Source organism: Dokdonella ginsengisoli (assembly GCF_042652785.1).
GTDB lineage: Bacteria > Pseudomonadota > Gammaproteobacteria > Xanthomonadales > Rhodanobacteraceae > Dokdonella_A > Dokdonella_A ginsengisoli.
This window is the reverse complement of the sequence record NZ_JBHSHD010000002.1, coordinates 339163-392392: the sequence shown is the minus strand read 5'-3', so window position 1 is coordinate 392392 and position 53230 is coordinate 339163. Positions and strand designations below refer to the sequence as shown.

The following is a 53230-nucleotide window of genomic DNA, read 5'->3' as shown; positions in this document are numbered from 1 at the left end:
CCTGCGCGCGGTGGCCGACGCGAACGGCGGCTATGCCGTGGAAGCCGCCGCCGCCGGCGCGGATTCCTCGCCGGCGACGGCCGATGCCGAGGCCATCCTGCCGACGGTGCAGGTCGTGTCCAACCTGCTCGGCGAGATCACCGAGGGCAGCGGCTCGTACACGCCCGGCGCCATCGCCACCGCCACGCGCATGGTGCTGACGCCGCGGCAGACGCCGCAGTCGATCAGCGTCATCACGCGGCAGGTGATGGACGACTTCAACCTGACCACGATCGACCAGGTCATGCAGCACACGCCGGGCATCAGCATCGTGACCTACGACAGCGAGCGCACCGAGTACTACGCGCGCGGCTTCGCCATCCAGAACTTCCAGTACGACGGCATCCCGATGATGCGCGACTCGGCGTACTCGGCCGGCAACACGCTCAGCGACATGGCGATCTACGACCGCATCGAGGTGCTCAAGGGCGCCACCGGCCTGCTCACCGGCAGCGGCACGCCCGGCGCGACCATCAACCTGATCCGCAAGAAGCCCACGCGCGACCTCTCCGGCCACCTGCAGCTGGGCGCCGGCCGCTGGGATACCTATCGCGGCGAAGTCGACGTCGGCGGCCCGCTCAACGAGAGCGGCAGCATCCGCGCGCGCGGCGTCGCCGCGTACGAGGACCGCAGCTCCAACCTCGACCGCTATTCGCGCCAGGCGTCGGTGTTCTACGGCATCCTCGAAGCGGACCTGACGCCGAACACCCTGCTCACGATCGGCGGCGACAAGCAGGACAACAAGCCCGAGGCTTCGACCTGGGGCGGCATCCCGCTGCTGAACTCCGAGGGCGGCTTCAACGCGATGCCGCGCTCGTTCAACAACGGCGCCGACTGGAGCCACTGGGACCAGTACACGCGCACCGGCTTCGCCACGCTGGATCACGTGTTCGCCAACGGCTGGGTCGCCAAGCTGCAGTACAACCACCAGGTCAACGGCTACGACGCCAACCTCGGCGCGGCCGCCGCGGGCTTCCCCGATCCCGTCGATGGCTCGGGCGTTTCGATGTGGGTCGGCCAGTACATCGGCCGCACCACCAGCGACGCGTTCGACGGCTTCGTCAACGGTCCGTTCCAGCTCGCCGGCCGCGAGCACGAGCTGGTCGTCGGCGTGTCCTCGGCGCGGCGCCGCTGGCGCAACAACGGCTGGTACAACCTGCCCGACTACCGCTTCGACGTCGAGGACTACTACCACTGGATCGGCAACGTGCCGCGGCCGCAGTGGGGCGCGGTGCCCGACTTCACCAACGACGAGGTCACGCGCGAGCGCGGCGCGTACGCGGCGGCGCGCTGGAACCTGCGTGACGATCTCAAGCTCATCACCGGCGGGCGCTGGTCGTGGTACCGCAACCAGGTCGCCGACCTCGACGAATCGGGCGTGTTCGTGCCCTACGTCGGCGCCGTCTACGACCTCGACGAGCACTGGTCGCTGTACGCCAGCTACACCAGCATCTTCTCGCCGCAATCGCTGCAGGACGAGCGCGGCCGCGTGCTCAATCCGCTGGAAGGCAACAACTACGAGATCGGCGCCAAGGCGGAGTTCTTCGACGGCCGCCTGAACGCGTCCGCGGCGATATTCCGCCTGGAGCAGGACAACTTCGGCATCGAGAGCGGCGGCCTGACGCCGACCGGCGGCGTGGCCTACAAGGCCATCCAGGGCGTGAAGACCGAAGGCTACGAGGTGGAGATGTCCGGCCGCATCGCCGAAGGCTGGCAGCTGCAGGGCGGCTACTCGCACCACGTCTCGCGCCAGCAGGGCGCGCGCGTGCAGACACTGACGCCGGCCAACGAATTCACGCTGTACGCCAGCTACCAGCCCGGCGGCCGCCTGAAGGGCCTGACCGTGGGCGGCGGCGCGCGCTGGCAGGACGAGACCTGGGGCGACATCGCCACGCCTTCGGGCGGAATGCAGCGGCACACGGCCAAGGACTACTGGGTGCTCGACGCGATGGCACGCTACGAATTCAACGAGCGCCTGTCGGCCGCGCTGTCGGTCAACAACCTGCTCGACAAGAAGTACTACACGATCTTCAGCTGGTACAGCACCTACACCTGGGGCACCCCGCGCAACGTCAGCCTCAACGTGACGTACCGGTTCTGACGATCCAAGCGCTGCCGCGGCCTGCGGGCCCGGCGGCAAAGGCAGCCGACAGCGCATCTCGCGCGCCACCTACCCGGGATCCACCGACATGGCCACCCTCACCCCCTCCACTTCGCGTTCCGCGGTCCTGCTGCGCATCGCCACCGCCGTGCTCGGCGGCTACGTCTTCTGCTGGGGCTTCATCGCGCTCGCCGTGGCAGGGCTGTACGCGCTCGGCATGGCCTTCCACGACGCCGAGCACCTGGGCGCGATCCTCGCCTTCCTGCTCTACCTCACGGTGTTCTGCTGGGCCTTCGTCACGCCGAACCTGCCGCGCGCGTGGATCGCGCTCGCCGGCGGCGGCGCCGCGATGGCCGCCGCGGCGTCGTGGCTGCAGCATTTCCTCGTCGCGTAGCGGAGAAGCCCATGTTCCAGACCTTCCGCCAGGCGATGACCTGGCTGCACACCTGGTTCGGCCTGCTGCTCGGCTTCGTGCTGGTGGTGGTGTTCTTCTTCGGCTCGCTGTCGGTGTTCGACCGCGAGATCGACCGCTGGGCGATTCCCGAGTCGCGCTTCGCGCCGCAGCCGATGCCTTCGTTCGATCGCGTGCTGCGGCCGGTGTTCGAGAGCATGCAGCCTTCGCGCGAGAGCGTGGACCTGATGCGCGACCGCGTGAACGGCCCGATGCCCGAGCATTTCGACGTCGTGCGCCAGTGGAGCGCCTACACCACGCACCGCGATCCGGTGCTCGGGCTGTTCGCCGGCTACGAGGTGCCCAACGCGAAGGATCCGGAGGAAGCGGTCTGGGGCGAGCGCACCATCGATCCGCGCGACGGCAGGTCGCTGTCGGACGACCATCTCAAGATCGGCAGCCAGTTCTTCTATCCGTTGCACTACAGCCTCACGCTGGAGTGGCACGAGGTCGGCTACTGGATCGTCGGCTTCTCCGCGCTGATGATGCTGGTCGCGCTGGTCAGCGGCGTGGTCATCCACCGCAAGCTCTTCCGCGAGCTGTTCACGTTCCGGCCGAACAAGAACCAGCGCAGCGTGCTCGACCTGCACAACATGGCCGGCGTCGTCGCGCTGCCGTTCCACTTCTTCTTCGCCTTCACCGGACTGGTGATCTTCGCCGGCATCTACTTCCCGCTTACACAAACGCAGCTCAAGCCGCTGCACGACCTGCACGAGAGGATCGAGGCGGCCGAAACCGGGCTGCCGCACGATCGCGCCGGCATCGCCGCGCCGCTGGCCTCGGTCGACGCGATGGTGGCGCAGGCGCAGCGCCGCTGGCACGAGCGCGGCATGGCCGGCGAGGTCGGTTTCCTCTCGGTGCAGCACGTGGGCGACGCCAACGCCTACGTCAGCGTCTACCGCGCCGGCACCGACCGCATCGCGCTGACCGGCGAAGGCATCCACTTCAAGGCCTCGACCGGCGAGCTGCTGCGCGAGGACCCGCCGGCGAGCACGGTCGACAGCGTCAACGAATTCCTCACCGGCCTGCACCTGCAGCACTTCCGCCACTGGCTGCTGCGCTGGCTGTACGTGCTCGGCGGCCTGTCCGGCTGCGTGTGCATCGCGACCGGATTCCTGTTCTTCGTCGAGAAGCGCAAGCGCCAGCACGCCAGGCAGGACAGCCACGGCGCGCGGCTCGTCGACGCGATGGCGGTGACCACCGTGACCGGCATGCTGCTCGCCACGCTCGGCATCCTGATCGCCAACCGCCTGCTGCCGGAAACCTCGCCAGCCGGCTGGCCGGGCCGCGGCGATCTCGAGCGCTACGCCTTCTGGGGCGCCTGGGCGCTGGCGATGGCGCACGCGTTCTGGCGCAGCGCGCCAGTCGCGCGCGGCGAGCGCAATCCGGCCTGGCACGAGCAGGCTTTCGCGGTCGGCGTGCTCGCGGTGCTCGCCGTGCTGCTGAACTGGGCGACCACCGGCGACCACCTGATCCGTACCCTCGGCAACGGCTACTGGCCGGTGGCCGGCGTCGACCTGTTCCTGCTCGCCGGCGCCGCGGTCGCGTTGCTCGCCGCGCGGCGGCTGGTCCGGCGTGCGCCGCCTGCGCGCACGCGCGCGGAGGTCTCGCATGCCTGACTCGGTGCTTCTGCTCGCCGCCCTGCTCGCCAGCCTGGCCGGCACGGGCTGGTTCGCGCTGGCGATGGAGCCGCACTGGCGGCAGGTGTTCGGCGACGCCGCGCGCTCGCCGGCGACGGCGAGCGGCCTGCGCGTGCTCGGCTCGCTCGCGCTCGTCTCGTCGCTGGCGCTGTGCCTGCGCGTGGACCATCCGTCGATGGCGGCGCTGGTGTGGGTGATGTCGCTCGCCGCCGCCGCACTCGCCGTCGCGTTCACGCTGTCGTGGCGCGCGCGCTGGCTGCGCGTGCTGCTGCTGCGCCGATAGCGCCGCGCGCGATTCGTCACGTTTTGCAACCGTATCGTCTCATTCGATACATCGTGTGACGCATTGCGCGCGGCATGCTCGATCTGCCGCATAGTAGGCGGCCATCCGTCGACCGCGCCGCGGCGACGCCAGGGTTCGACCACGACCATCAAGGGAGCACGCCATGGGTATTTTCGACAAAGTCCTTTCGACGCTGGGTTTCGGCAAGGCCAAGGCCGCCGAGCCGGCACCCGCCGCACCGCCGCCGGCCGCCGCCGAACCGGCCGCTTCCGCACCGGCTCCGGCACCGACTCCGGCTGCACCGCCGGCGCCGACGCCGATCGAGGTGGTCGACGTCGTGGCCCAGCTGGAAGAGCGCGCGGCGAACCATCCGGAAAAGCTCAACTGGCGCACCTCGATCGTCGACCTGCTCAAGCTGCTCGGCATCGACAGCAGCCTCGCCGCGCGCAAGGAGCTGGCGCAGGAGCTGGGCATTCCGTCCGAGCTGACGGCCGACTCCGCCAAGATGAACATCTGGCTGCACAAGACCGTGCTGGCGCGCATCGCCGCCAACGGCGGCAACGTGCCGGCCGACCTGCTCGACTGAGCGCGTAGACGACGACACGCTTTCCCGCGGAGGCCCTCGCGGCCTCCGCGGCTTCTCCCTCCCCGCGGCCATCCGGCCGCCGCAAGTCCCTCTCGCACGCCCGGCCGCAACGGCGGTGATCCGCGGCTGCGCCTTCCTGCGCGTTCACCATCGAACGCCGGAGCGAACGCGGAGGACGGACATGCCCTTTTTGAACATCGACCGGCCGCGCGTGCGCCGCACACGCGGATGGCGATTCGCCGCCGCGCTCGCCTCTGCGGCAATGCTGCTGCCGGCCGCCGCCGCTGCGGCGCCGCCGCACTCGGGCACCGCCTTCATCGCGCCGGCGCTGATCACCGACGACGATCCGACGGCATTCACGACGCTGACCGACGCGGGCACCGGTTCGCGCCTGCTGTACGACCGTCGCGTCGGCGGCTACGTCACGATGGACGTCTTCCTCTACGAGGCCGCGTTCTCCGACGGCCACGTCGTCGAGTTCCAGGTGAACCCGGAGTTCGTCGACGCCGCGCGCCAGCGCGCCGCGGACTACGCGCCGGTCATCGGACGCCTGCCGAACGTGCTGCGCCGGCATCTGGCCTACGTGTGGATCCACGCCGGCGACGAGCCGTTCGGCGGAACGAGTTTCGATGGCGTGCACCCGGCCGTGCTGATCCACACCGGCGCGCTGGCGCAAAGCTACGTCGCGCAGGGCGTGCTGGAGGAAATCTTGCTGCACGAAGCCACGCACGCGGTGCTCGACGCCGACGTGGCGAACGCGCCCGGCTGGCTGTCGGCGCAGGCCGACGACGCCGAGTTCATCTCCACCTACGCCCGCGACAACCCCACCTCCGAGGACGTCGCGGAGAGCTTCCTGACCTACCTCGCCGCCTGCTGCGGCGGGGACCGCGTATCGGCCGGCCTGGTCGCCACCGTGAGATCGACGATCCCCGCGCGCCTGCGCCACTTCGACTCGCTGTCCCTGGACGTGCGCCCGCTGCAGGATCCGCAGGTGATCTTCCGCGACGCGTTCGACCGCTGAGCGGAAGCTTCAGTCGGCCGCGGCCGGACAGCGCGCCTCGTCCGGCGTCGCCCATTCCTGTTCGACCACGTCCCTGGCGATGCGCCAGGCGCGGTCGCGGCGCACGCCGATCTCCTCGACGCGCGGCGGCGCGGCGCAGTCCGGCGGCACGCCGCGGTTGCGCGGCAGGCCCGGCCAGGCGAAGCGGAACTGCAGCAGCGGAAGGTGCAGGCGCACGCCGCTGTGGGGCAGCTCGATCTCCCAGGTGTAGCCGCTGGCGTTGCCCTCGTGTGCGCCGCCGGTTTCCTCGCCGACGAACACGCCGCGGCGCACGTGGTACAGCATCGAGGCCAGCTCGGCCCCGCCGGAGAAGGTGGCGCCGCCGGCGAGCACGACGAGGCGGCCGGAGAACACCGGCGTGGCCGGCTCCCAGTGCGTCATCAAGCCCTCGGGCGGCACGTTCAGGCGGCTCAGCCGGCCGTCGGGCAGGAGCTGCTGGAAGTTCAGCTCGTCCGCGTCGAAGACGCGATGGTCGTAGCGGCGGCCGGACCGGCTGCTCACCGCCAGTTCCTCGCCGCGCGCTTCGACCGCGGCGTACTTGCGCAGCGGTTCGGCGACCAGATGCGAGAACAGGATGCTCTCGTTCGGTTCGGAGCCGCCGCCGTTCTGGCGCAGGTCGAGGATCAGGCGGGTGGCCCGGCCGCGGCGCAGTTCCTCGAAGATTCGCCGCATCTCGTCGCGGAAATCCAGCCCGGCCGCGCGGTAGACGCGGTTGGAGAAGCTGGGCACGACGAGGTAGGCCAGCGACGGCGCCAGCCATTCCAGCGTGGCCACGCGGCTTTCCTCCTCGTCCTTCGCCGCCGGCCACCGGCGCAGCGGAAAGGCGGCTGCCGTGCGCTGCACGACCGTTCCGTCCGGCGCGCGCCAGCGCAGCTCGAAGCGCGCTTCGTCGCCGCGGCGCCGATGGCGCAGCACGGCATAGCCCTTGCCGGCGCCGTCGCGCATCGGGCCGGTCAGGATGCGGCCGTCGCGCGGGATCATCGAGGCCAGCTCGGCCAGCAGCGCGTCCTCGCCCTCGCCGTCGATCGACAGCAGGCGGCTGCCGTGCGCAATGTCCGCGGCGTCGCCGTGGCCGGCGACGACGAAGATGCCTTCGCCGCTCCAGTGCAGGTCCAGCGGCAGCACCGCCGCCGTCCGGCGCTGGTGCTCGATCGCCGCCGCCGGCGGCCGCACGGTCAGGTGGCCTTCGCCGAGGTGTGCCATCAGCGTGGCGACGATCGCGTACACGCGCATCGGATCGCGCGCCTTCTCCGCCTCGGCCAGGGCGCTCGCCCGCGCCGCGGTCCATTCCTCGCGCGACTGGTGCCAGAACGGATCGGTCAGGGCCGCCTCCGCGGCGTCGGCGGCGAGCTGGACGTCCTCGCGGGCCTGCGCCGCGCTCAGGGCCACAGGCGCGGCGGCCGGTGCGGCCGCGCCGGCCTGCGCCGCGAGCAGCAAAAGCAGGACCGGACCCAGCCGCATCCCGCGGCGACGGATTGGCAACATGCACGGACTCCGCTATAAGCAAAATATTGCACGCATTCTTAGAGGCAAAATTTTGCCGAGTCAAGTCACGCCGGGTTTCATGACCCACGTCGCCATCAACCTGCGCACGCGGCGCCTGGCCGCCGGGCTCAGCCAGAAGGAGCTGGCCGCGCGCTCCGGCATCAGCCTGCGCATGATCGGCGCGATCGAGGCCGGCGCCAGCAGCGCCAGCACCGCCACGCTGGACCGGATCGGCATCGCGCTGAACGCGACGCTGGCCGATCTGGTACGCGATCCCGCCGCGCCGCGCACGCAGGCCGTCGACCGGCTCGGCTGGTCGGGCCCGCACGGCGGCGAGGGCGTGCTGCGCTGGAGCGTGGAGGCGCGGCGCGAGGTCGAGGTGTGGGAGTGGCGGCTGCAGCCCGGCGAACGCTACGAGGCCGCCGCCGATCCGCAGGGCTGGCGCGTGCTGCTGTTCGTCACCGAGGGGCGGCTGACCCTGGAAATCGGCAGCGAATCGATCGCGATCGAGCGCGATCCCTACCTGCTCGACAGCGCCCGGGCGCACGCCTTCGCCAACCGCGGCGAAGGCGTGCTGCGGTTCTTCCGCTGCACCTGCTGGTGACGCGGCATCAGGCGGCCAGGCCGTAGCTGCGCAGCAGCGCGTCGGGCTTGGGCTCGCGCCCGCGGAACTCGACGAAGCTCTCCAGCGCCGGTCGCGAACCGCCGACGGCGAGGATCGCCTTGCGGTACGCCTCGCCGGTGGCGCGGTCGAACACGCCGGCCTGCTCGAAGCGCTCGAACGCGTCGGCCGACAGCACCTCGGCCCACAGATAGCTGTAGTAGCCGGCCGCGTAGCCGCCGGCGAAGATGTGCGTGAACGCGTGCGGGAAACGCTGCCACGCGGGCGGATGGATCACGGCGACCGCCTCGCGCACCTCGCCCAGGATCGGCATCGCGCGCGCGCCGCGCGCCGGATCGAATTCGCGATGGATGCGGAAATCGAACAGGCCGAACTCGAGCTGGCGCACGAGGAACAGGCCGGCGTGGAAATGCCGCGCCGCCTGCATGCGCTCGAACAGCGCGTCCGGCAGCTTCTCGCCGGTCTTCCAGTGGCGCGCGAACAGGTCGAGCGCCTCGCGCTGCCAGCCGTAGTTCTCCATGAACTGGCTCGGCAGCTCCACCGCGTCCCATTCCACGCCGCTGATGCCGGCGACGCCGGGGTAGTCGACCTCGGTCAGCAGGTGATGCAGGCCGTGGCCGAACTCGTGGAACAGGGTCAGCACGTCGTCGTGGGTCAGCAGCGACGGCGTTTCCCTGGTCGGCGGGGCGAAGTTGCAGGTGAGGAACGCGACCGGCAGCTGCGTGCCGTCGTCGCGGCCGCTGCGCACGAAGCGGTTGACGCACACGTCCATCCACGCGCCGCCGCGCTTGCCGCTGCGCGCGTAGAGATCGACGTAGGCGCCGGCGAAGACCTGTCCGTCGGCGCCGATCAGGTCGTAGTAGCGCACGTCGGGATGCCACACGTCGACGCCTTCGCGCAGTTTCAGCGACACGCCGAACACGCGCCGCACGATCTCGAAGAAGCCGCCCAGCACCGCGTCGAGCGCGAAGTAGGGCTTGAGCTCCTCCTCGTTCAGCGCGTACTTCTTCTCGCGCAGCTTCTCCGCGGCGTAGCCGACGTCCCACGGCTGCAGGTCCGCCAGGCCGAGCTGGTCCACGGCGAACGTGCGCAGCTCGGCCAGTTCGCGCTCGGCGACCGGCCTGGCGCGCGCGGCCAGATCGTGCAGGAACGCCAGCACCGTGTCCGGCGACGGCGCCATCTTGGTCGCCAGCGATTCCTCGGCCGCGTCGCGGAAGCCGAGCAGCTGCGCCGCCTCGTGGCGCAGCGCGAGGATCTTCTCGATGCGCGGCGAGTTGTCGAACGAATTCGCGGTCGGCCCCTGGTCGGACGCGCGCGTCTGGTAGGCGGTGTAGACGCGCTCGCGCAGGGCGCGGTCGTCGGCGTAGGTCAGCACGGCCTGCACGCTCGGCTGCTTGAGCGTGACCAGCCAGCCGTCGAGCGATTTTTCCTCGGCGTAGGCGCGCAGCACGGCGCGGCCGGATTCGGGGATGCCGCGCAGCTGCGTCTCGTCGGTGAGCGTCTCGCTCCACGCGTCGGTCGCGTCGAGCACGGCCTCCTCGAACTCGGTGGCCAGCCGCGCCAGCTCGCTTTCGATCTCGCGGAAACGCGAGCGCGCCGGTTCCTCCAGCGCGACGCCGGAGAGCCGGAAGTCGCGCAGCTCGTGCTCGACCAGGGTGCGCGCCGCGCGCGGCAAGGTGCGCATCGCCGGCGTCTCGTCGACCGCCTTCACCGCGGCGTACAGCGCGCGGTTCTGGCCGAGTTCGCTGGCGTGGTCGACGATCTTCTCCTGCGCGGCCGAGTACGCCTTGCGCAGCGCTTCGCTGTCCGCCACGCCGTGCAGGTGCGAGACCGGCGCCCAGGCGCGGTTGAGGCGGTCTTCCAGTTCCTCGCCGAGCAGCACCACCCCGGCGAAATCGCGCGGCGCGTCGGAGGCGAGCAGCGCGTCGATGCGCGCGCGGTAGTCGGCGAGGATCGCGTCGACCGCGGGTTCGACGTGCTCGGGGCGGATGGCGGAGAAGCGCGGCAGGCCGCGCGGATCGAGCAGGGGGTTGGAGGCGTCCATGAAAAGGCGATTGGCGGAACGAACCGCCAACGTGGCGCACGGCGGCGGCGAAATCAAGCGCGCCGCCGCGGGCCGCGGGCGCTCTCAGCCGGCCACTCCCCACAGCCGGCGCGCCTCCTCGACGATCACCTCCGGGCGTTCTTCCGGCCAGAACAGGCGCGCGCCTTCCAGCCGGCGCACGCCGCGCGATGCGCCGAAGCTGCGCTCGAGATGGTCCGGGCTGTCGGCCGAGAAGATCGTGTCGGCCGTGCCCCAGACGATGCGCGTCGGTACGCGCGAGCGCCGCAGCGCCGGCCGGATGCCGAGCAGCGGATTGCGCTCCAGCGAGATCGCATAGGCGTGCATCAGCGCCTTGCGCGCCGGTGTCGCCAGGATCGGTGCGAAGTACGCCTCGATCGCCTCGTCGGTCGGATGCGCCGGATCGGCGTAGCACAGGCCGCCGATGCCCTGCGGCGAACGCGCCAGCGCCGGATCGGCCCGCCACGGCGCGAGCCATTCGTCGCAGTAGCGTCCGGCCTTCGACAGCTCGATCACCGGCGCCAGCGCGGGCGGCGGGCTGTCGATCTCCGAGTCGCCGTTGGTCAGCAGCAGCGTGCGCACGCGCCCGGGATGGCGCGCGACCAGCAGCTGGGCGACCTGGCTGCCGCTGTCGTTGGCGATCAGGTCGACCGAGCCGATCTTCAGCGCGTCGAGCAATGCGATCAGCATCGCCGCCTGGGCCTGCGGGCCGACGTCCTGGCCCGCGGCGACCTCGGTGTGCCCGAGCGCCATGAAATCCGGTGCGATGCAGCGGCGATGGCGGGCCAGCGCCGGCAGCGCGCCGCGCCACTGGAAACCGTTCAGCGGGAAGCCGTGCAGGAACAGCGCGCCCGCGCCCGCGCCGCGCTCGACGTAGGCGATGTTGCCGAACGCGGTGCGCACGAAGCGGCGCGCGGCGTTGAATGCCGCCGCGTCGAGCGGCGCCTCGGCGGCCGCTGCGGCAAGCGAATCGAATGAAGTGGCAGCGCCGGCCGCGACGCCAGCGGCGGCGAGTGCGAGAAAACGTCGACGATTCATGGGCAAATCCGGAGGCGGGAGACGTGCGGCGATGCTCGGCCTCGCCGCATCGACCGGCAATGACGCGCCGGGTCATCGCGTCATGACCTGCGAGGTCATCGCATTGCGTGCGCCGCCGTGGCAGGCGCGGGTGCGGCGTGGCCGGGACCGGAATGGGCCGCTATGCTCGGCGCGTTTCCGGCCGGCTCCTTCCTCGATGTCCGCACCCCAGATCGGCATCCTGCTGCGCGAATGGCGCGCTGCGCGCCGCCTCAGCCAGCTCGATCTCGCGCTCGAGGCCGGCCTGTCCAGCCGGCACCTGAGCTACGTCGAGACCGGCAAGGCGAAGCCGAGCCGCGAGGCGATCGAGCGGCTCGCCGAAGCGCTCGAGATGCCGCTGCGCGAGCGCAACGAACTGCTGGTCGCGGCCGGTTACGCGCCGCGCTACGGCGAAGCCCCGCTGGACGCGCCCTCGCTGACCCAGGTGCGCCGCGCCGTCGATCTGCTGCTCGTGCAGCAGGAGCCGTATCCGGCCTTCCTCGTCGACCGACGCTGGAACATCCTCGGCGCCAATCGCGCGGCGGCGCGCGTGAACCGCTTCCTGCTCGACGGCCGCGACAGCCCGCACCGGAACATGATCCGCCACTTCTTCGACCCGGCCGACCTGCGCGGCGCCGTCGCCAACTGGAACGAGGTCGCCGCCGAACTGATCCGCCATCTGCACGGCGCGCTGCGCACGGCACCGGGCGATCCGCATGCGCGCGCCCTGCTCGACGAGGCGCTCTCCTATCCCGGCGTTCCGGCGCGCTGGCGGCGCCGCGAGCTCGATGCCGCACCGGCGCCCCTGCTCACCGTGGCGTTCCGCAAGCACGACCGCGAGCTGCGCTTCTTCTCGACCATCACCACTTTCGCCACGCCGCGCGACGTCACCCTCGACGAGCTGCGCATCGAAAGCTGCTTCGCCGAGGACGAGGCCACCGCGGCGCTGTGCCGCGAACTGGCCCGGGCGGACGCGTGAGGCGCGCGCCGCAGTGGCCTGCGCTGCTACGCTTGGGCGCCGTGCTGCGCGAGCGCCGATGAACATCCGTCCCTACGCCCATCTCGTTCCGCGCGTCGCGGCCAGTGCCTACGTCGACCCGGCCGCCGTCGTGATCGGCGACGTCGAGATCGGCGAGGACGCCTCGTTCTGGCCCTGCGCGGTCGCGCGCGGCGACGTGCACTACATCCGTGTCGGCGCGCGCACCAATATCCAGGATGGCGCCGTGCTGCACGTGACGCACGACGGCCCGTACTCGCCCGGCGGCCTGCCGCTGGTGATCGGCGCCGACGTCACCGTCGGCCACGGCGCGATCCTGCACGCCTGCACGATCGGCGACGCCTGCCTGATCGGCATGCACGCGACCGTGCTCGACGGCGCCGTGGTGCAGCGCCACGCGATCATCGGCGCCGGCGCGCTGGTACCGCCGGGCAAGATCGTCGGCGAAGGCGAGCTGTGGCTGGGCAACCCGGCGCGCTGCGTGCGCGAGCTGTCGCCGCAGGAAATCGAGAAACTGTCCTACTCGGCGCGGCAGTACGTGAAGCTGAAGAACCGCTACCTGGCGCAGCCGGCCTAGCCAGGGCGATGCCGCAGGCGATACACCGCGCTGCTCAGCGCGGTCAGGCCTTCGGCGACGAAACGCGGCTCCTCGGCCAGCACGTCGCGGCGCTCCAGCCGCTCGACGTCCCAGCGCGGCGCGTACAGCGCGCGCACCTCGGTTTCCTCGACCGAGAACGGCGGTCCCTTCTTCTGCGGCTGTGGGTACTCCAGCGTGACCAGCAGGCCGCGGCAGCCGGACGGCAGGCGCGCATAGAGTTCGCCGGCATAGCGGGCGCGCGTGGCCGGCGGCAGCGCGATCAGCGCCGCGCGGTCGTACACGCCGCTGCAGTCGGCCAGTGCCGCCTCGTCCAGCGCGAACGCATCGCCATGGATCAGCTCGATCGCGCCGGCGACGTGATGCCGGCCGTAGCGTGATTCGTGCACCGTGGCCGTCAAGCCGTTCTCGGCGAAGAACTGCTCGACCGCCAGCGCGGACAGCTCCACGCCGAGCACGCGATGACCCTGTGCGGCGAGCCAGACCAGGTCCAGCGACTTGCCCGCCAGCGGCACGAACACGCGGCTGCCGCGCGGCAGTTCGAGCGTGCTCCAGTAGCGTTCCAGCGACGGCGTCGTGTGCGCCTGGTGGAAACCGATCTGGTTCTCGCGCCAGCGTTGCAGCCAGAAATCCGCTTCCATCGTCGCTCCGCAGGTCAGGTGGGTCGGGTCGCGCGCTCGAGCGCGTCCAGTGTCGCCAGCGCCTGCGCGCGGTCGGTGCCGCACATCGCCGGCGACGGCCGCAGGGTGCGGCACACCGCCGGCCGCTCGGGCCGGCCGAAGATCGCACAGGCATTGTCGTCGGTCAGCTGCACGCAGCGCACGCCGGCCGGCTTGCCCTGCGGCATGCCCGGGATCGGCGAGGAAATCGACGGCGCGATGCAGCAGGCGCCGCAGTGCGGGCGGCAGTCCACGCCTCAGCCCTCGCGCAGCGCGGCGTGGACGGGTTCGGTATCGGGCCGCTCGCCGTGCCACGCCGCGAAGGATTCGGCTGCCTGCTCCACCAGCATGCCCAGGCCGTCGCTGACGCGGCGCGCGCCGGCTTCGCGCGCGGCGTCGAGGAAGGGCTGCGCGGCCTTGCCGTAGGACAGGTCGTAGCACAGCGTGTGCGCGTCGAGCAGCGTGCGTGGCAGCGCGGTCGACGCGCCGGCGTGGCCGGCGGCGCTCGCATTGACGACGAGGTCGAAGCGGCCGAGCGCTTCCAGCGCGTCCAGGGCCGTGGCGCTGGCGACGGCGCCGATCGCCTGCGCGAGTCCGGCGGCGCGTGCGTGCGTGCGGTTGGCGATCACCAGCTCTCTCGCGCCGGCATCGGCGAACGCGAACGCGGCCGCGCGTGCAGCGCCGCCGGCGCCGAGCAGCAGCACGCGGCGATCGCGTGGTTCGAAGCCGTGGCGGTCGCGCAGGTCGCGCAGCAGTCCGGCGCCGTCGGTGCTGTCACCGTGCCAGCTTTCGCCGGCGCGGATCAGCGTGTTGACGCTGCCGGCGCGGCGCGCGCGGTCGCTGAGGGCTGCGCACAGTGCGAGCGCGTCCTGCTTCAGCGGCAGGGTGACGTTGGCGCCGCGGCCGCCGTCGCGCGCGAAGGCAGCCAGGCGTGCGGGGAATTCCCCGGCGCCGGCTTCGATCGCACGGTAGTCGATCGCGATGCCGAGCCGCGCACCGAACGCGGCGTGGATGCGCGGCGACAGCGAATGCGCGATCGGCTGGCCGAAGACGGCATAGCGGGCGGCGGCCGAAGGGGCGGGCATGCAATCGCTCCGGTGGATTCAGGCCGCCCCTGGTGGAGCGGCTTCCGTTCGACGTGTCGCCTCAGCGCGACTCGCGCAGCCAGCGCGCGACGTCGAGCGCGTAGTAGGTCAGCACCGCGTCGGCGCCGGCGCGGCGGATGCCGGTCAGCGCCTCGATCACGCAGGCGCGCTCGTCGAGCCAGCCGTTCTGCGCGGCGGCCTTGAGCATCGCGTATTCGCCGCTGACCTGGTAGGCGAAGGTCGGCACGCCGAAGCGGCGCTTGGCGCGGCGCACGATGTCCAGGTACGGCAGCGCCGGCTTGATCATGATCATGTCGGCGCCTTCGTCGAGGTCCAGCGCGATCTCGCGCAGCGCCTCGTCGCTGTTGGCCGGATCCATCTGGTAGGTGTACTTGTTGCCCTTGCCGAGGTTGCCGGCCGAGCCGACCGCGTCGCGGAACGGGCCGTAGAACGCGGAGGCGTACTTGGCCGAATAGGCGAGGATGCGCGTGTGGATGTGGCCGCCGGTCTCGAGCGCGGCGCGGATCGCGCCGATGCGGCCGTCCATCATGTCCGACGGCGCGACGATGTCGGCGCCGGCTTCGGCGTGCGACACGGCCTGCTTCACCAGCGCCTGGACGGTGACGTCGTTGACGACGTAGCCGGCCTCGTCGATCAGGCCGTCCTGGCCGTGCGTGGTGAACGGATCAAGCGCGACGTCGGTGATCACGCCGAGTTCCGGAAACTCCTTCTTCAGCGCGCGCACCGCACGCTGGGCGAGGCCGTCCGCATTCCAGGCCTCGCGCGCGTCGAGCGACTTCGCCTCCGGCGGCGTGACCGGGAACAGCGCCAGCGCCGGCACGCCCAGTTCGCTCGCCTGCGCGGCGACGCGCAGCAGGCGGTCGATCGAGACGCGCTCCACGCCGGGCATCGACGGCACCGCTTCGGCGACGTCGCGGCCCTCGCGCACGAACACCGGCAGGATCAGGTCGGCGGCGTTCAGGTCGGTTTCGCGCATCAGCGCGCGCGAGAACGCGTCGCGTCGCATGCGGCGGAGACGGGTGTGCGGATAGGCCATCGGATGCGCGTACCGGCGATCGGGAAGACGCGCATTGTACGCACCGCTTCCGGCCGGTCCGTGCGGCGTGGTGTCGCCCGCGCCGGCGCCGGATTTCCGCGCGCCCTTCGCCGAAAACGGCCGGTGCCGGTGCCGGTCGATCCCCGGCTGTCAGGCGGATACGCCGAACGTCGTACCCCTTCGTGACAAATGTTCAGCTTTAGTTATGAATGCGCCGGGCAAACTGTTAAGCAATCATTAACCCACCTGCCCTGTACACTTCATACGAAGCGCAAAGTACGTTTCGTAACTTGCGGTAGAGATAAGAAAAATGTTGTCCCCGATCATTCTCGCTGCCCTCTGCGCCCTGGCCCTGCTGGTGGTCGCTTCCATCCGCCGCATTCCGGAAGGACATGTCTACACCTTTCGGCGCATGGGCGGTCACGTGCGCATCGTCGGTTCCGGCACGCATCTGGTCGTGCCGCTGGTCGAGCGCGTCGCGCACAAGATCAGCCTGGCCGGCGCGGCCGTGCCGGTGGAGGATCTCGAGCTCGACGGCCAGCGCCACCGCGGCGTGGTCTACTTCCAGGTACTCGATCCGCAGCGCGCCGACGTCGTCATCGAGGACGTCGAGAACCTGCTGCGCAACGCCACGCGCCGGCTGTTCGCCGACGCCGGCCTGCCGGCCACGCCCGACGCGCGCCGCGGCTGGCTCAAGCAGTCGCTGAACGCGCAGCTGCGCGAAACCGGCCTGCTGATCGCCCGCGTCGACCTCGCCGCGCTGGACTGAATCGCGACGGCCCTGCATGGGGCCGTCGCTCGCCTGTCTTCGCGCCGCGGTGGATTTCGGAACGTCCGGCGCGGATACTGCGCGCCCCGCATCGCCCCGATCGTCGAAGTCCAAGCCGCATGTCTGACAGAGATCGGCTGCGGCAGCGCCTCGTCGCCGGCCTCGCAGCCCTGCACCTCGATCTTCCCGCCGCCGCCGTCGAGCGGCTGCTCGCGTACGTCGCGCTGCTGGCGCGCTGGAACGCGACCTACAACCTGAGCGCCGTGCGCGACGTCGACGAAATGGTCACGCGCCATCTGCTCGATTCGCTGGCCGTGCTGCCGTACGTGCGCGGCGCCACGCTGGCCGACCTGGGCAGCGGCGCCGGCCTGCCCGGCGTGCCGTTCGCGATCGCGGCGCCGCAGCGCGCGGTGACCCTGGTCGACTCCAACGGCAAGAAGACGCGCTTCCTGCGTGCCGCCGCGCGCGAGCTGGGGCTTTCCAACGTGCGCGTGGTCGAAAGCCGCGTCGAGGCGGTCGAGGGCACGTACGATTGCGTCACCGCGCGGGCGTTCGCGAGCCTCGCCGAGATGCTGTCCTGGGGCGGGCACCTGCTCGCCGCGGACGGCGTCTGGCTGGCCCTGAAGGGGCGCTTTCCCGAAGAGGAACTCGCCGCGGTGCCGCCCGGTTTCGTGGTGGAGAAAGTCGACGCGCTCGCCGTGCCGGGCTTGGACGCGGAACGGCATGTCGTGGTAATCAAGCGGGTCCGGCCGGACGCGCCGGAACGGCAGGGGCCTTCGGCATGACGCGCATCATCGCGGTGGCAAACCAGAAAGGCGGGGTCGGCAAGACCACGACCGCGGTCAACCTCGCCGCCGCCCTGGCGGAGGCGAAGCGCAAGGTGCTGCTGATCGATCTGGATCCGCAGGGCAACGCGACGATGGCGGCCGGGGTGGATAAGCGCACCGTCACGCTCACCGGCTGCGAGGTGCTGCTCGAGGAAGCGACCATCGAGCAGGCGATCCAGCCGACCGAGGCCGGTTTCGATCTGCTGCCCGGCAGCGGCGACCTGACCGCCGCCGAGCTGAAGCTGATGGACACCCTCGCGCGCGAGATGCGCCTGAAGGACCAGCTGGCCAAGCTCGGCGACCGCTACCACACGATCCTGATCGACTGCCCGCCGACCCTGCATCTTCTGACCATCAACGCGCTGACCGCGGCGCACGGCGTGCTGATTCCGGTGCAGTGCGAATACTTCGCGCTGGAAGGCCTGTCGAGCCTGCTCGACACGATCAAGGCGGTGCGCGCGCGGCTGAATCCGGCGCTCGAGATCGAGGGCCTGCTGCGCACGATGTATGACGTGCGCAACAACCTCGGCAACGAGGTGTCGTTGCAGCTGACCAAGCATTTCGGCGACAAGGTGTTCCGTTCGATCATTCCGCGCAACGTGCGCCTGGCCGAGGCGCCCAGCCACGGCAAGCCGATCAACCTGTACGACCGCGAGTCGCGCGGCGCGGTCGCCTATCTCGGCCTCGCCGGCGAGATGCTGCGGCGCGAGCGCGGACCCGTCGAAGCGGCATCCCCCTGAAGCGGGCGGTCAGGACGGCCGCTTTTTGACTTTCGCGATCAGGACGATCGCCCGGAGAACCCCCATGGCGGCGAAGAAAAAAGGACTCGGACTCGGACGCGGCCTCGACGCCCTGCTCGGCGGCGGCGATCCCGGCGCGCCGGCGGTGGCCGCAGGCGAGACGGAAGGCGAGCTGCGCACGCTCGAAACCGCCGCGATCCGGCCCGGCAAGTACCAGCCGCGCCACCACTTCGACGCCGAGCGCATCGAGGAACTGGCCGCGTCGATCAAGGCGCAGGGCCTGATCCAGCCGGTCGTCGTGCGCGCGATCGGGCCGGGCCGCTACGAGCTGATCGCCGGCGAGCGTCGCTGGCGCGCGGCGCAGCAGGCCGGCCTCGCCGAGATCCCGGCCCTGGTCAAGGAAGTCCCCGACCAGGCCGTGGTGGCGATGGCGCTGATCGAGAACATCCAGCGCGAGGACCTGTCGCCGCTGGAGGAAGCCCAGGCGCTGGCGCGGCTGATCGACGAGTTCGAGCTGACCCACCAGCAGGCCGCCGACGCGGTCGGCCGTTCGCGCGCGGCGGTGTCCAATCTGCTGCGCCTGCTCGACCTGCCGGAGGAGATCAAGCGCCTGCTCGACGACCGCCGGCTGGAGATGGGCCACGCCCGCGCGCTGGCGACGGTGCAGCCGGAGGCGCGCGCGACCGCGCTGGCGCGCGAGGCGGCCGAGAAGGGCTGGTCGGTGCGCGAGCTGGAGGAGGCCGTGCGCCGCTTCGCCGTGCCGGTCGTCGGCCAGACCAAGGGCAAGCCGGCGCGCGACCCGAACATCGCCTCGCTCGAACGCGAGCTGGCCGAGAAGCTCGCCACGCGCGTGAACCTCGAGCACGCGCGCAACGGCCGCGGCAAGCTGGTCATCCACTACCACAGCCTCGACGAGCTGGACGGCCTGCTCGAACGCATCCGCTGAACCGGCGCCTGCGCCGGCAACCTTCGGGCGCCATGGCGGTACTCAGCAGGACCAACGTCCTGGGGAGATCGTCATGCAACGCCATCGTGTTTCCGTGGCCGCCGCGCTCGCGCTCGTCGCCGCCGTACTCGTCTTCGTCGCCGGCCGCGACGTGTTCGCCCGCAACGGGCGCGGCCTGCCCGAGCCCGCCGCGACGCTGGGCGGCAGCACGCACCAGGTCGGCATCTCGGGCTTCACCTACACGCCCAACGACCTGACCATCCAGGTCGGCGACTCGGTCGATTTCGCCGCCAGCGGCACGCATCCGCTGCGTTCGGACGACGACCTGTTCTCGTGCAATGCGGCCTGCACGCAGACGTTCGACACGCCCGGGGAATACCGCTACTACTGCGCCAACCACGGTGGCGCCGGCGGCCAGGGCATGTCCGGCATCGTGCGGGTGGTCGGCGGGACCACGCACCAGATCGGCATTTCCGGCTTCACCTACACGCCCAACACGCTGACGATCGCGCCGGGCGATTCGGTCGCCTTCACGGCCAGCGGCCTGCATCCACTGCGTTCGGACGACAGCCTGTTCTCGTGCGACGCGAACTGCACGGTGGCGTTCCCGAACGTCGGCGAGTTCCGCTTCTACTGCGAAAACCACGGCGGTGCCGGCGGCCAGGGCATGTCCGGCATCATCATCGTGCAGGCGGCCACCGCACCCGTGCTGGAGCTGTCGGTGACGAGCCTCGCGGCGCAGGCCGCCGCCGGCGAGAGCACGACGCAGGCGTTCGACATCGGCAACACCGGCGACGCACCGCTGGACTGGACCGCCGACACCTCGTCCGGCGACTGCGCCAGCCCGGTCGCCGTGCCGTGGCTCAGCGTCGATCCGGCGGCCGGCTCGGTCGCGCAGGGCGCGCAGTCGTCGGTCGATGCGATCTTCGATGCGAGCGCGCTCGATCCCGGCACGTACAGCGCCAACCTGTGCGTGCACAGCAACGATACGGCGCATAATCCGGTCACGCTGCCGGTCGAGTTCACGGTCACCGCGGCGGACCTGATTTTCGAGAACGGTTTCGACGGCCCGCCGGAGTAACACTGCCGCGCATGAGGGAATCTGCAAGCGAGGACGCCCGAGCCCGGTCTGTTGCTGACGTGAGTCAACGTCAGCAACAGTACGAGGCCCTCGTGCGCGCGCATTCCGGCGAGCTGTATCGGTACGCCTACTGGCTGTGCGGCCAGGAGGCGCTGGCGCAGGATCTCGTGCAGGAGACCTTCCTGCGCGCCTGGCGCAGCCTGGATTCCCTGCGCGAGGACGTCGCGGCGAAGGCGTGGCTGACCACCATCCTGCGCCGCGAGCACGCGCGCCTGTACGAGCGCAAGCCGCTGCCGACCACCGACATCGACGAGCTGGAACTCGCCGACGGCGTGCCCGGCCCCGAGCATCGCGGCGAGGACGCCGTGCTGCGCGCGGCGATCGCCCGGCTCGAACCCAAATACCGCGAACCGCTGGTGCTGCAGGTGCTCGGCGGTTTTTCCTGCGCCGAGATCGCGCGCGAACTGGAGATCAGCGAAGCGGCCGTGATGACCCAGGTGTTCCGTGCGCGGCAGAAGCTGCGCGCCATGCTCGACGAGGACACGGCCAGGGAGGTGAAGGCGCATGGACTGCCTTGAGTTCCGCCGCCGGCTCGGCGTCGATCCGCACGTCACCGACCGCGACGCGCGCGAACACCTGCAATCGTGCCCGTTCTGCACCGAGGCGTACGCGCGCGCGCAGGCCTTCGAGGCGCGCCTGGCCTCGGCACTGAGCGTGGCGGTGCCGGACGGCCTGGCCGATCGCATCCTGCTCGCGCAGCTGACCGGCGAACGGCGCCAGCGCAGCTCGCGGCGCGCGCGCCTGGGCTGGATCGCGCTGGCCGCGGCGGCCAGCCTGGTGCTCGCGCTGGGCGTGTGGCGGCGGCAGGCGGCGGTGACCGCGCCGCTGTCGCAGCTGGTCGCCGAGCACGTGACCGGGCCGCACGAACGCGACGCGCTGTCGCGCACCGCCGCGCTGCCGGAGGCGGACGTGCGCAAGGCCTTCGCCGACCGCGGCGTCGCGCTCGTCTCGGTGCCTGACGGCGTCGCCTACGTCAGCGAATGCCCGGTCGGCGACTACCGCACCGTGCACATGGTCATGCCGCGCGGCGGCGAGCCGGTCAGCGTGCTCTACGTCGTCCAGCACCGCGTGCCGGCGAGCACGGACTTCGAGCGTGCCGGCCTGCGCGGGCGCGAGGTGCCGATCCGCGACGGCACCCTGGTGATGCTGGCGAAGGACCGCGACAGCTTCGGCGCGCTCGAGCGCGCCTGGCACGAGGCGATCGAGGGGCCGCCGCGGCTTTCCGCCGCCGGGGCGCCCTGAGTCCCGCCGCCGGAGCCCGCCTTCGGCGATAATGCGCCTCTTTCGCGCCGGTCCCGATCCGCATGCCCGTACTGTCCGTCGTCGTGCCCGTGTTCAACGAGCGCGACAATATCCCGCCGCTGCTCGCCGAAATCGCCGCCGCCCTGCGCGGCAGGGCCGATTTCGAGATCGTCTACGTCGACGACGCCAGCAAGGACGACTCGCTCGCCGTGCTGAACCAGGCGAAGGCGCAGTATCCGGAGCTGCGCGTGATCCGGCACCTGGCACAGAGCGGCCAGAGCACGGCGATCCGCAACGGGGTCAAGGCCGCGCGCGGCCAGTGGATCGCCACGCTCGACGGCGACGGCCAGAACGATCCGGCCGACATCCCCAAGCTGGTCGCGATGCGCGACGAATCGCCGGCGGCGATCAAGCTGTACGCCGGCTGGCGCGTCAACCGCAAGGATTCGGGCAGCAAGCGCTGGGCATCGAAATGGGCGAACGCGATCCGCTCGCGCCTGCTGCGCGACGACACGCCCGACACCGGCTGCGGCATCAAGCTGTTCGAGCGCGCCGCCTTCCTCGACCTGCCCTACTTCGACCACATGCACCGCTACCTGCCGGCGCTGATGCAGCGCGCCGGCTGGCAGGTGCGCAGCGTGCCGGTCAACCATCGCCCACGCGGTACCGGCGTGTCCAAGTACAACAACCTCAACCGCGCCCTGGTCGGCATCTCGGACCTGCGCGGGGTCGGCTGGCTGATCAAGCGGTCGCGGCGCACCGACGTCGAGGAAACGTGAAAGGCCGCGCGCGCGTCGTGTAGAGCGCGTGTCGCTAGCTGAACGGCCCCCGCTGCGCCGGCCCGTCTCGGGTTGATCCGCCCCGGCGTCGTTCGTACAGTCGGGCCACTGTCCGTGCAGCGGGCACCGGCTTCGTTCGACCGGCTCCGCTGCCTTTCGCGATTCCGTCGCGCATCCGCAGGAGGTCCGCCGTGATGAGCACTCTTTCCCCGTCCGCCGCCGTTTCCGTCGCGCCGCCGCGTCCGCTTCGCCGTGCCGGCGCGCTGCTGCTGGCCGTGCTGTTCGCCTTGCTGATGGCCGACGGTGCCGTCGCCCGCGACAACAAGAAGCGCAACACCCTGATCGGCGTCGGCCTCGGCGCGGTCGGCGGTGCGCTGCTGACGAACGGCGATGTCTGGGGCACGGTCGGCGGTGCCGCCGCCGGCGGCGTGATCGGCAACGTGCTGACCAAGGATCGCCACGACCGCCGCTGGGATCGCCGCGACTACTACGACCGCCGCGACCGTCGCGACTACTACGATCGCCGCGATCGCCATCATCATCGCCGCTGAACCGACCCGTCCACTCTCGCAGGAGAAGGCATCATGTCGATCCATTCCGTTCGCGCCGCGCTGCCGTTTGCCGCCCTGGTCCTCCTGCTCGGCGTCGGTGCCGCGCATGCGCAGTCCGGCGCACCGGCCAAGACCGCCGCCGCGCCGGCCGCCGCTGCCGACGACGACGAAGACGGCAGCGCGCAGAAGGACCGCCGGGCCCGCTACGTCCAGCGTTCGTTCGAGCGCTTCGACACCAACCACGACGGCACCATCGACCGCGACGAATTCGGGGTCGGCCTGGGAAGGTTCCTCGACCGCCAGCGCGCCGCCTTCAACCGCGACTTCAAGGCCGCCGACGCGAACGGCGACGGCAAGCTCAGCCAGGAAGAAGCCAGCGAGGCCAATCCGGTCCTGGCCCAGCATTTCGAGGACATCGACGCCAATCACGACGGTTTCCTGACCAAGTCGGAAATCCGCGCCTCGATTCGCGAGCAGCAGACGCGCGTCACCGTCGAAGGCGACGAGCAGGACGATGCCGCCGGCGCGTCGGCGCAGAAGAAGGACTGATCCGACGGCGCGCGCCTCGCAGGCGCGGCGCCCGGGCTCTCGGGGGCGGACGGCTGCAGCGGCCGTCCGTCCCTTCGTCGCGCCCGCACTTGCCGCAAGCTGCTGATTCGGCTATAAAGCGCGGCTCCCTGCGCCGTTCATCGCCCTCCGGGCACGCGGAAATCCGGTCATGCGGTCCGCCCGCGTCGGACGTCCGGGGACCTCCAGCACCGCATGGCGCACCGCCGCCGCTGGGCCGCCGCCGTCCTGGCCAAGGACGGAATCGAAAACTTGCGAGGTTCGCATGTCCAGAGTCTGCCAAGTCACCGGAAAGAGCTTCCAGTCCGGCAACAACGTTTCCCACGCCAACAACAAGACCCGGCGCCGCTGGCTGCCGAACCTGCACGAGCGCCGCTTCTGGGTGCCGAGCGAGAAGCGCTGGGTGTCCCTGCGCGTGTCCAGCCACGGGCTGCGCACGATCGACAAGAAGGGCATCGAAGTCGTCGTCGCCGAGCTGCGCAAGCGCGGCGAGAAGATCTGAGGAGTAACCGACCATGGCATCCAAGCGCGACAAGATCCGTCTGATCTCCTCGGCCGGCACCGGCCACTTCTACACCACCGACAAGAACAAGAAGAACACGCCGGAAAAGATGGAGGTCAAGAAGTACGACCCCGTCATCCGCAAGCACGTCGCCTACAAGGAAGGCAAGATCAAGTAACCGCAGGACGCGGACAGCGCTTTACCGGAAACCCGCCCTCGTGGCGGGTTTCTTCTTTTCCGGCTCCGCACGCGCAGGCACCATGCACCGATGAGCGAAGCCGCCCTGTTTCCCGACCTGCTCGGCCCACGCTGGCCGTCGTTGCCGCCGAGCGTGCGTGCGATGCACGGCGGCCGCCCGCTCGTGCGTGCGCGCGGCCGCGTGGACGTCGAGGGCGACCTGCGCCTGCCGGCGCGCCTGCTGCGCGCGCTGTTCCGCCTGCCGGCGCCGGTGAGCGGAGCGGCGATCGAGGTCGAGATCCGGCAGCAGGCGGGCGCGGAGACGTGGACGCGCCGGTTTCCCGGCCGCGTGATGCGCTCGCGCCTGCGCCGCTCGCGGCGGCCCGGCGCGTTCGAGGAAGTCATCGGCGCGTCGCGCTTCGCGTTCTCGCCGCATTGCGCCGACGGCACGCTGCGCTGGACCGCCTGCGAGGTACGCCTGTTCGGCCTGCCCCTGCCGCTGCGCTGGTTCGACGGCATCGCGGCCAGCTGCGGCGAGCAGGAAGGTCGCTACCGTTTCGCCGCGGCCGCGCGCCTGCCGTGGATCGGCCTGCTGGTCGCCTATTCCGGCTGGCTGGAGCCGCTCGATGCCGACTGACCCCGGCCATCCGATCCTCGTCTTCGACGGCGTCTGCCTGCTGTGCAGCCGCTGGGTGCGCTTCATCCTGCGCCACGACCGCGCCGGCCGCTACCGCTTCGCCGCAATGCAGTCGGAAACCGGCCGCGCCCTGCTCGACGCGCACGGGCTCGATCCGGACGATCCGAATTCGCTGCTGCTGTGCGAGGCCGGCGCTCACTGGACCGACAGCGACGCGATCGTGCGCGTGCTGACCGGCTTCGGCGGTGCCTGGCACGCGTTCGCCGTGCTGCGGCTGCTGCCGCGGCGGCTGCGCGATCCGGCGTACCGGATGCTGGCGCGCCATCGCTACCGATGGTTCGGACGCAGCCAGACCTGCTGGCTGCCGTCGCCCGAGCATGCGGAGCGATTCCTGCCGTGACGGCGCCGGCGCCGGGCACGAAAAAGCCCGCGCGAGGCGGGCTTTTTCGTCGACGGACGGCAGGAAGGACTCAGCCCGCGTCGCCCGCAAGCCGGTAGCCTTTCAGGCGCGCGGCGAATTCCGCCAGCGTGCGGATGCCGGTCGCCTCGGCTTCGCGGCACCACTCCTTGAGGCCGTCGAGCATGCCGTCGGCGTTGCGGCCGTTGCGCTCGGTCAGCGCGGCCAGGCGCGCGCGGAATTCGCACACCGTGCGCAGCTGCGGGTGCTTCTCGGTGAACGCGGTCATGCGCTCGCGCGACGCGGCGTCGAGCCAGCGGCCGCCGTTGCCGAGCGCCTTGCGCAGCTTGCGCGGCAGCGCGGCGATGCCGGCGCCGGCCTTGCCGGCTTCCTCGCGCAGGGTCGGCGCGATGACGCCGCGGAAGTAGTCGCTCATGATGTGGAAGCGGTGCGACAGCACGGCCTTCACGGTGTCGGCGTCGGGCAGGTGCATGTTCGGGCGCACGTCCAGGGTCGGCGCGACGCGCAGGACCTTGGACAGGCCGAGCGTCTCGAACAGGCGGATGGCCGCCCAGCCGATGTCGAACTCCCACTTGCGCAGCGCGAACTTGGCCGAGCTGGGGAACGCGTGATGGTTGTTGTGCAGCTCCTCGCCGCCGATCCACACGCCCCACGGCGACAGGTTGGTCGAGGTGTCGGCGGACTCGAAGTTGCGATAGCCCCACCAGTGGCCGATGCCGTTGACGAAGCCGGCGGCCCAGAACGGAATCCAGATCATCTGGATCGCCCACAGCGCGATGCCGACGACGCCGAACAGGGCGAGGTTGATCACCGCCATCAGGGTCGGGCCCCAGTACGCGTGCGGTGCGTAGAGGTGCCGCTCGATCCAGTCGTCCGGCGTGCCGCGGCCGTACTTCTCCATGTCGTCGAGGTTGTGGCTGGCGTCGCGGTACAGACCCACGCCGTCCCAGAACACCTTCTTGATGCCGTAGATCTGCGGGCTGTGCGGATCTTCCTCGGTCTCCACCTTGGCGTGGTGCTTGCGGTGGATGGCGACCCATTCCTTGGTGACCATGCCGGTCGACAGCCACGACCAGAAGCGGAAGAAGTGCGCCAGCACGGGATGGAAGTCCACGCCGCGATGCGTCTGGCTGCGATGCAGGTACAGGGTCACCGTGAAGATCGTCAGCTGGGTCACGACCAGCAGGTAGACGATCCAGGTGCCCCAGGAACCCTGCGTCAGGCCGCGCGAGGCGAAGGAAACGATGGAATCGAGCATTTGTCGGGTACTGCGGAAGGAGGGAGTGAAAGTGCACTATACGCGCGGCAACATGGCGCTGCCATTGCGCTGGTTCAAGTTTCACGAGCGTTTTCGCGTGGTTTCGTCTTCGGCCTCGTCTTCGTCGCTTTCGGCCGGGATTTATCGAACAAATGTTTGAGCGAACAGCCGGTTGCGGGCGTGCCGCCCTGCGCCTGGGCGTGGCCGGCCGGCGGGAAAGACGCGCCGCGCACGGAAATCCGCACCGGCGCAATCCGCACAATCGGCGCGCGCGTCTTGCCCGCGCGGGCACCGAACCGGAACAATCGCGCTCCGCCCGCCGCGTACACTCGTCCCGGCCCTTGAACGCCACCGCTCCCGTGCTTTCCCTCGAAGACGTCAGCCGGGTACTGGCCGGACGCACGGTCGTGCGCGCGCTGGACCTGGAACTGCGCCGCGGCGAAGTGCTCGGCCTGCTCGGCGTCAACGGCGCCGGCAAGAGCACCACCCTGCGCATGATCGCCGGCGTGCTCGCGCCCAGCCGCGGCCGCGTGCGCCTGGGCGGCGAGGACCTGTACGAATACCCCGAGCTGGCGCGGCGGCGCATCGGCTACCTGCCGGAAGTGCCGCCGCTGCACGCGGAGCTGACCCCGGCCGAATTCCTCGCCTTCTGCGCGCGTCTGCGCGGTCTCGCCCGCGGCGCGGTCGCCGCGGCGGTCGGACGCGCGATCGAGCGCTGCGAACTGGGCGAGGTGCGGCGGCGCCCGATCGCGGCGCTGTCGAAAGGTTTCCGCCAGCGCGTCGGTCTGGCGCAGGCGATCGTGCACGAGCCGGAACTGATCGTGCTCGACGAGCCGGCCTCGGGACTCGATCCGGTGCAGGCGCTGAAGCTGCGCCAGCTGGTGCGCGGGCTGGGCGAGGAGCACGCGGTGGTGCTGTCCACGCACGTGCTGCCGGACGTCTCCGCCTGTTGCGACCGCGTCGCGATCCTGCATCGCGGCGAGCTGCGCTACGGCGGTACTCCCGGCGAGCAGGCGCAGGACACCTTCCTCGTCGGCACGGCGAAGATCGTGCACGCGGTCGACTGGCAGGCGCTCGATCTGGTCGCCTCGGCCGAAGCGCTCGAACCGCGCCGCTGGCGCGTGCAGCTGCGCCCGGGCGTCGCCGTCGATACGCTCGCACGCGCGGTGGTCGAGCGTGGCTTCGGCCTGCAGGAACTGCGTGCCGAGGACGGTTCGCTGGAGCGCGCGTTCCTCGCGGTCGCCGCGGCCGACGCGCCGGAGCAGGCCGCGTGAACGCTGCCGCGCTGATCGCGCGCCACGAATGGCGCCGCCTCGCGGTGCAGCCGTTCTCCTGGGGGCTGGCGGCGATCGTCGTCGCGCTGATGGCGTGGCAGTTCCTGCTCTCGATCGACGGATTCCTCGAACTGGCGCCCAAGCTCGGCGGGCTGAAGGGTGCGCCGGGCGTGACCGACCTCGTCGCGATTCCGCTGCTGCGCGGCTACTCGACCCTGCTGGTGCTGCTGGTGCCGCTGGTCACGATGCGCAGCTTCGCCGGCGAGCGCCGTGCGCAGACTCTGCCGCTGCTGCTGGCCAGCGGCGTCGGCAACCTGCGCATCGTGCTCGGCAAGTACTTCGGCGCGTTCGGCTTCGTGCTCGTGCTGACCGTGCTGGTCGCGCTGATGCCGCTCGCGCTCGGCTTCGGCACCGCGCTGGATGCGGGCAAGCTCGCCGCGGCCCTGCTCGGCCTGGTCCTGTACGCCGCCGCGCTGTGCGCGATCGGCGTGGCCTGCTCGGTGTGGACCGCGCAGCCGGCGCTGGCCGCCGCGTCCGCGCTGGCGATCACCAGCCTGCTCGCCGTCGTCGACTCCGGCGCGCGCCTGCAGGGCGTGGACACCGCCGCGGTCAACTACTTCGCCCTGCCCACGCACCTGCAGCCGTTCTTCCTCGGCCTGGTCGGCAGCGTCGACGTGGTCTATTTCGCGCTGCTCGTCTTCGTCGCGCTGGCCCTGGCGACGCGCCGGCTCGACACCCTGCGCAGCCGGGCAGACGCATGAGCGAGCGCCTGGGCAACCTCGTCCACGCCGCGCTGCTGCTGCTGGTCGCGGCGGCGATCGCGTTCCTCAGCACACGCTACGCGGTCGTCGCGGACTGGAGCCGCGAGCGCAGCGCGAGCCTGGGCGAGGCTTCGGTGGCGATGCTGCAATCGCTCGACGCGCCGGTCGAGGTGATCAGCTACGCGCGCCGGCAGGGCGGACTGCGCAAGGTCGTGGCCGATTTCGTCGACCGCTACCGCCGCGTGAAGCCGGACCTGAGCCTGCGCTTCGTCGATCCGGACGAGGATCCCGGCGCGATGCGCGCGGCCGGCGTGAACGTCGACGGCGAAATGGAGATCCGCTACAAGGATCGCCGCGAACGCCTCAAGGTGCTCGGCGAGGCGGAGTTCTCCAGCACGCTGCTGCGCCTGTCGCGCGCGCGCGAGCGCATCGTCGCCTTCCTCGAAGGCGAGGGCGAACGGCAGCCGCTCGGCAAGGCCAATGCCGACCTCGGCCAGTTCGTCGGCGCGCTGGCCGAACGCGGCCTGCGCGCGGTGCCGCTGCCGTTGGCGAACGTCGGCAAGGTGCCGGAGAACACCGATCTGGTGGTGATCGCCGATCCGCAGGTGGCGGTGCCGGACGCGGTGGCGGCCGAACTCGTCGACTATCTCGATCGCGGCGGCGCGCTGCTGTGGCTGGCCGAGCCGGACGAGGCCGCCGGCCTGGACGGGCTCGCCGCCGCGCTCGGCCTGCGCCTGCTGCCCGGCACCCTGGTCGACGGCAGCGGGCAGGCGCTCGGCCTGGGCGACCCGAGCTTCGTCGCGCTCACCGCCTATCCGCCGCACGCGATCACGCGCGATTTCGCGCTGACCACGCTGTTCCCGCAGCCGGTCGCGCTGGCGAGGCTGTCGCAGTCGCGCTGGGATGCGCAGCCGATCCTGCGCAGCAGCGAAAAATCCTGGAACGAGACCGGCACGATCCCCAAGGCCGGCGAGGCGGGCGACACGATCCGCCAGGATGCCGACGCCGGCGAGATTCCCGGTCCGCTCGATCTCGGCTTCGCGCTGACGCGCGTGTCGCCGCGGCCGGACCGCCGCGAGCAGCGCGCGGTGGTGATCGGCGACGGCGATTTCCTCTCCAACAGTTTCCTCGGCAACGGCGGCAATCGCGAATTCGGGCAGCGCGTGTTCGACTGGCTGCTCGGCGACGACGCGCAGATCGCGATCGCCGACCGCGTCGCGGCGGACCGCACGCTGGATTTCACGCAGGCGCAGCTGAGCGCGCTCGGCCTGGTGTTCCTGATCGGCCTGCCGCTGCTGCTCGCCGGCTGCGGCACGTGGATCGCGTGGCGGCGCCGGCGCGGCGGCGCGCCGGACGCACGCCGCTGAGCCCGCGATGCGACGCCGCACGCGCACGCAGCTGATCCTGCTCGCGCTCGCCGCCGCGCTCGGCGCGATCGTCTACGCGCAGCTGCGCCACGAGGACACGCTCGCGCCCGAGCCGCTGACCGCGATCGATCCGGCCGCCGTGCGCGCGGTGGCGGTCGCCTGCGACGGCTGCACGCCGCGCCGCTTCGAGAAGGACGGCACGCAGTGGCGCATGCTCGAACCCTACGCGCGCGAAGCCGACGCCACCGCCGTCGCGAAACTGGTCGCGATCGCCGGCGCGCCGGTGCGCTTTCGCCACGCCGCCGGCGAACTCGATCCGAAGAAGCTCAGCCTCGATCCGCCGCTGGCCACGCTGGTGCTCGACGGCACGACGCTGAAGTTCGGCACCACCGACGCGATCCACGGCGACCGCTACGTCGAGGTCGACGGCGCCGTCGCGCTGGTGCCCGACCGTTTCAGCGCGCGCCTGTTCGCCGCGCCGGAAAACGAAGTCGCCGCGCCGTCGCGCTAGGGCATCTTCGATTCGAGTTTCGTACGAACGCAATTACCTTCCCTGCTTGCCGGCCGGGAACGGAGAAAGGGAAACCCATGTCCACGCCAGGGCGGCAGCGACGGCCGGCCCATCAGGTGCTGGATAGAACTTGCCGGAAGTCCCCGTCGGCCGTCTCGATGGCCGGGGCGAAATCAGGTTCCAGCGTCGAGCCGAAGATCAGCACGATGGCAATGCGACCATCGCGAAAGTAGCGGTCATCCGACACTTCGATCTCCTCGGGCCGGAGCAGGGACCGCACCTCGTCGTCCCCGGCGTCCATCGCCGGGGAGCACAGCCCGCTCTGGCGATGCAGCTCGGCCATGGGCCCGGTCGCTTGTCGCCGGATGGCATCTGCGTTCGCCGCGAGGCCGGCCATCGCCGCCGTCTGACGCGGCGAAGGTCCCGAGCGCCCTGCTCTTACGATCACGGCGAAAGGCGGCTCGAAACAGGAGAGAGCGACACGCCCCCGCCAGTGTTCGACACCATACTCGTGGCCGTAACGCAGACGGCCGAATGGCGCAACATCCATTTCCGTATGGTCCGCCATTGGGTTCCTCGCGTTCCGTTCCGGGTCGTCGAGCCGCATCAACGTACGCCCGCCAAGGGTCGGCAGCGACCTTCGCAGCGCCCGAACCGCGCATGGCACCGGTCAAAACACGAGGTTACCGAGCAGAAGCCGCGGTTTACCATGCCGCCTGGCGCAACGCGGTGGTCGGCGGCGGTCGCGCTGCATTGCTTGCATCGTGCCGGCCTGCCTCAAACTACACGCGTACCGAAACCGCGGGATCGCACGTGCCCGAACTGCCCGAAGTCGAAACCACGCGGCGCGGCCTCGCGCCGCACCTGCTCGGCCGCACCGTGGTCGGCCTCGACGTGCGCCAGCCGCGTCTGCGCTGGCCGCTGCCGGCCGAGCTGCGCGAGACATTGCCGGGGCAGCGCATCCTCGACGTCGAGCGGCGCGCGAAATACCTGCTGGTGCATACCGAGCCGGGCAGCGCGCTGCTGCACCTGGGCATGTCCGGCTCGCTGCGCGTGCTGCCGGCGTCGACGCCGGTCGGCACGCACGACCACGTCGACTGGCGCCTGGATTCCGGCCAGGTGCTGCGCTTCACCGATCCGCGCCGCTTCGGCAGCCAGCTGTGGCAGCCGCGCGGCCAGACGCATCCGCTGCTCGCCGGCCTCGGTCCGGAGCCGCTGTCGGACGACTTCGACGGCGACCTGCTGTGGGTACGCTCGCGCGGGCGCAAGGCGGCGGTGAAGCTGCTGCTGATGGACCAGGCCGTCGTCGTCGGTGTCGGCAACATCTACGCGAGCGAGGCGCTGTTCGCCGCCGGCATCCATCCCCGGCGCCCGGCCGGCGCGATCTCGCGCGAGCGCTACGCGCGCCTCGCCGACGAGGTCAAGCGCATCCTCGCCTACGCGATCCGCCGCGGCGGCACCACCCTGCGCGACTTCATCAGCCCCGACGGACTGCCCGGCTATTTCGAGCAGGAACTGTTCGCCTACGGACGCGAGGGCGAGCCGTGCCGCGTCTGCGACACGCCGATCCGCGCGATCGTGCTCGGCCAGCGCTCGACCTTCTTCTGTCCGCGCTGCCAGCGCTAGGGCGCCTACGCGAAGCCAGCGACCACCCGGCCAGCGCCGATGTCCTGCTTCGGCGCCGTTGTGCGTACTACCGGGGAACCTTTCGCCGGAGCTTGCCGATGCGCACCGTCCTTTCCGTCCTTTCCCTGTTTTGCGGGCTCGTTCCCGCCCTGGCGCTGGCCAATGCGGTCCTGCCCGAGGCCGACATGAAGGGCGCGCGCGATCCGGCCGGGCTGGCCCGCTACGAAGGCAGCCTGATCGTCGAGTACCGGGCCGGCGCGTACGACGAGATCGCGCTGCCGGCGTCGGCGCTCGAGCTGGTCGAGCCGGAGCAGCGCGACGGCATGAACAACCGCGTGTTCGCGGCCAAGGACACGCGCATGCTCGAGGGCACGCTGACGCGCAGCGTCTATCTCCTTCCGCCGGAACGCACGCCGCTGGAGGCGGTGCGCAACTACCAGCAGGCGATCGAGGAGGCCGGCGGGCAGCGCCTGTTCGAATGCCGCGGCGACGCCTGCGGCGGCGACACGAGCTCGGGCGCCGGCCACGGCGGCGGACGGGTCGGCATCGGCGACCTGCTGTTCCCGAAGGACCGCATCGACGCCAAGGCGTTCAGCAATCCCTATTGCGCGGTCACCACCGATCGCGTCGATCCGCGCTACACGATCCTGCGCGTGGAGCGCGGCGGCGTCGAGACGCACGTGGCCGTGCTCGCCTGGACGGCGAAGGACGGCCTCTACTGCAAGGCCTTCGACGGGCGCACGCTCGCGCTGGTGGTGACGCTCGAGGCCAAGCCGCGCGAGCAGAAGATGGTCACGGTCAAGGCCGCCGACCTGGGCAGCGCGATCGCCAGCGGCGGCAAGGTGGCGCTGTACGGCATCCTGTTCGATTTCGACCAGGCCACGCTGCGGCCGGATTCGGCCGCCCAGCTCGGCGAGATCGCCGCGCTGCTGAATGCGGACCCGGCGCTGAAGCTGATGGTGGTCGGGCACACCGACAACGTCGGCGGTGCGGCGCACAACCTGGAGCTGTCGCAGCGGCGTGCCGATGCGGTGGTCGCCGCGCTCGCCGCGCAGCACGGCATCGCCGCCGAACGCCTGCTCGCGCAAGGCATGGGCAGCGCCTCGCCGCTGGCGTCCAACGACAGCGAGGAAGGCCGCGCGCGCAACCGGCGCGTGGAACTGGTCAAGCAATGACGGACCAAGCGCCCTTCCGCGCTGCCCGCGCTTAGGCCCGATGCGCCGTCGCGCTCACTTCCCGGCGCAGCATTGCTCGTAGATGCGCCGGCCGCGTGCCTGCGCATCGGCCAGCCGCCGCGCGTCGAGGGACTTCGCGCTCTCGTCCATGACCGCTTCGAGGTTTCCGTACTGGACGGGCGCAAGCCCGTGGGTCAGCGAACCGGCATAGGCGTAGAGGTAGGACTGAAGCGGATCGGCGGCGAACAGCCGCAATGCGGTGGCGGGCTTCGCGGAATAGGCCTCGGCGAGATCCACGAGACTTTCCACATCGCCGCGCCGAACCGCTTTCAGCAGATAGGCGCGGGCCTTGTCGCGGCGGACGATCGCATCGTCGACATCCGCGACGACGGCGTTCACTAAGGCGTACTGCTCGATCGCCAGTTTCGCGTACCCGCGCATCGCCGCCGTATTGCCGGCCTCGGCCGCGCGGTCGAGCGGGTCGAGCCAGTGCGCGCGCAGATCCGCAGGGGTCTTTTCGCAGCCCGCGCGCACGGCGGCATTCGCGTCGATGCGCCGTTGCGCATTGCGTGTGCGAACCGCGCGTTGCGCTTCGGTCCAGCGATCGTTCTTCGCGTCCTCTTCGATGGATTGTCGATCCTCTTCGTCGGAGGCTTCCGCCTGCCGCTGCTCGGCGGGGGTGCAGGCGTGCAGCCGGCTCGCCAGTTCGAGCTGCGCCCAGCTGTCGCCGGCATCGGCCAGTTCGCGCAGGCGTGGTACGGCCTGGTCGAGCGGCATGTCCCAGGGCGGCAGTTCCCGGGATGGGAGGTCCGCCGGCCTGGCCGCCACCGGCTCGGCGGCGGCGGGCACGGGAGGGGCGGGGGTTGGCGGGAGCGGTTTCGCCGTCGCGACCGGCGCGGGATCGGAAGGCGGCGTATCGGGCGGGGAGGAGAGGCGACGGTCGAGCCAGCTGAACGCGACGAAGATCGCGACCAGCGCCGCGAACCACAGCACCTGGGTGGAGCGCTTCATGGCGCCTCCCCCGCGGCGCCGCCGCAGCAGGCCGCCAGGCGCCGTCCTTCGTCGCGCGCGCGCTGCAGGCCTTGCGCATCGAGCGCCTTGGCGTGCGAGGCGAGCGTCCGTTCGAGCAGTTCCGGCGCGAGTTCCGACGCGCGCGGCGTCAGCGAGTAGGCGTACAGATGGGCGTAGGCCGCCGCGGCGTCGGCCGGGTACAAGGTGCCGGTGGAATAGCTCCGGTGCAGTTCGAGCAGGGCCAGCGCGTCGCCTTGCGCCAGCGATTTTTGCAGGTAGTCGATCGCGCGCCGCTTGTGCTCGCGCAGGTTCTCGGCGTCGACGAGCGCGTCGCGCGCGTCGTACGACGAAAACGCCGTCGAGCCGTACAAGGCCTGCGCATCCGCGTTGCCGAGCGCGGCGCTGCGTTCGATCCAGCGCAGCGCCTTCGTGCGCGCGTCCGCGTCGTGGAGCGCGCCGGTGTCGCGGCAATCGAGCCGCTTCTGCGCGAAGCCCAGCTTCAGGGTTTCCAGCAGCGCTTCGGGCGTCTGCTGGCGTCCTTCGGAAGTGACGAGGGACATGCCGACGGCCGAAACGTCGACGACGAAGTCTTCGAGCTGCGCGTCGGTCATCGGCACGTAGCCGTTGCACTGGGCGAGCGTGCGGCCGAGGCGGAGCGCCGCGTGCGCGTCGCCGGCCTCCGCCAGGCGTTCGAGCTCCGCGCGCACCTCGATGAAGGGGCGCGGGTCGAGCGATTGGGAAACCGATCGGGACGCCGCAGCGACGGCTCGACGCCCGGCGTTCGGCGCGGGTGTCGACGAGCCTTGCGCCGGTGCGGCGGAAGGCGACGTATCGCGCGTCGCTCCGGTATCCCGGCCGGCCCGGGGAAACGCCCACCACGCGAACGCGGCGGCGAGGATCGCCGCCGCTCCCACCACCAGGCTCACTTGCTTGGGCATACGTGCCTGCTTCCTCGTCCGATGAATGCGCTGGCAGCCCTCTCGCGGCGGAGCGACGGGTTCAAGGCCGGATGCAACAGTGCAGGTGCGAAAGGGACGCCGCAACTACGAACGGGTAACGGTTCGGTAACGCCGGTTGCCGGCGTCGGGGCGGCGCGGGGACGAACCTGCGCACGAACGGCGTGCGTTGCGGGCTCGCGGCTGCGTTGGTCATGGAGCAGGTCGAAGTCGCCGCGTCGGCGACCCTCGCGAAGGAGCGATCCCATGTCGGCCGAAAACCCGATCCGCGCCGCGACCCTGGTCGCGGGCATCCTGCTCGCCTGCATGGCCGGTCGCGTCGCGGCGCAGACGTGCCAGTCGCCGCTGCCGTTGCCGGCGAACCAGTCCATCACCGGCGATACCTGCACGGGCTGGAATTCGCTGGGCCACCTCTGGGGAGGCCTGGTCGACAGCCCCTACGCCGACGTCGTGTACCGCTTCACCACGCCCGACCGGGGCGGCGGCGTCACCGACGAGATCGCCGTCGCGGTGCTCGGCGGCGTGTCCTCATCCGTCATGGTCGCCTTGCTGGACACCTGCGACGACCACGCCCCGATCGTCGCTTTCGACGACACGAGCGACAGCAATGTCCTGTGGGCGGACGTGCCCTTGCCGCCGTTCCAGTTCACCTACCCGCCCTGGGGCGGACGTCCCGCCCCGGTCGCGCCGGCGACCTACTACGTGGTCGTTTCCGCGACGGCCGCCGCCCTTGCCCCGGGCTGCGTGGACTACGTGATCGAGCGAAGAATGTAGGAAAGACAGGCACTTGCGCGCGCGTCGGCGACGGAAGGCGATCGCCCGTCGCGTCGAATGTCCTTTTTCGCCGCGAAAGTGCGTATTGCACAATGAGCTCGCACCGGTGCGCCCACTGAGCGAGAACAAGAAGCAGGACCGCATCGATAAGTCGGTCACGCAGGACGGACCTTAACGGGCGGGGAGCCCCGGCCGTGCGCGCTTCGGCGCGCGCGGCCTTTTTTTTACTCCGGCCAGTGCAGCGAGAGGTGGCGGTTGTTGAAGTCCGGATCCTCGGGCGAGCCGGCGTGGCGCACGCGCATGCCTTCGGGTATGCCGTCCACGATGATTTCCCGATCGTCCTCGACGATGCCGCCGCGCGCCTGGAAATCGGCGAAGCGGTCGGCGAGTTCGCCGGCTGCGTTGATCGCCGCCGCCGGTACGTTGCGGATGCTCACGTCCGGGCGCGCGAACTTGCGCAGGCCGCGCGTGTGCACCCAGTGCCGGCCTTCGTTCTGCTCGTCCTCGCTGTGCAGGATCAACACGTGCTCGCGCGTGCTGAACGCGTCGTCGGCGAAGTAGCGCCGGCGCCATTCGGCCGGGTCGAACATCGACAGCGTCTGCGGATCGAGCACGGCGACGCCGCCGCGGTCGGTCAGCGCGGTGATCGTGCCGACCAGGTCGCGCAGGCCGTCGAGGTCGGCGGGATCGGCGATCGCGCCGCGCAGCATCACGCATTCGCCGGCCTGCTGTGCCTGCTCGAACAGGTGCGCGTTCTCGCCCCACAGCAGGCGGCCGAGCGTGCCGGCGAGCGGATAGCCGTCCCACTTGGCCAGTTCGCGGTTGACGTAGCGCACGATCTCGATGCCGGGCGGCGTGCCGCGGGTGCGGTAGCGCTCGGCGTCGATGGCCAGATCCTGGCCGAAATCGCCGAACACGAACCACAGCAGGAAGGCCTCGTCGCCGCTGTCGTGCCACTGCGGCCGCGGCCAATGGGGTTCGCTCATCCTTACTCCTTCAGGTCTTCGCCTTCGGTGCGTCGAGGGGCAGCACCGCCTGCTGCAGTTCGACCGCGCTCTCGCCGGCCATGATCTTCTTGAACTCGGCGCGGCTGACCGAGACGTAGCGGTCGTTGCCGCCGATCTCAACCTGTGGGCCGTCGGTGACCGCGCGGCCGTGCTCGTCGACGCGCACCACCATCGTGGCCTTCTTGCCGGTGTGGCAGATGGTCTTGATCTCCACCAGGCTGTCGGCCCAGGCGAGCAGGTAGCGGCTGCCCTCGAACGGCTCGCCGCGGAAATCCGTGCGCAGGCCGTAGGCGAGCACCGGAATGCCGAGCACGTCGACGACGTCGCTGATCTGCCACACCTGTGCCTTGGAAAGAAACTGCGCCTCGTCGACGAGCACGCAGTCGAGCCGGCCGTGCGCGGCGACGTCGGCCTCGACCAGCGCGCGCAGGTCGTCGTCCGCCGTGAAGCGCTGCGCCTGCGAACGCAGGCCGATGCGCGAGGCGACCACGCCCATGCCGGCGCGCGTATCGAGCTGCGGCGTCAGGATCAGCGGCCGCAGGCCGCGCTCGCGGTAGTTGTACGCGCTCTGCAGCAGCGTCGTCGTCTTGCCGGCGTTCATCGCCGAATAATAGAAATGCAGTTTCGCCATCGCGTACGCGGGACTTCGAGCGGGTCGCTATCCTAGCCCGAGTGGCGGCGGATCAGGCGACGGCGACGATCGCGTCAGCGTTTTTCCGCCGCCGCCGGCTCGGCGTCGACCGGTTGCACCGGCCCGACGTCGACGCGACCCTTCGACGGCTCCCAGATGCGATCCTGCAGGGCCCAGTACTGCTGCGGGCTCCAGTAGCGCGGATTCCAGAACACGGAATCGGTAATCGCGCGAACGCGCCCGTCCGGGCCGGGCAGCAGCATGAGCACGCCCTTGGGCCGGCCGAGATGACTGCCGGTGAGCTTGAGCTTCTCGCGCGTCATTTCGAGATTGAGCCGCTTCTTGGCATGCTCGTCGCCGTACTTCGCGTACAGCTCGTTGCGCAGCTCCATCGCGCGCCGGCGCTCGTCTTCGCTCAAGGCCGTGCGGAATCTCTCGCGCGTGGCGACGAAGGAGCCGTAGCCGCGCTCGGCCGCGAGGTCGATCCAGGCATAGGCCTGCACGCGATCGGCCTCGACGCCATCGCCGTTCCACAGCATCAGCGCGAGCATCGCCTGCGACGGCTTGTCGCCGTAGCGGGCTGCATCGCGAAAGTGACGGACGGCTTCCCGGTAGCGCTTCTGCTGGTAGCGGGTGGCGCCGAGGTTGCGCCAGCGCATGTCGGGATGGCCGCGCTGGAAGGCTTCGCTGTTGACGACCAGCGGATCGTCGTCGCGCTCGCCGGCGGCGGCGCCAACGCTCGCCGTCACCGCGATCGCGAGCAGGATCGAAGCGACAACCTGGCGCATCGTGATCACCGCGTGCCTCCTCGCCCGGACGGAACGTTGTGCCTGCCGCTACTCGGGTTCTGCCGCCGGCTGCACCGGGCCGACCTCGACCTTGCCCTCCGGCAGATCCCAGCGCTGGTCCTGCCAGGCGCGGTAGTTCTCCGGCTTCCAGTACTTCGCGCTGTAGAACAGCGATCCGTCGACCGAGCGCAGACGCCGCCCGTCCGGTCCGCGCACGTTCACCACGAGGGTGCCGGGCCGCCCGAGGCGGCTGCCGGTGATCTGGCGCTTGCTGCGCTCCATCTCGAATTCGAGGCGCTTGTTCGCGTGTTCGTCGCCGTACTTCTCGTACAGGCCGCGGCCGAACTCGAGCGCCTTGCTACGCTCGTCCTCGTTCATCGCGGCCCAGAACTTCTCGCGCGTGGCGACGAAGGACTCGTAGCCGCGCTCGGCGGCCAGGTCGATCCAGGCATAGGCCTGCGCGCGATCGGCGTCGATGCCGTCGCCGTTCCACAGCATCATCGCGAGCATCGCCTGCGAGGGCTTGTCGCCGAAGTACGCTGCGTCGCGGAAATAGCGCGCCGCATCCGCGTAGCGCTGGCGCTTGTATTCGAACATGCCGCTGTTGCGCCAGGCCATGTCCTGATGGCCGTTGAGGAAGCCTTCGCTTTCGAAGATCTGCGGATTGTCCTCGCGCAAGCCGGTCTGGGCGGCCAGGGCCGTGCTCGTGCAGCCGGCCAGCAGCATCAGGGCCAGCCAGCGGTTCGTCGGCGTCATCGTGGATTCCTCCCAGCAAAGGATCGATGCTGCCGCGCACGCGAGCGGCAGATTCGCGGGTGCCTGCGTACCATACTCGCGCCGCGCCGCCGGTGCCACGCTTGAGCGAGCGGTCGGCCGCCCGCAGATGGGTTTGCCTTCTTCCCTGCCGGAGCGCTCGGCCATGCCGGACCTCGCACGCCAATCGACCGAGCTGCGCGATTTCCTCGATCGCCATCGGCGCCTGTTCGTGCTGACCGGCGCCGGCTGCAGCACGGCGTCGGGCATTCCGGACTACCGCGACCTCGAGGGCGGCTGGAAGCGCCCGCCGCCGGTCACCTACCAGGCCTTCGTCGGCGATGCGGCGACGCGCCGCCGCTACTGGGCGCGCAGCCTGGTCGGCTGGCGGCGCTTCGGCCGCGCACGGCCGAACAGCACGCACGAGGCCCTGGCGCGGCTGGAAGGCGGCGGCCGCGTCGAGATGCTGCTGACGCAGAACGTCGACGGCCTGCACCAGGCCGCCGGCAGCCGCCACGTGATCGACCTGCACGGGCGCCTGGACGAAGTGCGTTGCCTGGGTTGCGAATGGCGCACGGCGCGCGCGCAGTTCCAGCACGAACTGCAGACGCGCAATCCGGACTGGGCCGCGCTCGACGCGGCCGACGCACCGGACGGCGACGCCGATCTGGACGGCCTGGATTTCGCCGCGTTCCAGGTACCGGCCTGTGCCGACTGCGGCGGCCTGCTGAAGCCGGACGTGGTGTTCTTCGGCGAGAACGTGCCGCGCGAGCGCGTCGAGCGCGCGCAGGCGCACCTGGCCGCGGCCGACGCGATGCTGGTGGTCGGCTCGTCGCTGATGGTGTTCTCCGGCTATCGCTTCGCGCGTGAGGCGGCGCGCCTGGGCAAGCCGATCGCGGCGGTCAACCTCGGCCGCACGCGCGCCGACGACCTGCTGACGCTGAAGATCGAGGCGGACTGCGCCGCCGCGTTGCGCCTGGTCTAGCCGACGTCAGTCGAAACCATCCGCGAAGAGGCGGTCGTCGACGTCGTCCGGGTCGTATTCGTAGGCGCCGATGTCGACCGCGGCGCCCTTCCAGCGCGGGTGGCCCGCGCCGCGCTGGTCGTAGTCCGACCACAGCTGGACGCCGCCGGCATCGACCGCGCACGAACCGGCGGGGAGCGCATGCGTCCACGTCGGGCCGCCGTTGTCGGCGAGCGGCGCCAGCTGCGGGTCGCAGCGCAGCGTGTCGGGCGGGTAGGAGACCTGCTCGCCGATCCGTTCGATCAGGTTGCCGCTGCCGGTGACGGTGTCGTCGGCGCCGCCCAGATGCTCGATGTCGGGCGAGCCGGTATTGCCCGCGAACAGGCTGTCTTCGGCGAGCAGCGTCGTGCCCTGCGCGGCGCGGCTGTACAGGCGGATGCCCGCGCCGTGCGGCGCGTCGTTGCCGGCGATGGTGGCGTGGACCAGCTCGAACGAGTCGAGCTGGTAGGTGCCGATGCCGCCGCCGTCACTCGCCGCCGTATTGCCGGACACGGTGCTGTTGCGCAGGCTCAGACGCCCCTTCCACACGAACAGGCCGCCGCCGTCGCCGGAGGAATTGCCCGACACCGTGCTGCCGACCAGCGCGATCGTGGAGGCGTCGTCCGAAGCGATGCCGCCGCCCAGTCCCAGCGACCCCGTGGCGTTGTCCGACACGGTGCTGTCGATCAGGGTGAGCGTGCCGGCATCGGAAATCAGGATGCCGCCGCCGAAGTAGTTCGACCAGTTGCCCGACACGCGACAGCGCGTCAGCGTGACCGTGGTGGCGCCGGCGGAAATGCCGCCGCCGGTCATGTCGGCGTGGCCGCCGGAGATCGACAGATCCTCGAAGCGGACCGGCTGGCTCGCGCTGAACACCGCACCGGTACCGGAAACGCGCCGCACCGCGACCGGCGTGCCGCTGACGGTCGAACGGATCGTCGTCGTGCCGCCGGCGTCGGCGATGTCGAGCGTGGCATCGGTCAGCTCGATCGGCGACAGCGACGGCGCAATGCCGATCGTATTGCCGCCATCGTCCCCGGCGGCGCAGTTCGTGTCCGCGGGCGTGGCGTGCGTGTTGGCGGCGAGGATCGCCTCGCGCAAGGTGCAGCGGCCGGAGACGTGAATGTCCCCGCCGACGTCGACGTCGATCGCCGCCGCGCCGGCATGGCCGAAGGCGAGCAGCAGCGCGGCGGCGAGAGGATGGCGGAAGTGGGCGGTCATGGCGGGATGTCCGGTGGCGGTCGTCGATGGCTCTTACGCGACATCGCGCGCAAAACCCCAACGCGGGCCTGTCAAGCTGTCGGCCGGCACGCCGGCGCGGCACAATCGCCGCCGCGATGAGCATGAATCCCCAACAACGCGCCGCCGTCGAATACTGCGACGGCCCGCTGCTCGTGCTCGCCGGCGCGGGCTCGGGCAAGACGCGCGTGATCACCGAGAAGATCGCGTACCTGATCCGCCGGCGGAACCTCTCCGCCTCGAAGATCGCCGCGATCACCTTCACCAACAAGGCCGCGCGCGAGATGCGCGAGCGCGTCGGCCGGCTGGTGTCCGGCAGCGCGGCCGAAGGCCTCACCGTCTGCACGTTCCACGCGCTGGGACTGAAATTCCTGCAGCTCGAGCACGCGCGAGCGAACCTGCGCCGCGGCTTCTCGGTGCTCGACGCCGACGACACGCAGAGCATCGTCAAGGAGCTGGCGCCGAAGAACGCCAAGCCGGACGTGCTGTTCGCACTGCAGTCGCTGCTGTCGCGTGCGAAGAACGAGGGTCTCACGCCGGACGAGGCCGCCGCGCGCGCGGCCAGCCCGCGCGAGCGCGAGGCGGCCGAGATCTACGCCGCCTACCAGCGCCGGCTGGCGGCGTTCAACGCGGTCGACTTCGACGATCTGATCCGCCTGCCGCTGGGGGTGCTGGAAACCGACGCGGAAGCGCGCACCGCCTGGCGCGAGCGCCTGCGCTACCTGCTCGTGGACGAATACCAGGACACCAACAGCGCGCAGTACCGGCTGGTGAAGACGCTGGCCGGCGAGCGCGGCCTGTTCACCGCGGTCGGCGACGACGACCAGAGCATCTACGCCTGGCGCGGCGCCAATCCGGAAAACCTCGCCGAGTTGGCGAAGGACTATCCGCAGCTGAAGGTGGTCAAGCTCGAGCAGAACTACCGCTGCGGCCGGCGCATCCTGCGCGCGGCGAACGCGGTCATCGCGCACAACGCGCACGTGTTCGAGAAGAAGCTCTGGAGCCAGGAAGCCGAAGGCCCGCCGATCCGCGTGCTGGAGTGCCGCGACGACGAGCACGAGGCCGAGTGCGTCGCCGGTTCGATCGCGCATCTGGCCGAGAAGCACAAGGCGCCGTGGCACGAGTTCGCCGTGCTGTATCGCGGCAACCACCAGTCGCGCGCGCTGGAAAAGGCGCTGCGCATGGCGCGCGTGCCGTACCACGTGACCGGCGGCACCGCGTTCCTCGATCGCGCCGAGGTCAAGGACCTGCTCGCCTACCTGCGCCTGATCAACAACCCCGATGACGACGCGGCGTTCCTGCGCGTGGTCAACCTGCCGCGGCGCGACATCGGCGCGACCACGCTGGAGAAGCTCGGCGAACTCGCCGGTGCGCGGCACGTGTCGCTGCTGCGTGCGGCGCAGAGCGACGCCGTGCTCGGCCAGCTCGCGGCGCGCTCGGCCTCGTCGCTGGTCGGCTTCGCCGGCCTGATCGGCGAACTGGCCGCGCGCGCCGAACGCATGGCGGCGGCGGATCTCGTCGAGGAGCTGATCCGCCGCGTCGGCTACGCCGAGCACGTCGCCGCGCAGATCAAGGAACCGGCGCTGCGCGAGCGGCGGCTGGAGAACCTGAAGGAACTGGCCGAATGGTTCCGCGCGATGCAGAAGGACGGCGCCGCCGGCGACCTCGCCGCACAGTTGGCCCTGCTCAGCCACGGCGACCGCGACGATCCGGGCAACGCGGCGCGGCTGATGACCCTGCACTCGGCGAAGGGGCTCGAATTCCGCTTCGTCTTCCTGGTCGGCCTCGAGGACGGCACCTTGCCGCACGAGGGGAGCCTGGCCGAAGGGCGCGTGGAGGAGGAACGGCGCCTGATGTACGTCGGCATCACGCGCGCGAAGGAGCAGCTGTCGATGAGCTACGCCAAGCGCAAGCGCCGTTTCGGCGAGATCCTCGCCAACGAGCCGAGCCGGTTCCTGAAAGAGCTGCCGGGCGAGGACCTGCACTGGTCCGGCCGCGACGCCGAGCAGGACGCCGCGCACCGGCAGGAACTGGCGTCCTCGCACATCGCGCGGCTGGCGAATCTGCTGGCGGATTGAGCACAGTGGGCAGTCCGGCGGGATCTGCGCGCGTCTGCTGACGGAAGGTGTCAGCAGTCGGCGGGTTCGGGCGGGTGGGACGATGGCGTTCGCGCGCTGGTGCGACGATCATCGCTGCGGTTCCCGCTCGCGGTTTCCCGCATGTCCGCCCGTTCGGATTTCTCGCGCATCCTGCTCGCGATCGGCGCGCTGCTGATCGGCATGGCGTCCTACCAGTGCGGCGCCGCGCTGGCCAAGCACCTGTTTCCGGCGGTCGGCGCCGAGGGCGCGGCCGCCTATCGGCTCGGCCTGGCGGCGCTGATCCTGCTCGCCTGGCGGCGGCCGTGGCGCAATACGCACGCGCGCAAGGACTGGCGCTCGCTGTGGGGCTATGGCCTGGCGATCGGCGCGATGAATCTGGTGTTCTACCTGTCGCTGCGCACGATTCCGCTCGGCATCGCGGTGGCGCTGGAATTCACCGGGCCGCTCGTGCTGGCCTTCTTCGGTTCGCGCCGCTGGATCGATTTCGTCTGGATCGCGCTGGTGGTGGCGGGGCTGGCGATGCTGCTGCCGCTGCACGAACAGGCGCAGGCGCTCGATCCCGTCGGCGTGGCCTACGCGCTCGCCGCCGGCGTCGGCTGGGTGCTGTACATCGTGCTCGGCCGCAAGGCCGGCGACGCCTACGGCGCCGACGCGGTGACCTGGGGCACCACCATCGCCGCCCTGCTCGTGGTGCCGTTCGGCGTCGCGCACGCCGGCGCGACGCTGCTGTCGCCGGAGCTGCTGCCGTTCGCGCTCGGCGTGGCCGTGCTCAGCTCCGCGCTGCCCTACACGCTGGAGATGATCGCGCTGGTCAGCCTGCCGTCGCGCACGTTCGGCACGTTGCTGAGCCTGGAGCCGGCGATCGCCGCGGTGGCCGGCGCGGCGTTCCTCGACGAGCGCCTGAGCCTGCTGCAATGGCTGGCGATCGCGGCGATCGTCGTGGCCGCGGCCGGCACCGCGCTCAGCCTGCGCCGTGCGCAGGCCGGCTAGGCCCGCGCCGGCGTCAGGCCGGCCGCACCGGAATGCACAGCAGGCAGCGGATGCGGCCGGTCTGCGGGTCGGGGATCTGGTCGGCCGGATAGATCTCCAGCGGCGGGCGGTCCTCGGCCTGCCAGTCGCTGGCCGGCAGCCATTGGCCGTACAGGCGCATCCACGCGCCGCTGAAGTCGGCGGCGACGCCGTCGAACGGCGCGCAGGCATAGGTGCCGCCGGCGATCGTCTGCACGCCGATTTCGCCCTCGGGCCGGAAATCCTCGTCGACCGCGATGCAGCAGTCGTAGCGGCAATGCTCGGGCGGCGTGATCTGGGGGTTGTCCTGCGAAACGCCGTAGCGCGTGCGCGGCGGCTGCATCAGGCCGCGGGACACGAACCAGGCGACGAAGCGCTGCCAGGTGCGCGCGACGCCGTCGTTGGCGAACGGGCCGGTGTAGCGCAGGTAGGCCACGCGTTGCGGGGCGAGCGTCCTGATGTCGACGTGCATGGGGCGAAGATCCTCCGAAGCGGCCGCGTCGGGCCGGGTCCAGGCATCCTCGTCGAACAGCGCGGCGACGACTTGATCGGTCTTGCGCAGCGCTTGATCGAGCTTGCGCAACTGCGCCCGGTTCGCGTCGCACCAGACGCGCCAGCCGCCGCGGCGCCACGCCGTCGGGGTGACGCCGAAGTGCGTGCGGAAGGCGCGCGTGAAGGCTTCGGCGGAACCGAAGCCGATCTCGATCGCGATGCGCAGCGCCGCTTCCGGCGGCGTCGCCAGCAGGCGCCGCGCGGCGGTTTCCAGACGCCGGCGGCGCACGCACCCGGCCAGCGTCTCCCCGGTCATGCCCTGGAAGACGCGATGGAAGTGCCACGGCGAGGCGTGCGCGACGGCGGCCAGGGTGGCCAGGTCCAGCGGCTCGGCCAGATGCGCGTCGATGTGGTCGTGCACGCGGTGGATGCGCGCGACCCAGAGATGGCGGCCGGACACGGCCGACGCTAGATCAGCTTCGCCGCGCTCAGTTCCCGCTTCAGGTAGGCGTAGTAGATCGGCGCGGCGATCAGGCCGGGGGCACCGAACGCCGACTCCATCAGCAGCATCGCGATCAGCAGTTCCCAGGCGCGCGCGCGGATCTGCGTGCCGACGATGCGCGCGTTGAGGAAGTACTCCAGCTTGTGGATCACGATCAGGAACACCAGCGCGGCGATCGCCACGCCCAGCGAGATCGACATGCCGACGATGAAGATCACCGTGTTGGAGATCAGGTTGCCGATCACCGGCAGCAGGCCGGCGATGAAGGTGACCACGACGAGGGTCTTGGCCAGCGGCAGGTTGATGCCGAACAGCGGCAGCACCAGCAGCAGGAAGATGCCGGTGAACAGCGTGTTCAGCGCGGAGATCTTCACCTGCGCGAAGACGATGTCGTGGAACGAATCCACCAGGTTCGCGCAGCGCGCGGACAGCGCCTCGGACAGCGGGCCGCCGCGGCCGTTCGGGCGCGCGTTGTAGAGCGCGATCATCGCGCCGAGCACCATGCCGATCAGCAGGTGCACGATCACGCGCGCGGCGGTCTTGCCGGCGAGCTGGAGCTGGGCGGCGTGCTCGCGCAGCCATTCGATCGCGGCGGCGCGGAAGTCGTCGATGCTGTCGGGCAGGTAGTCGACCACCACCTGCGGCAGCTGCGCACGTGCGCGCTCGATCAGCGGCATCAGCCGTTCGAAGCCGGCGCTCGGATTGCCCAGCTCGCTGCGCAGGAAGCCGACCGCGCCGAGGATCGCCAGCGTCAGCAGGCCGACCACGACCACGCTGAGCAGGGCGACAATCAGCCAGTGCGCGCGTGCGCCGGGCAGGTGGCGCTGCAGCGACGGCGCCAGCACGTTGACCAGGGCGTACACCAGCAGTCCGGCGAGCAGGGCCGGCAGCAGGTGCAGGTAGAGGATCAGGAACAGCGCCAGCGCGGTGAGGAGATAGCTGGCGATGCGCAGTCTGAAGCCGAACGGCGAGTCCATAGGCGTCTCGGTGTGGGACAGCATCCGCCGCGAGGGTCCGCTTCACGGCTTGTCATAAACTTGCCGGATCGTATGCGCTGACCGTTGCAAATCCAATCCTCAGCCCTTTTCCGGAGTTCGCATGTCGAAGATTTCGGCCTCCCTCGTTCTTTCCGCCGCGCTGCTGGCCGGCTGCGCCGGCGCGCCGAACGCGCGCAAGGCGCCCGTCGCGCCGGCCCCGGCCGTGCCCGCCGGCCCCGCCGCCAACGACAACCTCAATGCCGTGGCGTGGACGCAGACCGCGATCGAGCACGACCTGATCTATCGCGAGGTCTACCGCCAGGCGGGCGAGAAGCTCGCCGCCGCGCTGAAGGATTCGAAGTGGGACGCCCTGCCCAAGGGCGACCGCAAGGGGAAGCTGAAGGGCCTCAAGCCGGCCGTCATCGTCGACGTGGACGAGACCGTGCTCGACAACTCGCCCTACCAGGCGCGCCTGATCCAGAGCGGCGGCGAGTTCAACGAGGCGACCTGGGCACAGTGGTGCCGCGAGAAGGCGGCCAGGGCCCTGCCGGGCGCGCTGGAGTTCGCCAGGCTCGCGGCCAAGCGCGGGGTGACCGTGTTCTACCTGTCCAATCGCGCGCAGGACCTCAACGAGGTGACCCTGGAGAACCTGCGCGAGGCCGGCTTCCCGGTCGCAGGCGATTCGGCCTTTCTCGGCCTGGGCACCGTGGTGGAGGGCTGCGAGCAGAACGGCAGCGAGAAGGGCTGCCGGCGCGAGCTGGTCGGGCGCAAGTACCGCGTGCTGATGCAGTTCGGCGACCAGATCGGCGATTTCGTCGACGTGCTGAACACGCCCGAGGGGCGCCGCGCGGCCGTCGAGCCGTACCTGGACTGGGTCGGCCAGCGCTGGTTCGTGCTGCCCAACCCGACCTATGGCTCGTGGGAACCGGCGCTGTTCAACAATGAGTGGTCGCAGGCGCCGGAGCTGCGCCGGCGCGCGAAGATGGATGCGCTTCTCAAGTAATCAATGAAAACAATGAGTTGCGGTGCATTACTTAAGGTATTGCATCAGAAATGTCCTTTAAGTATATTTGCCCGCGACACTCCGGTTGACGATTCCTAAAAAGCCCCGACTACCGTCCGCCAGACAACGACGTACAGGTTCCCCCTCCGGCCACTGCCGGATTGACCCGGCCAAGCTTGCTTGCCGGGTTTTTTGTTGCCGGGACGCGCGTGGTGGCTGCCGTCTTGGCGCGCTGTTAAAGTGCCGCCCCTTCCTACTCCTGAAATCGGGGATTTCCGATGCGTATGCCTGCCCTCCGCGCCGCGCTCGCGGCGTCGTTGATCGTTTTCGTCGCCGCCTGCGAACAGAAGCCGGCCGACTCGACGACACCTGCGGCTTCCACGAGCCTCAAGGCTGAAGGGCCGGACGCGTCGATCCAGAAGTCCGTCGCGCTGCTCAAGCAGGGCGATTTCGCCGGCCTGATGCAGCACGCGCTGCCGCCGGCCGAGTTCGCCAAGGCCAAGGCGGACTGGGGCAAGGACGCCGAGCCGGTCACCGACGAGGACCGCAAGAAGTTCGCCGACACGATGGGCAAGCTGGTCGAGCCGGACGCCGAAACCAAGCTGTACGCCGAGCTCGAGCCGCAGCTGAAGACGTTCGATGCGACGTACCAGCAGCAGATCCCGATGTACGTCTCGATGGGCAGCGGCTGGCTGCAGGGCATGATCCAGCAGAACAAGGACATGTCCGAGGCCGAGAAGCAGCAGGCGCTGACCGCGGTCAACGCGCTCGCCGCCTGGGTGCAGAAGACGCGCTTCACCGATCCGGAGGCGGTCAAGAAGGTCCTCGCGATCGTGACCAAGACCGCCCGCTCGCTCAACATCAAGAGCGCCGACGAGGCGCGTGCGCTGACCTACGAGCAGTCGATGGAGAAGGCGCGCACCGGCTTCCAGGGCGTGAAGGAAGTGCTGGGCGTGTACGGCTTCTCGCTCGACCAGACGCTGGACTCGGTCAAGTCCGAGGTGATCTCCAACGACGGCAAGACCGCCAAGGTCAAGATCAGCTACACGCTGCTCGACACCCCGCTGACCGGCGAGACCGAGATGGTCAACCTCGACGGCCGCTGGTACGGCAAGCACGCGCTGGAGAAGGCTGAAGACAAGCCGGCCGCGGCCACGCCGGCCGAAGGCGCGCAGGCGCCGGCCGCCGAGGCTGCGGCCCAGGGCTGAGAACCCCGCGCGCGTCCGCTGCGGCGGGCGCGCGCCGCTGGACTCCACGCATGAACGACACGCCACCGGCCGCGTCCCCCTCCACCGGCGCGCCGGTCTGGCTCGACTGGATCGGTGCGTTGCTCCGCCCCTGGGTGCGCATCCGCCGCATGCCGGAAGACGTCCGTGCCCTGCTGCCGGACGACCCCCGCCCGACCGTCTACGTGATCGAGCGTCCCGGCCTGTCCGACACGCTGATCCTCGAACGCGCCTGCCAGGAAGCCGGCCTGCCCTCGCCGTACGCGGCGGCCGACCGCCTGCCGATCAAGCGCCGCCGCGCGGTGGTGGCGATGTCGCGGCGGCCGCGCCTGTTCGGCCGCCGTCCGCATCCCACGCGCTCGGAAACCCTGAGCCTGCTCGCCGATGTCGTGCGCGCCGATCCCGAGAAGGACGTGCGCCTGGTGCCGGTGTCGATCTTCGTCGGACGCGCGCCGGCGCGCGAATCGGGCTGGTTCAGCGTGCTGTTCTCGGAGAACTGGGTCGTGGTCGGCCGCTTCCGCCGCCTGCTCGCCCTGCTGCTGAACGGCCGCGACACCGTCGTGCAGTTCGCCGCGCCGGTGTCGCTGCGCGAAGCGGTCGCCGTCGAGGCCGACACCGAACGCGGCGTGCGCAAGCTGCAGCGCATCCTGCGCGTGCATTTCCGCCGCATCCGTGCGGCGGTGATCGGGCCGGACCTGTCGCACCGGCGCACCCTGATCGACGGCGTCGTCAACGCCGCGCCGGTGCAGCAGGCGATCGACGCGCACGCGGCGCGGGAAGGCATCGACCGCGACAAGGCCGCCGCGAAGGCGCGCGAGTTCGCCTGGGAGATCGCCGCCGACCAGTCGCATCTGGTGGTGCGCTCGGCCTCGTTCCTGCTCACCGCGCTGTGGGAGAAGATCTACCGCGGCGTGAACATGCACCACTTCGACAAGCTGCGCGAAGTCGTGCCCGGCCACGAAGTGATCTTCGTGCCCTGCCACCGCAGCACCACCGACGACGCGCTGCTGCCGTACCTGCTCTACCACAACGGCCTGGCCGTGCCGCACATCGCCGCCGGCGTGAACCTCAACCTGCCGCTGATCGGCCCGATCCTGCGCCGCGGCGGCGCGTTCTTCCTGCGCCGCAGCTTCAGCGATCCGTTCTACTCGACGGTGTTCCGCGAGTACATGAGCCAGCTGATCGCGCGCGGCATCTCGCTGATGTACTTCATCGAGGGCGGCCGCTCGCGCACCGGCCGCACGCTGACGCCGCGCGGCGGCCTGCTGTCGATGACCCTGCGCAGCTTCCTGCGCCAGCCGCACCGCCCGGTGGTGTTCCAGCCGGTGTACATCGGCTACGAGAAGGTCATGGAGGGCGAGTCCTACATCGGCGAGCTTTCCGGCAAGCCGAAGGAGAAGGAGTCCTGGGGCGGCCTGATCCGCAGCCTCGGCGCGCTGCGGCGCAACTACGGCTCGGTCACGGTGAACTTCGGCGAGCCGCTGTTCCTCAAGCCGCTGCTCGACGAGGTGGCGCCGGACTGGCAGCAGGCCACCGCCGATCCGGAAGCCAAGCCCACCTGGCTGAAGGGCGCAGTCGACACGCTCGGCGAGCGCATCCTCGTCAACATCAACCGCGCCGCGCACGTCGGTCCGGTCAACCTGCTCGCGCTCACCCTGCTGGCCACGCCCAAGCACGCGATGGCCGAGGCCGACCTGCTCGCGCAGATCGAGCTGAGCAAGGCGCTGCTGGCCGAGGTGCCGTATTCCGAGCGCGTCACGCTGACCGGGCTGTCGCCGCAGGAGATCATCGCCTACGGCGAGAACATGCAGTGGATCCGCCGCGTCGCGCATCCGCTCGGCGACGTGCTGACCGTCGACGAAAAACAAGGCGTGATGCTGAGCTACTTCGGCAACAACGTCACCCATCTCTACGCGACCGCGGCGTGGATCGGTTGCTGCTTCAACAACAACCGCCGTCTCGCGCGCGCGTCGATCCTGCGCCTGGGGCGCCTGGTCTACCCGTTCGTGCAGGCCGAACTATTCCTGCCGTGGAGCGAAGCGGAGTTCGCCGAACGCGTGCAGGCGACGCTGGAGTTCTTCCAGGCGCGCGGCCTGCTGGCGACGGTGGAAGGCACCGACGGCCGCATCCTCGAGCGCGGCCCCGGCCAGAGCAACGCGGCGTTCCGCCTGCGCGTGCTCGCGCACACCCTGATGCCGGCGATCGAACGCTACTACATCGGCCTCGCCCTGCTGGTGAAGAACGGCCCGCACGCGCTCAGCGCCGGCGAGCTGGAGAACCTCAGCTACCTCACCGCGCAGCGGCTCTCGTTGCTGCACGAGATGAACGCGCCGGAGTTCTTCGACAAGGCGCTGTTCCGCGGTTTCATCCAGAAGCTGCGCGAGCGCCGCGTGATCTCGGCCGATGCGAACGGCAAGCTGGTCTTCGAGGCCGAGCTGGAGGCGGTGGCCAAGGACGCGCGCGTGATCCTCTCGCGCGAGATCCGCCACGGCATCCTCAAGCTCACGCCCGAAGCGCAGGCGCAGATCGGCAAGGTCGAAGACGGCGAGGACGGCAAGGCGGCCTGACCGTGGCCGAGGTCATTGCGGCCTGCGATCCCGCTCGGGCGGTCAGCCCTTGCCGCGCGCCTTGCGCGGCTTCTTCGGTTTCGGTGCCGGCATCAGCGTCGCGGTCTCGAGCAGCAGGCGGCGCAGCGCGTCCGCGTCGTCGAGCAGCTCGTCGGCGACCGGGTAGTCCTTCGCGCCCGGATACGGCGGTCGTTGCGGCAGATCCGGCGCCAGGCGCACGACCGCGGCCGAAGGCTTGACGAACAGGCTGTTGTCGCAGGCGAAGGCGACGACCTTCTCGTCCAGGTACAGCGCGTACTCGCCGAACATCTTCCTGTGCGTCAGCCGCTCGCCGAGCCCGGCCTGTTCGGCCACGTAGTCGACGAAGTCCTGGTCGGTTGCCATGCCTGTTCCGCCCGCCGTTGCTGAAAAATCCATCGTGCCGCGGCCAGTGTAGCCGCCGGCGTGCAGGTCCGTCGCTGTGATTGCGCATCGATCGTGCGCTCACGGCATCGCGCGCCGCCTCAGCCAGCGCGTGCAGGCGACGTACGCGCCGGCGATCAGCAGCGCCGAACCGATCGCGGCGAATGCGGTGAGCATATGCGCGCTGTGCAGGGCGGCCTGCGCGCGGTCGAGGAACACGGCGTAGAGAACGATGCCGGGCGCCATGCCGAGCGCCGTGCCCAGGAGATAGGGACCGCGCGGCACGCGCACGACGCCGGCGAGCAGGCTGACGATGCAGTACGGCCCGACCGGCACGAGCCGCACCAGCGCGATCGCGGCGACGTTGCCGCGCAGCCGGCGCAGCAGCGCCTCGCGGCCGCGCAGCCACGCCGGCAGCCGGCCTTCGGGGATCGAGGCGCCGATGCGATGCAAGACGAATGCGCTGGCCAGCGTGCCGGCGAGCGCGACGGGCACGCCGCGGGCCGGCGCGAGAACCAGCAGGCAGGCCGCGATGCACAGGTTGATCGGGCAGCCGAGGCAGGTCGCGACGACGAACACGGCGAATCCACCCACGGCCGCGACGAGTCCCGAGTTGGCCTGCTGCAGCCGCGTCAGCCAGGCCAGCGCGCGCACCGTCGCGTCGGGCGGCGCCGCGGATTCGACCCACAGCACGACGGCGGCGATCGCGGCGCCGCCGAGCGCCAGCCACAGCACGCGCGACGCCCACCGCCGCCACCGCATCGATCGCCCTGCGCCGGCCGGCGTGGAGCGATCCCCGTGCATGACCTACAGCAGGCTCTCGATCGGCAGCAGGCGCATCAGCGCCACGCGCGCGCGGCGCGCCGCCGAGGTTTCCGGGTCGTGATCGAACTCGACCGTGCGGCCGTCGTAGCGCGCGCTCCAGCGCATCGGCGCCCGCGCCGCGGACTGGCCGGCGCGCGGCACCAGCTCGACCTTGAATGCATTCTCCGGCTGCGTCGCGCTGTCGAAGAACTGCATGATCCGGCGCGCCAGCGCGGGCGAGTCGACGATCACGCCCATCTCCGTGTTGAGCAGCCGCGAGCGCGGATCCATGTTCATCGAGCCGACGAACACCTCGCGCGCGTCGACCACCAGCGTCTTGGCGTGCAGGCTGATGCCCGAAGACGTGCCGTGCGCCTCGATGGGTGGCGCGCCGCCGAGCGGACGCAGTTCGTACAGCTCGACGCCGCCCGCCAGCAGGGCGCGCCGATAGCGCGCGTAGCCGGCGTGCACGGCCGCCTCGTCGGTCGCCGCCAGCGAATTGGTCAGCACCGAAACCTTCACCCCGCGCGCGGCCAGCGTGTGCAGGTATTCCACGCCGTTGCGGCCCGGAATGAAGTATGGCGAGACGATCTGCACGTTCGTCGTCGCGGCGTCGAGCATCGCGCGCAGGTCGTGCGTGAGGAGCAGGGCGCGGCGCTTCTCGCCGGGCTCGACCTTGGCCGGGTCATCGGCGACCACGCGCGCCGCGCCCCAGTCCCAGCGGCCGCTGCGGTCGGCGCTGGAGCCGTCGGGCAGCGCGTCGAGCATCGCCTGCGCGTAGTCGGACTCGGCGAACTCGCGCGCCGCCCCCTGCAGCGTCGTGCGGGTGCGCGAGAGATTGCGCGCCGTGGCGTGGTGCACGTCGTAGGCGGTCACCGGGAAGGCCGCGTCCGAGTTCCAGTAGCGGTCGAACACGTCCGAGGTCTGCTCGACGATGGGACC

At 70.7% G+C, this 53230-nt stretch carries 58 protein-coding genes (2 of these 58 running past the window's edge); 36 read left to right on the top strand and 22 right to left on the bottom strand.

The window, feature by feature from the left end:
- From ACFO6Q_RS02075 to ACFO6Q_RS02050, 6 genes are all read left to right on the top strand, one after another.
- A protein-coding gene (locus tag ACFO6Q_RS02075; protein WP_380018843.1) for a TonB-dependent siderophore receptor crosses the window boundary here: on the top strand, positions 1-2140 show its 3' portion. The gene continues 119 nt to the left of window position 1, outside the view; 2140 of the gene's 2259 nt are visible here — the last part of the coding sequence; its start codon lies beyond the left edge, outside the window; its stop codon occupies positions 2138-2140.
- An 88-nt stretch (positions 2141-2228) separates the two neighbouring features.
- Complete coding sequence (locus ACFO6Q_RS02070) at positions 2229-2534, top strand: iron uptake protein (protein WP_380018828.1); 306 nt, start codon at positions 2229-2231, stop codon at positions 2532-2534.
- 11 nt (positions 2535-2545) lie between these two features.
- On the top strand, positions 2546-4210 hold the full coding sequence (locus tag ACFO6Q_RS02065; protein ID WP_380018827.1) for a PepSY-associated TM helix domain-containing protein: 1665 nt from the start codon (positions 2546-2548) through the stop codon (positions 4208-4210).
- The gene (locus ACFO6Q_RS02060; RefSeq protein ID WP_380018826.1) at positions 4203-4514 is read left to right on the top strand and encodes a DUF3325 domain-containing protein; all 312 of its coding nucleotides are present in this window, start codon (positions 4203-4205) and stop codon (positions 4512-4514) included. Before ACFO6Q_RS02065 ends, ACFO6Q_RS02060 begins: the two co-directional genes overlap by 8 nt.
- 163 nt (positions 4515-4677) lie before the next feature.
- On the top strand, positions 4678-5100 hold the full coding sequence (locus ACFO6Q_RS02055; protein ID WP_380018825.1) for a DUF3597 domain-containing protein: 423 nt from the start codon (positions 4678-4680) through the stop codon (positions 5098-5100).
- Between the two features lie 181 nt (positions 5101-5281).
- A complete protein-coding gene (locus ACFO6Q_RS02050) occupies positions 5282-6121 on the top strand; it encodes a hypothetical protein (protein WP_380018824.1) in 840 nt (279 codons plus the stop codon).
- A gap of 9 nt (positions 6122-6130) precedes the next feature.
- Here ACFO6Q_RS02050 and ACFO6Q_RS02045 read toward each other — a convergent pair whose 3' ends face one another.
- On the bottom strand, positions 6131-7645 hold the full coding sequence (locus ACFO6Q_RS02045; protein ID WP_380018823.1) for a S41 family peptidase: 1515 nt from the start codon (positions 7643-7645) through the stop codon (positions 6131-6133).
- A gap of 79 nt (positions 7646-7724) precedes the next feature.
- Here ACFO6Q_RS02045 and ACFO6Q_RS02040 point away from each other — a divergent pair, with 79 nt between their 5' ends.
- A complete protein-coding gene (locus ACFO6Q_RS02040; RefSeq protein WP_380018822.1) occupies positions 7725-8249 on the top strand; it encodes a helix-turn-helix domain-containing protein in 525 nt (174 codons plus the stop codon).
- A gap of 7 nt (positions 8250-8256) precedes the next feature.
- Here ACFO6Q_RS02040 and ACFO6Q_RS02035 read toward each other — a convergent pair whose 3' ends face one another.
- Both ACFO6Q_RS02035 and ACFO6Q_RS02030 read right to left on the bottom strand, forming a co-directional pair.
- Positions 8257-10311: a M3 family metallopeptidase gene (locus tag ACFO6Q_RS02035; protein WP_380018821.1), complete on the bottom strand. Its 2055-nt coding sequence runs from the start codon at positions 10309-10311 to the stop codon at positions 8257-8259.
- 84 nt (positions 10312-10395) lie between these two features.
- Positions 10396-11367 (bottom strand): alpha/beta fold hydrolase, encoded by a 972-nt coding sequence (locus ACFO6Q_RS02030; protein ID WP_380018820.1) that lies wholly within the window; start codon positions 11365-11367, stop codon positions 10396-10398.
- A 196-nt stretch (positions 11368-11563) separates the two neighbouring features.
- On the opposite strand from ACFO6Q_RS02030, the gene ACFO6Q_RS02025 reads away from it, so the two are divergent.
- Both ACFO6Q_RS02025 and ACFO6Q_RS02020 read left to right on the top strand, forming a co-directional pair.
- Complete coding sequence (locus ACFO6Q_RS02025; RefSeq protein WP_380018818.1) at positions 11564-12364, top strand: helix-turn-helix domain-containing protein; 801 nt, start codon at positions 11564-11566, stop codon at positions 12362-12364.
- A gap of 58 nt (positions 12365-12422) precedes the next feature.
- The gene (locus ACFO6Q_RS02020; protein WP_380018817.1) at positions 12423-12959 is read left to right on the top strand and encodes a gamma carbonic anhydrase family protein; all 537 of its coding nucleotides are present in this window, start codon (positions 12423-12425) and stop codon (positions 12957-12959) included.
- On the opposite strand, the gene ACFO6Q_RS02015 is transcribed toward ACFO6Q_RS02020, so the two are convergent.
- The 4 genes from ACFO6Q_RS02015 to hemB form a co-directional block, all read right to left on the bottom strand.
- Entirely contained in the window at positions 12956-13618 is a 663-nt protein-coding gene (locus ACFO6Q_RS02015; RefSeq protein ID WP_380018816.1) for a thiopurine S-methyltransferase, read from the bottom strand. The genes ACFO6Q_RS02020 and ACFO6Q_RS02015 overlap by 4 nt on opposite strands.
- Positions 13619-13632: 14 nt before the next feature.
- The gene (locus ACFO6Q_RS02010) at positions 13633-13890 is read right to left on the bottom strand and encodes a YkgJ family cysteine cluster protein (RefSeq protein ID WP_380018815.1); all 258 of its coding nucleotides are present in this window, start codon (positions 13888-13890) and stop codon (positions 13633-13635) included.
- A gap of 3 nt (positions 13891-13893) precedes the next feature.
- A complete protein-coding gene (gene aroE, locus ACFO6Q_RS02005; RefSeq protein ID WP_380018814.1) occupies positions 13894-14721 on the bottom strand; it encodes a shikimate dehydrogenase in 828 nt (275 codons plus the stop codon).
- Between the two features lie 61 nt (positions 14722-14782).
- Entirely contained in the window at positions 14783-15778 is a 996-nt protein-coding gene (hemB, locus tag ACFO6Q_RS02000) for a porphobilinogen synthase (RefSeq protein ID WP_380018813.1), read from the bottom strand.
- 310 nt (positions 15779-16088) lie between these two features.
- Between hemB and ACFO6Q_RS01995 the strand changes: the two genes are divergently transcribed.
- The 14 genes from ACFO6Q_RS01995 to ACFO6Q_RS01930 all read left to right on the top strand — a co-directional run bounded on the left by ACFO6Q_RS01995 (position 16089) and on the right by ACFO6Q_RS01930 (position 25056).
- Positions 16089-16547, top strand: a complete 459-nt coding sequence (locus tag ACFO6Q_RS01995; RefSeq protein WP_380018812.1) for an SPFH domain-containing protein — start codon at positions 16089-16091, stop codon at positions 16545-16547.
- 119 nt (positions 16548-16666) lie between these two features.
- The gene (gene rsmG, locus ACFO6Q_RS01990; protein ID WP_380018811.1) at positions 16667-17332 is read left to right on the top strand and encodes a 16S rRNA (guanine(527)-N(7))-methyltransferase RsmG; all 666 of its coding nucleotides are present in this window, start codon (positions 16667-16669) and stop codon (positions 17330-17332) included.
- On the top strand, positions 17329-18114 hold the full coding sequence (locus tag ACFO6Q_RS01985) for a ParA family protein (RefSeq protein ID WP_380018810.1): 786 nt from the start codon (positions 17329-17331) through the stop codon (positions 18112-18114). Before rsmG ends, ACFO6Q_RS01985 begins: the two co-directional genes overlap by 4 nt.
- Before the next feature lie 64 nt (positions 18115-18178).
- Positions 18179-19060 (top strand): ParB/RepB/Spo0J family partition protein, encoded by an 882-nt coding sequence (locus ACFO6Q_RS01980; RefSeq protein WP_380018809.1) that lies wholly within the window; start codon positions 18179-18181, stop codon positions 19058-19060.
- A gap of 73 nt (positions 19061-19133) precedes the next feature.
- On the top strand, positions 19134-20141 hold the full coding sequence (locus ACFO6Q_RS01975; RefSeq protein WP_380018808.1) for a BACON domain-containing protein: 1008 nt from the start codon (positions 19134-19136) through the stop codon (positions 20139-20141).
- Between the two features lie 11 nt (positions 20142-20152).
- On the top strand, positions 20153-20719 hold the full coding sequence (locus ACFO6Q_RS01970; protein WP_380018807.1) for a sigma-70 family RNA polymerase sigma factor: 567 nt from the start codon (positions 20153-20155) through the stop codon (positions 20717-20719).
- Positions 20706-21443, top strand: coding sequence for a DUF3379 family protein (locus ACFO6Q_RS01965; RefSeq protein WP_380018806.1), 738 nt, complete (start codon positions 20706-20708; stop codon positions 21441-21443). The genes ACFO6Q_RS01970 and ACFO6Q_RS01965 overlap by 14 nt, the downstream gene beginning before the upstream one ends.
- A gap of 56 nt (positions 21444-21499) precedes the next feature.
- Positions 21500-22222, top strand: a complete 723-nt coding sequence (locus ACFO6Q_RS01960; RefSeq protein ID WP_380018842.1) for a glycosyltransferase family 2 protein — start codon at positions 21500-21502, stop codon at positions 22220-22222.
- Between the two features lie 194 nt (positions 22223-22416).
- The gene (locus ACFO6Q_RS01955) at positions 22417-22773 is read left to right on the top strand and encodes a hypothetical protein (RefSeq protein WP_380018805.1); all 357 of its coding nucleotides are present in this window, start codon (positions 22417-22419) and stop codon (positions 22771-22773) included.
- A gap of 33 nt (positions 22774-22806) precedes the next feature.
- The gene (locus ACFO6Q_RS01950; protein WP_380018804.1) at positions 22807-23322 is read left to right on the top strand and encodes an EF-hand domain-containing protein; all 516 of its coding nucleotides are present in this window, start codon (positions 22807-22809) and stop codon (positions 23320-23322) included.
- 283 nt (positions 23323-23605) lie between these two features.
- Positions 23606-23842, top strand: coding sequence for a 50S ribosomal protein L28 (gene rpmB / locus ACFO6Q_RS01945; protein WP_291182640.1), 237 nt, complete (start codon positions 23606-23608; stop codon positions 23840-23842).
- A 13-nt stretch (positions 23843-23855) separates the two neighbouring features.
- Entirely contained in the window at positions 23856-24020 is a 165-nt protein-coding gene (rpmG, locus tag ACFO6Q_RS01940; protein WP_380018803.1) for a 50S ribosomal protein L33, read from the top strand.
- A gap of 90 nt (positions 24021-24110) precedes the next feature.
- On the top strand, positions 24111-24656 hold the full coding sequence (locus ACFO6Q_RS01935) for a DUF4166 domain-containing protein (protein WP_380018802.1): 546 nt from the start codon (positions 24111-24113) through the stop codon (positions 24654-24656).
- Positions 24646-25056 (top strand): thiol-disulfide oxidoreductase DCC family protein, encoded by a 411-nt coding sequence (locus ACFO6Q_RS01930; protein WP_380018801.1) that lies wholly within the window; start codon positions 24646-24648, stop codon positions 25054-25056. The genes ACFO6Q_RS01935 and ACFO6Q_RS01930 overlap by 11 nt, the downstream gene beginning before the upstream one ends.
- A gap of 70 nt (positions 25057-25126) precedes the next feature.
- On the opposite strand, the gene ACFO6Q_RS01925 is transcribed toward ACFO6Q_RS01930, so the two are convergent.
- Together ACFO6Q_RS01925 and ACFO6Q_RS01920 are read right to left on the bottom strand one after the other, a co-directional pair.
- Entirely contained in the window at positions 25127-26332 is a 1206-nt protein-coding gene (locus ACFO6Q_RS01925; protein ID WP_380018800.1) for a DesA family fatty acid desaturase, read from the bottom strand.
- A 74-nt stretch (positions 26333-26406) separates the two neighbouring features.
- Positions 26407-26637: a hypothetical protein gene (locus ACFO6Q_RS01920; RefSeq protein ID WP_380018799.1), complete on the bottom strand. Its 231-nt coding sequence runs from the start codon at positions 26635-26637 to the stop codon at positions 26407-26409.
- A gap of 54 nt (positions 26638-26691) precedes the next feature.
- On the opposite strand from ACFO6Q_RS01920, the gene ACFO6Q_RS01915 reads away from it, so the two are divergent.
- From ACFO6Q_RS01915 to ACFO6Q_RS01900, 4 genes are read left to right on the top strand one after another with little or no spacing between them, the layout of a single operon-like run.
- The gene (locus tag ACFO6Q_RS01915; RefSeq protein ID WP_380018798.1) at positions 26692-27606 is read left to right on the top strand and encodes an ABC transporter ATP-binding protein; all 915 of its coding nucleotides are present in this window, start codon (positions 26692-26694) and stop codon (positions 27604-27606) included.
- Positions 27603-28367, top strand: a complete 765-nt coding sequence (locus tag ACFO6Q_RS01910; protein ID WP_380018797.1) for an ABC transporter permease — start codon at positions 27603-27605, stop codon at positions 28365-28367. The genes ACFO6Q_RS01915 and ACFO6Q_RS01910 overlap by 4 nt, the downstream gene beginning before the upstream one ends.
- Positions 28364-29734 carry a GldG family protein gene (locus ACFO6Q_RS01905; protein WP_380018796.1) on the top strand — a complete coding sequence of 457 codons (1371 nt, stop codon included), beginning with the start codon at positions 28364-28366 and terminating at the stop codon, positions 29732-29734. The genes ACFO6Q_RS01910 and ACFO6Q_RS01905 overlap by 4 nt, the downstream gene beginning before the upstream one ends.
- Before the next feature lie 7 nt (positions 29735-29741).
- A complete protein-coding gene (locus ACFO6Q_RS01900) occupies positions 29742-30245 on the top strand; it encodes a hypothetical protein (RefSeq protein WP_380018795.1) in 504 nt (167 codons plus the stop codon).
- 112 nt (positions 30246-30357) lie between these two features.
- Here ACFO6Q_RS01900 and ACFO6Q_RS01895 read toward each other — a convergent pair whose 3' ends face one another.
- Positions 30358-30588, bottom strand: a complete 231-nt coding sequence (locus tag ACFO6Q_RS01895) for a hypothetical protein (RefSeq protein WP_380018794.1) — start codon at positions 30586-30588, stop codon at positions 30358-30360.
- A gap of 470 nt (positions 30589-31058) precedes the next feature.
- On the opposite strand from ACFO6Q_RS01895, the gene mutM reads away from it, so the two are divergent.
- Together mutM and ACFO6Q_RS01885 are read left to right on the top strand one after the other, a co-directional pair.
- The gene (mutM, locus tag ACFO6Q_RS01890; protein WP_380018793.1) at positions 31059-31871 is read left to right on the top strand and encodes a bifunctional DNA-formamidopyrimidine glycosylase/DNA-(apurinic or apyrimidinic site) lyase; all 813 of its coding nucleotides are present in this window, start codon (positions 31059-31061) and stop codon (positions 31869-31871) included.
- Positions 31872-31969: 98 nt separating this feature from the next.
- Positions 31970-33046, top strand: coding sequence for an OmpA family protein (locus ACFO6Q_RS01885; protein WP_380018792.1), 1077 nt, complete (start codon positions 31970-31972; stop codon positions 33044-33046).
- A gap of 54 nt (positions 33047-33100) precedes the next feature.
- On the opposite strand, the gene ACFO6Q_RS01880 is transcribed toward ACFO6Q_RS01885, so the two are convergent.
- Together ACFO6Q_RS01880 and ACFO6Q_RS01875 are read right to left on the bottom strand one after the other, a co-directional pair.
- A complete protein-coding gene (locus ACFO6Q_RS01880) occupies positions 33101-34057 on the bottom strand; it encodes a hypothetical protein (RefSeq protein ID WP_380018790.1) in 957 nt (318 codons plus the stop codon).
- Positions 34054-34995 (bottom strand): SEL1-like repeat protein, encoded by a 942-nt coding sequence (locus tag ACFO6Q_RS01875; RefSeq protein ID WP_380018789.1) that lies wholly within the window; start codon positions 34993-34995, stop codon positions 34054-34056. The genes ACFO6Q_RS01880 and ACFO6Q_RS01875 overlap by 4 nt, the downstream gene beginning before the upstream one ends.
- Before the next feature lie 264 nt (positions 34996-35259).
- Between ACFO6Q_RS01875 and ACFO6Q_RS01870 the strand changes: the two genes are divergently transcribed.
- A complete protein-coding gene (locus tag ACFO6Q_RS01870; protein WP_380018788.1) occupies positions 35260-35787 on the top strand; it encodes a hypothetical protein in 528 nt (175 codons plus the stop codon).
- 224 nt (positions 35788-36011) lie between these two features.
- Here ACFO6Q_RS01870 and ACFO6Q_RS01865 read toward each other — a convergent pair whose 3' ends face one another.
- The 4 genes from ACFO6Q_RS01865 to ACFO6Q_RS01850 form a co-directional block, all read right to left on the bottom strand.
- Positions 36012-36773, bottom strand: coding sequence for a hypothetical protein (locus ACFO6Q_RS01865; RefSeq protein WP_380018787.1), 762 nt, complete (start codon positions 36771-36773; stop codon positions 36012-36014).
- Between the two features lie 10 nt (positions 36774-36783).
- Positions 36784-37425, bottom strand: coding sequence for a thymidine kinase (locus tag ACFO6Q_RS01860; RefSeq protein ID WP_380018786.1), 642 nt, complete (start codon positions 37423-37425; stop codon positions 36784-36786).
- A gap of 74 nt (positions 37426-37499) precedes the next feature.
- Positions 37500-38222, bottom strand: a complete 723-nt coding sequence (locus tag ACFO6Q_RS01855; protein WP_380018785.1) for a tetratricopeptide repeat protein — start codon at positions 38220-38222, stop codon at positions 37500-37502.
- A 39-nt stretch (positions 38223-38261) separates the two neighbouring features.
- Positions 38262-38969 (bottom strand): SEL1-like repeat protein, encoded by a 708-nt coding sequence (locus ACFO6Q_RS01850; protein ID WP_380018784.1) that lies wholly within the window; start codon positions 38967-38969, stop codon positions 38262-38264.
- A 163-nt stretch (positions 38970-39132) separates the two neighbouring features.
- On the opposite strand from ACFO6Q_RS01850, the gene ACFO6Q_RS01845 reads away from it, so the two are divergent.
- Complete coding sequence (locus ACFO6Q_RS01845) at positions 39133-39951, top strand: NAD-dependent protein deacetylase (RefSeq protein ID WP_380018783.1); 819 nt, start codon at positions 39133-39135, stop codon at positions 39949-39951.
- A 6-nt stretch (positions 39952-39957) separates the two neighbouring features.
- Here the strand turns inward: ACFO6Q_RS01845 and ACFO6Q_RS01840 are convergent, their stop codons facing one another.
- Positions 39958-41190: a choice-of-anchor Q domain-containing protein gene (locus ACFO6Q_RS01840; RefSeq protein ID WP_380018782.1), complete on the bottom strand. Its 1233-nt coding sequence runs from the start codon at positions 41188-41190 to the stop codon at positions 39958-39960.
- A gap of 116 nt (positions 41191-41306) precedes the next feature.
- On the opposite strand from ACFO6Q_RS01840, the gene ACFO6Q_RS01835 reads away from it, so the two are divergent.
- The gene (locus ACFO6Q_RS01835; RefSeq protein ID WP_380018781.1) at positions 41307-43286 is read left to right on the top strand and encodes a UvrD-helicase domain-containing protein; all 1980 of its coding nucleotides are present in this window, start codon (positions 41307-41309) and stop codon (positions 43284-43286) included.
- A gap of 141 nt (positions 43287-43427) precedes the next feature.
- Positions 43428-44297, top strand: a complete 870-nt coding sequence (locus ACFO6Q_RS01830; RefSeq protein ID WP_380018780.1) for an EamA family transporter — start codon at positions 43428-43430, stop codon at positions 44295-44297.
- Between the two features lie 13 nt (positions 44298-44310).
- Here ACFO6Q_RS01830 and ACFO6Q_RS01825 read toward each other — a convergent pair whose 3' ends face one another.
- Both ACFO6Q_RS01825 and ACFO6Q_RS01820 read right to left on the bottom strand, forming a co-directional pair.
- The gene (locus tag ACFO6Q_RS01825) at positions 44311-45267 is read right to left on the bottom strand and encodes an AraC family transcriptional regulator (RefSeq protein ID WP_380018779.1); all 957 of its coding nucleotides are present in this window, start codon (positions 45265-45267) and stop codon (positions 44311-44313) included.
- Between the two features lie 8 nt (positions 45268-45275).
- Positions 45276-46310, bottom strand: coding sequence for an AI-2E family transporter (locus ACFO6Q_RS01820; RefSeq protein ID WP_380018778.1), 1035 nt, complete (start codon positions 46308-46310; stop codon positions 45276-45278).
- A gap of 97 nt (positions 46311-46407) precedes the next feature.
- Between ACFO6Q_RS01820 and ACFO6Q_RS01815 the strand changes: the two genes are divergently transcribed.
- From ACFO6Q_RS01815 to plsB, 3 genes are all read left to right on the top strand, one after another.
- Entirely contained in the window at positions 46408-47289 is an 882-nt protein-coding gene (locus tag ACFO6Q_RS01815; protein ID WP_380018777.1) for a 5'-nucleotidase, lipoprotein e(P4) family, read from the top strand.
- Positions 47290-47573: 284 nt separating this feature from the next.
- Positions 47574-48497, top strand: coding sequence for a hypothetical protein (locus ACFO6Q_RS01810; RefSeq protein WP_380018776.1), 924 nt, complete (start codon positions 47574-47576; stop codon positions 48495-48497).
- Between the two features lie 50 nt (positions 48498-48547).
- A complete protein-coding gene (gene plsB / locus ACFO6Q_RS01805) occupies positions 48548-51082 on the top strand; it encodes a glycerol-3-phosphate 1-O-acyltransferase PlsB (protein WP_380018775.1) in 2535 nt (844 codons plus the stop codon).
- A 42-nt stretch (positions 51083-51124) separates the two neighbouring features.
- Here the strand turns inward: plsB and ACFO6Q_RS01800 are convergent, their stop codons facing one another.
- The 3 genes from ACFO6Q_RS01800 to ACFO6Q_RS01790 all read right to left on the bottom strand — a co-directional run.
- Positions 51125-51466: a TfoX/Sxy family protein gene (locus ACFO6Q_RS01800; RefSeq protein ID WP_380018773.1), complete on the bottom strand. Its 342-nt coding sequence runs from the start codon at positions 51464-51466 to the stop codon at positions 51125-51127.
- A gap of 99 nt (positions 51467-51565) precedes the next feature.
- Positions 51566-52219 carry a TVP38/TMEM64 family protein gene (locus ACFO6Q_RS01795; protein ID WP_380018771.1) on the bottom strand — a complete coding sequence of 218 codons (654 nt, stop codon included), beginning with the start codon at positions 52217-52219 and terminating at the stop codon, positions 51566-51568.
- A 72-nt stretch (positions 52220-52291) separates the two neighbouring features.
- Positions 52292-53230, bottom strand: the 3' portion of a protein-coding gene (locus ACFO6Q_RS01790; protein ID WP_380018770.1) for a phospholipase D family protein. The gene runs 645 nt beyond the window's last position; the window shows 939 of its 1584 coding nt (coding positions 646-1584); its start codon lies beyond the right edge, outside the window; its stop codon occupies positions 52292-52294.

What these genes read in the sequence shown, in the direction of transcription:
- ACFO6Q_RS02070 (WP_380018828.1), top strand. Translation starts at nt 2,229, where the DNA reads ATGGCCACCCTCACCCCCTCCACTTCGCGTTCCGCGGTCCTGCTGCGC.
- ACFO6Q_RS02065 (WP_380018827.1), top strand. Translation starts at nt 2,546, where the DNA reads ATGTTCCAGACCTTCCGCCAGGCGATGACCTGGCTGCACACCTGGTTC.
- ACFO6Q_RS02060 (WP_380018826.1), top strand. Translation starts at nt 4,203, where the DNA reads ATGCCTGACTCGGTGCTTCTGCTCGCCGCCCTGCTCGCCAGCCTGGCC.
- ACFO6Q_RS02055 (WP_380018825.1), top strand. Translation starts at nt 4,678, where the DNA reads ATGGGTATTTTCGACAAAGTCCTTTCGACGCTGGGTTTCGGCAAGGCC.
- ACFO6Q_RS02050 (WP_380018824.1), top strand. Translation starts at nt 5,282, where the DNA reads ATGCCCTTTTTGAACATCGACCGGCCGCGCGTGCGCCGCACACGCGGA.
- ACFO6Q_RS02045 (WP_380018823.1), bottom strand. Translation starts at nt 7,645, where the DNA reads ATGTTGCCAATCCGTCGCCGCGGGATGCGGCTGGGTCCGGTCCTGCTT.
- ACFO6Q_RS02040 (WP_380018822.1), top strand. Translation starts at nt 7,725, where the DNA reads ATGACCCACGTCGCCATCAACCTGCGCACGCGGCGCCTGGCCGCCGGG.
- ACFO6Q_RS02035 (WP_380018821.1), bottom strand. Translation starts at nt 10,311, where the DNA reads ATGGACGCCTCCAACCCCCTGCTCGATCCGCGCGGCCTGCCGCGCTTC.
- ACFO6Q_RS02030 (WP_380018820.1), bottom strand. Translation starts at nt 11,367, where the DNA reads ATGAATCGTCGACGTTTTCTCGCACTCGCCGCCGCTGGCGTCGCGGCC.
- ACFO6Q_RS02025 (WP_380018818.1), top strand. Translation starts at nt 11,564, where the DNA reads ATGTCCGCACCCCAGATCGGCATCCTGCTGCGCGAATGGCGCGCTGCG.
- ACFO6Q_RS02020 (WP_380018817.1), top strand. Translation starts at nt 12,423, where the DNA reads ATGAACATCCGTCCCTACGCCCATCTCGTTCCGCGCGTCGCGGCCAGT.
- ACFO6Q_RS02015 (WP_380018816.1), bottom strand. Translation starts at nt 13,618, where the DNA reads ATGGAAGCGGATTTCTGGCTGCAACGCTGGCGCGAGAACCAGATCGGT.
- aroE (WP_380018814.1), bottom strand. Translation starts at nt 14,721, where the DNA reads ATGCCCGCCCCTTCGGCCGCCGCCCGCTATGCCGTCTTCGGCCAGCCG.
- hemB (WP_380018813.1), bottom strand. Translation starts at nt 15,778, where the DNA reads ATGGCCTATCCGCACACCCGTCTCCGCCGCATGCGACGCGACGCGTTC.
- ACFO6Q_RS01995 (WP_380018812.1), top strand. Translation starts at nt 16,089, where the DNA reads ATGTTGTCCCCGATCATTCTCGCTGCCCTCTGCGCCCTGGCCCTGCTG.
- rsmG (WP_380018811.1), top strand. Translation starts at nt 16,667, where the DNA reads ATGTCTGACAGAGATCGGCTGCGGCAGCGCCTCGTCGCCGGCCTCGCA.
- ACFO6Q_RS01985 (WP_380018810.1), top strand. Translation starts at nt 17,329, where the DNA reads ATGACGCGCATCATCGCGGTGGCAAACCAGAAAGGCGGGGTCGGCAAG.
- ACFO6Q_RS01980 (WP_380018809.1), top strand. Translation starts at nt 18,179, where the DNA reads ATGGCGGCGAAGAAAAAAGGACTCGGACTCGGACGCGGCCTCGACGCC.
- ACFO6Q_RS01975 (WP_380018808.1), top strand. Translation starts at nt 19,134, where the DNA reads ATGCAACGCCATCGTGTTTCCGTGGCCGCCGCGCTCGCGCTCGTCGCC.
- ACFO6Q_RS01970 (WP_380018807.1), top strand. Translation starts at nt 20,153, where the DNA reads ATGAGGGAATCTGCAAGCGAGGACGCCCGAGCCCGGTCTGTTGCTGAC.
- ACFO6Q_RS01965 (WP_380018806.1), top strand. Translation starts at nt 20,706, where the DNA reads ATGGACTGCCTTGAGTTCCGCCGCCGGCTCGGCGTCGATCCGCACGTC.
- ACFO6Q_RS01955 (WP_380018805.1), top strand. Translation starts at nt 22,417, where the DNA reads ATGAGCACTCTTTCCCCGTCCGCCGCCGTTTCCGTCGCGCCGCCGCGT.
- ACFO6Q_RS01950 (WP_380018804.1), top strand. Translation starts at nt 22,807, where the DNA reads ATGTCGATCCATTCCGTTCGCGCCGCGCTGCCGTTTGCCGCCCTGGTC.
- rpmB (WP_291182640.1), top strand. Translation starts at nt 23,606, where the DNA reads ATGTCCAGAGTCTGCCAAGTCACCGGAAAGAGCTTCCAGTCCGGCAAC.
- rpmG (WP_380018803.1), top strand. Translation starts at nt 23,856, where the DNA reads ATGGCATCCAAGCGCGACAAGATCCGTCTGATCTCCTCGGCCGGCACC.
- ACFO6Q_RS01935 (WP_380018802.1), top strand. Translation starts at nt 24,111, where the DNA reads ATGAGCGAAGCCGCCCTGTTTCCCGACCTGCTCGGCCCACGCTGGCCG.
- ACFO6Q_RS01930 (WP_380018801.1), top strand. Translation starts at nt 24,646, where the DNA reads ATGCCGACTGACCCCGGCCATCCGATCCTCGTCTTCGACGGCGTCTGC.
- ACFO6Q_RS01925 (WP_380018800.1), bottom strand. Translation starts at nt 26,332, where the DNA reads ATGCTCGATTCCATCGTTTCCTTCGCCTCGCGCGGCCTGACGCAGGGT.
- ACFO6Q_RS01905 (WP_380018796.1), top strand. Translation starts at nt 28,364, where the DNA reads ATGAGCGAGCGCCTGGGCAACCTCGTCCACGCCGCGCTGCTGCTGCTG.
- ACFO6Q_RS01900 (WP_380018795.1), top strand. Translation starts at nt 29,742, where the DNA reads ATGCGACGCCGCACGCGCACGCAGCTGATCCTGCTCGCGCTCGCCGCC.
- ACFO6Q_RS01895 (WP_380018794.1), bottom strand. Translation starts at nt 30,588, where the DNA reads ATGGCCGAGCTGCATCGCCAGAGCGGGCTGTGCTCCCCGGCGATGGAC.
- ACFO6Q_RS01885 (WP_380018792.1), top strand. Translation starts at nt 31,970, where the DNA reads ATGCGCACCGTCCTTTCCGTCCTTTCCCTGTTTTGCGGGCTCGTTCCC.
- ACFO6Q_RS01880 (WP_380018790.1), bottom strand. Translation starts at nt 34,057, where the DNA reads ATGAAGCGCTCCACCCAGGTGCTGTGGTTCGCGGCGCTGGTCGCGATC.
- ACFO6Q_RS01875 (WP_380018789.1), bottom strand. Translation starts at nt 34,995, where the DNA reads ATGCCCAAGCAAGTGAGCCTGGTGGTGGGAGCGGCGGCGATCCTCGCC.
- ACFO6Q_RS01870 (WP_380018788.1), top strand. Translation starts at nt 35,260, where the DNA reads ATGTCGGCCGAAAACCCGATCCGCGCCGCGACCCTGGTCGCGGGCATC.
- ACFO6Q_RS01865 (WP_380018787.1), bottom strand. Translation starts at nt 36,773, where the DNA reads ATGAGCGAACCCCATTGGCCGCGGCCGCAGTGGCACGACAGCGGCGAC.
- ACFO6Q_RS01860 (WP_380018786.1), bottom strand. Translation starts at nt 37,425, where the DNA reads ATGGCGAAACTGCATTTCTATTATTCGGCGATGAACGCCGGCAAGACG.
- ACFO6Q_RS01850 (WP_380018784.1), bottom strand. Translation starts at nt 38,969, where the DNA reads ATGACGCCGACGAACCGCTGGCTGGCCCTGATGCTGCTGGCCGGCTGC.
- ACFO6Q_RS01845 (WP_380018783.1), top strand. Translation starts at nt 39,133, where the DNA reads ATGCCGGACCTCGCACGCCAATCGACCGAGCTGCGCGATTTCCTCGAT.
- ACFO6Q_RS01840 (WP_380018782.1), bottom strand. Translation starts at nt 41,190, where the DNA reads ATGACCGCCCACTTCCGCCATCCTCTCGCCGCCGCGCTGCTGCTCGCC.
- ACFO6Q_RS01835 (WP_380018781.1), top strand. Translation starts at nt 41,307, where the DNA reads ATGAGCATGAATCCCCAACAACGCGCCGCCGTCGAATACTGCGACGGC.
- ACFO6Q_RS01830 (WP_380018780.1), top strand. Translation starts at nt 43,428, where the DNA reads ATGTCCGCCCGTTCGGATTTCTCGCGCATCCTGCTCGCGATCGGCGCG.
- ACFO6Q_RS01820 (WP_380018778.1), bottom strand. Translation starts at nt 46,310, where the DNA reads ATGCTGTCCCACACCGAGACGCCTATGGACTCGCCGTTCGGCTTCAGA.
- ACFO6Q_RS01815 (WP_380018777.1), top strand. Translation starts at nt 46,408, where the DNA reads ATGTCGAAGATTTCGGCCTCCCTCGTTCTTTCCGCCGCGCTGCTGGCC.
- ACFO6Q_RS01810 (WP_380018776.1), top strand. Translation starts at nt 47,574, where the DNA reads ATGCCTGCCCTCCGCGCCGCGCTCGCGGCGTCGTTGATCGTTTTCGTC.
- plsB (WP_380018775.1), top strand. Translation starts at nt 48,548, where the DNA reads ATGAACGACACGCCACCGGCCGCGTCCCCCTCCACCGGCGCGCCGGTC.
- ACFO6Q_RS01800 (WP_380018773.1), bottom strand. Translation starts at nt 51,466, where the DNA reads ATGGCAACCGACCAGGACTTCGTCGACTACGTGGCCGAACAGGCCGGG.